Origin of the sequence: Brachybacterium aquaticum, from assembly GCF_014204755.1 — a bacterium.
Taxonomy (GTDB): Bacteria; Actinomycetota; Actinomycetes; order Actinomycetales; family Dermabacteraceae; genus Brachybacterium; species Brachybacterium aquaticum.
In genome coordinates this window covers 1,419,714-1,477,221 of the sequence record NZ_JACHLZ010000001.1, presented here as the reverse complement: position 1 = coordinate 1,477,221, position 57,508 = coordinate 1,419,714, and the positions used below count along the sequence as shown (strand labels likewise).

The 57,508-nt window shown below is 72.7% G+C and carries 48 protein-coding genes (2 of these 48 only partly in view); 25 read left to right on the top strand and 23 right to left on the bottom strand.

The genetic code is table 11. From position 1 onward, the window contains the following. From HNR70_RS06620 to HNR70_RS06605, 4 genes are all read left to right on the top strand, one after another. Positions 1-719: the 3' portion of a DUF881 domain-containing protein gene (locus HNR70_RS06620; RefSeq protein WP_184324951.1), read on the top strand. Its footprint begins 34 nt before the window's first position; 719 of the gene's 753 nt are visible here — the last part of the coding sequence; its start codon lies off the left edge, out of view; the stop codon is at positions 717-719. A gap of 135 nt (positions 720-854) precedes the next feature. Further along, positions 855-1,298: an FHA domain-containing protein gene (locus tag HNR70_RS06615; protein ID WP_184324950.1), complete on the top strand. Its 444-nt coding sequence runs from the start codon at positions 855-857 to the stop codon at positions 1,296-1,298. 4 nt (positions 1,299-1,302) lie between these two features. Then, positions 1,303-1,995, top strand: coding sequence for a transcriptional regulator FtsR (ftsR, locus tag HNR70_RS06610; protein ID WP_184324949.1), 693 nt, complete (start codon positions 1,303-1,305; stop codon positions 1,993-1,995). Between the two features lie 130 nt (positions 1,996-2,125). Next, positions 2,126-2,710, top strand: a complete 585-nt coding sequence (locus HNR70_RS06605) for a MerR family transcriptional regulator (RefSeq protein ID WP_184324948.1) — start codon at positions 2,126-2,128, stop codon at positions 2,708-2,710. A 140-nt stretch (positions 2,711-2,850) separates the two neighbouring features. On the opposite strand, the gene HNR70_RS06600 is transcribed toward HNR70_RS06605, so the two are convergent. After that, on the bottom strand, positions 2,851-3,642 hold the full coding sequence (locus HNR70_RS06600; protein ID WP_184324947.1) for a ParA family protein: 792 nt from the start codon (positions 3,640-3,642) through the stop codon (positions 2,851-2,853). A gap of 58 nt (positions 3,643-3,700) precedes the next feature. On the opposite strand from HNR70_RS06600, the gene HNR70_RS06595 reads away from it, so the two are divergent. Then, entirely contained in the window at positions 3,701-4,759 is a 1,059-nt protein-coding gene (locus HNR70_RS06595) for a methyltransferase domain-containing protein (RefSeq protein ID WP_312857590.1), read from the top strand. 26 nt (positions 4,760-4,785) lie between these two features. Here HNR70_RS06595 and HNR70_RS06590 read toward each other — a convergent pair whose 3' ends face one another. Further along, the gene (locus HNR70_RS06590) at positions 4,786-5,427 is read right to left on the bottom strand and encodes a TIGR03085 family metal-binding protein (RefSeq protein ID WP_184324946.1); all 642 of its coding nucleotides are present in this window, start codon (positions 5,425-5,427) and stop codon (positions 4,786-4,788) included. Between the two features lie 145 nt (positions 5,428-5,572). Between HNR70_RS06590 and HNR70_RS06585 the strand changes: the two genes are divergently transcribed. Beyond that, entirely contained in the window at positions 5,573-6,370 is a 798-nt protein-coding gene (locus tag HNR70_RS06585) for a transglutaminase-like domain-containing protein (protein WP_246375167.1), read from the top strand. A gap of 74 nt (positions 6,371-6,444) precedes the next feature. On the opposite strand, the gene HNR70_RS06580 is transcribed toward HNR70_RS06585, so the two are convergent. Further along, positions 6,445-7,482 carry a PAC2 family protein gene (locus HNR70_RS06580; RefSeq protein WP_184324944.1) on the bottom strand — a complete coding sequence of 346 codons (1,038 nt, stop codon included), beginning with the start codon at positions 7,480-7,482 and terminating at the stop codon, positions 6,445-6,447. A 164-nt stretch (positions 7,483-7,646) separates the two neighbouring features. After that, complete coding sequence (locus HNR70_RS06575) at positions 7,647-8,450, bottom strand: TSUP family transporter (protein WP_184324943.1); 804 nt, start codon at positions 8,448-8,450, stop codon at positions 7,647-7,649. Positions 8,451-8,515: 65 nt separating this feature from the next. Here HNR70_RS06575 and HNR70_RS06570 point away from each other — a divergent pair, with 65 nt between their 5' ends. The 3 genes from HNR70_RS06570 to HNR70_RS06560 are packed head-to-tail and all read left to right on the top strand — an operon-like array spanning position 8,516 to position 12,338. After that, positions 8,516-9,148 (top strand): HAD-IA family hydrolase, encoded by a 633-nt coding sequence (locus HNR70_RS06570; protein ID WP_184324942.1) that lies wholly within the window; start codon positions 8,516-8,518, stop codon positions 9,146-9,148. 47 nt (positions 9,149-9,195) lie between these two features. Continuing rightward, the gene (locus HNR70_RS06565) at positions 9,196-11,553 is read left to right on the top strand and encodes an ABC transporter permease (protein ID WP_184324941.1); all 2,358 of its coding nucleotides are present in this window, start codon (positions 9,196-9,198) and stop codon (positions 11,551-11,553) included. A gap of 47 nt (positions 11,554-11,600) precedes the next feature. Further along, positions 11,601-12,338 (top strand): ABC transporter ATP-binding protein, encoded by a 738-nt coding sequence (locus tag HNR70_RS06560; RefSeq protein WP_184324940.1) that lies wholly within the window; start codon positions 11,601-11,603, stop codon positions 12,336-12,338. Positions 12,339-12,359: 21 nt separating this feature from the next. Here HNR70_RS06560 and HNR70_RS06555 read toward each other — a convergent pair whose 3' ends face one another. The 5 genes from HNR70_RS06555 to HNR70_RS06535 form a co-directional block, all read right to left on the bottom strand. After that, positions 12,360-13,157, bottom strand: coding sequence for an IclR family transcriptional regulator (locus tag HNR70_RS06555; RefSeq protein ID WP_184324939.1), 798 nt, complete (start codon positions 13,155-13,157; stop codon positions 12,360-12,362). A gap of 162 nt (positions 13,158-13,319) precedes the next feature. Beyond that, on the bottom strand, positions 13,320-14,111 hold the full coding sequence (locus HNR70_RS06550; protein ID WP_221421104.1) for an N-carbamoylsarcosine amidohydrolase: 792 nt from the start codon (positions 14,109-14,111) through the stop codon (positions 13,320-13,322). 117 nt (positions 14,112-14,228) lie between these two features. Further along, complete coding sequence (locus tag HNR70_RS06545; RefSeq protein ID WP_184324938.1) at positions 14,229-15,653, bottom strand: MFS transporter; 1,425 nt, start codon at positions 15,651-15,653, stop codon at positions 14,229-14,231. 301 nt (positions 15,654-15,954) lie between these two features. After that, complete coding sequence (locus tag HNR70_RS06540; protein ID WP_184324937.1) at positions 15,955-19,818, bottom strand: hydantoinase B/oxoprolinase family protein; 3,864 nt, start codon at positions 19,816-19,818, stop codon at positions 15,955-15,957. Between the two features lie 227 nt (positions 19,819-20,045). Further along, on the bottom strand, positions 20,046-20,852 hold the full coding sequence (locus tag HNR70_RS06535) for a DUF8692 domain-containing protein (protein WP_246375166.1): 807 nt from the start codon (positions 20,850-20,852) through the stop codon (positions 20,046-20,048). Between the two features lie 92 nt (positions 20,853-20,944). Between HNR70_RS06535 and HNR70_RS06530 the strand changes: the two genes are divergently transcribed. The 5 genes from HNR70_RS06530 to HNR70_RS06510 all read left to right on the top strand — a co-directional run bounded on the left by HNR70_RS06530 (position 20,945) and on the right by HNR70_RS06510 (position 25,789). Further along, on the top strand, positions 20,945-21,517 hold the full coding sequence (locus HNR70_RS06530; RefSeq protein WP_184324936.1) for a maltokinase N-terminal cap-like domain-containing protein: 573 nt from the start codon (positions 20,945-20,947) through the stop codon (positions 21,515-21,517). A 73-nt stretch (positions 21,518-21,590) separates the two neighbouring features. Further along, positions 21,591-22,178, top strand: coding sequence for a class I SAM-dependent methyltransferase (locus tag HNR70_RS06525; RefSeq protein WP_312857589.1), 588 nt, complete (start codon positions 21,591-21,593; stop codon positions 22,176-22,178). A 327-nt stretch (positions 22,179-22,505) separates the two neighbouring features. Next, positions 22,506-23,432 carry a carbohydrate ABC transporter permease gene (locus HNR70_RS06520; protein ID WP_184324934.1) on the top strand — a complete coding sequence of 309 codons (927 nt, stop codon included), beginning with the start codon at positions 22,506-22,508 and terminating at the stop codon, positions 23,430-23,432. Next, positions 23,429-24,361 carry a carbohydrate ABC transporter permease gene (locus tag HNR70_RS06515; protein WP_184324933.1) on the top strand — a complete coding sequence of 311 codons (933 nt, stop codon included), beginning with the start codon at positions 23,429-23,431 and terminating at the stop codon, positions 24,359-24,361. The genes HNR70_RS06520 and HNR70_RS06515 overlap by 4 nt, the downstream gene beginning before the upstream one ends. A gap of 72 nt (positions 24,362-24,433) precedes the next feature. Next, complete coding sequence (locus HNR70_RS06510) at positions 24,434-25,789, top strand: ABC transporter substrate-binding protein (RefSeq protein WP_184324932.1); 1,356 nt, start codon at positions 24,434-24,436, stop codon at positions 25,787-25,789. 76 nt (positions 25,790-25,865) lie between these two features. On the opposite strand, the gene HNR70_RS06505 is transcribed toward HNR70_RS06510, so the two are convergent. The 4 genes from HNR70_RS06505 to HNR70_RS06490 form a co-directional block, all read right to left on the bottom strand. Further along, positions 25,866-27,281 (bottom strand): multidrug effflux MFS transporter, encoded by a 1,416-nt coding sequence (locus tag HNR70_RS06505; protein ID WP_184324931.1) that lies wholly within the window; start codon positions 27,279-27,281, stop codon positions 25,866-25,868. Positions 27,282-27,405: 124 nt separating this feature from the next. Continuing rightward, positions 27,406-28,167: a queuosine precursor transporter gene (locus HNR70_RS06500; protein WP_312857588.1), complete on the bottom strand. Its 762-nt coding sequence runs from the start codon at positions 28,165-28,167 to the stop codon at positions 27,406-27,408. Positions 28,168-28,300: 133 nt separating this feature from the next. Further along, on the bottom strand, positions 28,301-29,125 hold the full coding sequence (locus HNR70_RS06495; protein ID WP_184324930.1) for a GH25 family lysozyme: 825 nt from the start codon (positions 29,123-29,125) through the stop codon (positions 28,301-28,303). 120 nt (positions 29,126-29,245) lie between these two features. Then, a complete protein-coding gene (locus tag HNR70_RS06490) occupies positions 29,246-29,953 on the bottom strand; it encodes a TetR/AcrR family transcriptional regulator (RefSeq protein ID WP_184324929.1) in 708 nt (235 codons plus the stop codon). A 225-nt stretch (positions 29,954-30,178) separates the two neighbouring features. On the opposite strand from HNR70_RS06490, the gene HNR70_RS06485 reads away from it, so the two are divergent. Together HNR70_RS06485 and HNR70_RS06480 are read left to right on the top strand one after the other, a co-directional pair. After that, positions 30,179-32,980: an MMPL family transporter gene (locus HNR70_RS06485; RefSeq protein WP_184324928.1), complete on the top strand. Its 2,802-nt coding sequence runs from the start codon at positions 30,179-30,181 to the stop codon at positions 32,978-32,980. After that, entirely contained in the window at positions 32,977-35,814 is a 2,838-nt protein-coding gene (locus tag HNR70_RS06480; RefSeq protein WP_184324927.1) for a YhgE/Pip domain-containing protein, read from the top strand. Before HNR70_RS06485 ends, HNR70_RS06480 begins: the two co-directional genes overlap by 4 nt. Before the next feature lie 27 nt (positions 35,815-35,841). On the opposite strand, the gene HNR70_RS06475 is transcribed toward HNR70_RS06480, so the two are convergent. Then, positions 35,842-36,132 carry a helix-turn-helix domain-containing protein gene (locus HNR70_RS06475; RefSeq protein ID WP_312857587.1) on the bottom strand — a complete coding sequence of 97 codons (291 nt, stop codon included), beginning with the start codon at positions 36,130-36,132 and terminating at the stop codon, positions 35,842-35,844. Here HNR70_RS06475 and HNR70_RS16195 point away from each other — a divergent pair, their 5' ends adjacent. After that, a complete protein-coding gene (locus HNR70_RS16195) occupies positions 36,133-36,261 on the top strand; it encodes a hypothetical protein (protein WP_281383209.1) in 129 nt (42 codons plus the stop codon). It begins immediately after the preceding gene. A 23-nt stretch (positions 36,262-36,284) separates the two neighbouring features. Next, positions 36,285-36,497 carry a hypothetical protein gene (locus HNR70_RS06470; protein ID WP_184324926.1) on the top strand — a complete coding sequence of 71 codons (213 nt, stop codon included), beginning with the start codon at positions 36,285-36,287 and terminating at the stop codon, positions 36,495-36,497. Between the two features lie 62 nt (positions 36,498-36,559). On the opposite strand, the gene HNR70_RS06465 is transcribed toward HNR70_RS06470, so the two are convergent. The 4 genes from HNR70_RS06465 to HNR70_RS06450 all read right to left on the bottom strand — a co-directional run bounded on the left by HNR70_RS06465 (position 36,560) and on the right by HNR70_RS06450 (position 44,432). After that, positions 36,560-39,985 (bottom strand): error-prone DNA polymerase, encoded by a 3,426-nt coding sequence (locus tag HNR70_RS06465; protein WP_184324925.1) that lies wholly within the window; start codon positions 39,983-39,985, stop codon positions 36,560-36,562. Positions 39,986-40,012: 27 nt separating this feature from the next. After that, positions 40,013-41,860 carry a DNA polymerase Y family protein gene (locus tag HNR70_RS06460; protein WP_312857586.1) on the bottom strand — a complete coding sequence of 616 codons (1,848 nt, stop codon included), beginning with the start codon at positions 41,858-41,860 and terminating at the stop codon, positions 40,013-40,015. Then, positions 41,860-42,729: a DnaE2-dependent mutagenesis accessory factor ImuA' gene (gene imuA', locus HNR70_RS06455; RefSeq protein WP_184324924.1), complete on the bottom strand. Its 870-nt coding sequence runs from the start codon at positions 42,727-42,729 to the stop codon at positions 41,860-41,862. Before imuA' ends, HNR70_RS06460 begins: the two co-directional genes overlap by 1 nt. A 257-nt stretch (positions 42,730-42,986) precedes the next feature. After that, positions 42,987-44,432 carry an HNH endonuclease signature motif containing protein gene (locus HNR70_RS06450; RefSeq protein ID WP_184324923.1) on the bottom strand — a complete coding sequence of 482 codons (1,446 nt, stop codon included), beginning with the start codon at positions 44,430-44,432 and terminating at the stop codon, positions 42,987-42,989. A 311-nt stretch (positions 44,433-44,743) separates the two neighbouring features. On the opposite strand from HNR70_RS06450, the gene HNR70_RS06445 reads away from it, so the two are divergent. Together HNR70_RS06445 and HNR70_RS06440 are read left to right on the top strand one after the other, a co-directional pair. After that, positions 44,744-45,775, top strand: a complete 1,032-nt coding sequence (locus HNR70_RS06445; protein WP_184324922.1) for an NAD(P)-dependent alcohol dehydrogenase — start codon at positions 44,744-44,746, stop codon at positions 45,773-45,775. Beyond that, the gene (locus HNR70_RS06440; RefSeq protein ID WP_184324921.1) at positions 45,772-46,503 is read left to right on the top strand and encodes an HAD family hydrolase; all 732 of its coding nucleotides are present in this window, start codon (positions 45,772-45,774) and stop codon (positions 46,501-46,503) included. The genes HNR70_RS06445 and HNR70_RS06440 overlap by 4 nt, the downstream gene beginning before the upstream one ends. A 31-nt stretch (positions 46,504-46,534) precedes the next feature. Here the strand turns inward: HNR70_RS06440 and HNR70_RS06435 are convergent, their stop codons facing one another. Both HNR70_RS06435 and HNR70_RS06430 read right to left on the bottom strand, forming a co-directional pair. Beyond that, on the bottom strand, positions 46,535-47,296 hold the full coding sequence (locus tag HNR70_RS06435; RefSeq protein ID WP_184326576.1) for a TrmH family RNA methyltransferase: 762 nt from the start codon (positions 47,294-47,296) through the stop codon (positions 46,535-46,537). A gap of 127 nt (positions 47,297-47,423) precedes the next feature. Then, on the bottom strand, positions 47,424-48,218 hold the full coding sequence (locus HNR70_RS06430; protein ID WP_184324920.1) for an ABC transporter ATP-binding protein: 795 nt from the start codon (positions 48,216-48,218) through the stop codon (positions 47,424-47,426). Between the two features lie 192 nt (positions 48,219-48,410). Here HNR70_RS06430 and HNR70_RS06425 point away from each other — a divergent pair, with 192 nt between their 5' ends. Both HNR70_RS06425 and HNR70_RS06420 read left to right on the top strand, forming a co-directional pair. Next, entirely contained in the window at positions 48,411-49,991 is a 1,581-nt protein-coding gene (locus tag HNR70_RS06425) for an RNB domain-containing ribonuclease (RefSeq protein WP_184324919.1), read from the top strand. After that, on the top strand, positions 49,988-50,773 hold the full coding sequence (locus HNR70_RS06420) for an Rv1486c family protein (RefSeq protein ID WP_184324918.1): 786 nt from the start codon (positions 49,988-49,990) through the stop codon (positions 50,771-50,773). Before HNR70_RS06425 ends, HNR70_RS06420 begins: the two co-directional genes overlap by 4 nt. Before the next feature lie 218 nt (positions 50,774-50,991). On the opposite strand, the gene glgA is transcribed toward HNR70_RS06420, so the two are convergent. Continuing rightward, on the bottom strand, positions 50,992-52,185 hold the full coding sequence (gene glgA / locus HNR70_RS06415) for a glycogen synthase (RefSeq protein ID WP_184324917.1): 1,194 nt from the start codon (positions 52,183-52,185) through the stop codon (positions 50,992-50,994). Between the two features lie 134 nt (positions 52,186-52,319). On the opposite strand from glgA, the gene glgC reads away from it, so the two are divergent. Further along, complete coding sequence (gene glgC, locus HNR70_RS06410) at positions 52,320-53,561, top strand: glucose-1-phosphate adenylyltransferase (protein ID WP_184324916.1); 1,242 nt, start codon at positions 52,320-52,322, stop codon at positions 53,559-53,561. Positions 53,562-53,629: 68 nt separating this feature from the next. Further along, entirely contained in the window at positions 53,630-54,307 is a 678-nt protein-coding gene (gene serB / locus HNR70_RS06405; RefSeq protein WP_184326575.1) for a phosphoserine phosphatase SerB, read from the top strand. 124 nt (positions 54,308-54,431) lie between these two features. On the opposite strand, the gene HNR70_RS06400 is transcribed toward serB, so the two are convergent. Then, on the bottom strand, positions 54,432-54,959 hold the full coding sequence (locus HNR70_RS06400) for a SixA phosphatase family protein (RefSeq protein ID WP_184324915.1): 528 nt from the start codon (positions 54,957-54,959) through the stop codon (positions 54,432-54,434). Between the two features lie 45 nt (positions 54,960-55,004). Continuing rightward, positions 55,005-55,730: a beta-ketoacyl-ACP reductase gene (locus HNR70_RS06395; protein WP_184324914.1), complete on the bottom strand. Its 726-nt coding sequence runs from the start codon at positions 55,728-55,730 to the stop codon at positions 55,005-55,007. Between the two features lie 158 nt (positions 55,731-55,888). On the opposite strand from HNR70_RS06395, the gene HNR70_RS06390 reads away from it, so the two are divergent. Continuing rightward, on the top strand, positions 55,889-57,508 hold the 5' portion of the coding sequence (locus HNR70_RS06390) for a hypothetical protein (RefSeq protein WP_184324913.1). Its footprint extends 621 nt past the window's final position; the window shows 1,620 of its 2,241 coding nt (coding positions 1-1,620); it begins with the start codon at positions 55,889-55,891; its stop codon lies beyond the right edge, outside the window.

The window sequence follows — 57,508 nt, the reverse complement described above, 5'->3', positions numbered from 1 at the left end:
GCCAGCAGCGCGTGGTCTGGCAGCGACTGCGCGACACCCTGCGGCCGCAGGCCAACCTCTCCCAGCTGATCGTGGGCCTGCTCTGCCTGCTCCTCGGTGTGTCCATCGCCGCGCAGGTGGGGCGCAACGACGACCAGCTGGAGGGCGCCACCCAGCAGGAGCTGGTGCGACTGCTGGACGAGTCCGGACGCCACGTCTCCGACCTCGAGGTGGAGAACGCCGAGCTGGACCGGACCCTGGAGACCCTGCGCTCCGGGCAGGAGGACGACGTCGCCGCGCGCAACGCCGCCGAGGATCGTCTCGAGGACCTCGAGATCCTCGCCGGCACCGCTCCTGCCCAGGGCCGCGGCATCATCGTCTCGATCGCCGACCCGCAGCAGGGGGTGCGCGCCTCGACCCTCCTCGGCGTGCTCCAGGAGCTGCGCAACGCCGGCGCCGAGGTCGTCCAGATCGGGGACGTGCGCGTGGTCGCCTCCACCTCGATCACCACCGCCGCTGACGGCACCCTCGAGGTCGACGGCACCGCGCTGACCGCCCCGTACACGCTGCGCGCGATCGGCGATCCGGCCGTGATGGAGCCCGCGCTGCGGATCCCGGGCGGTGCCGCGGATGCGGTCGCCGGCGACGGCGGCACCCTCGCCGCGACCGCGGAGGACGAGGTGCTGATCGACGCGACGGTGCCGCTGTCCGCCCCCGAGCACTCCCAGGTGGTCAAGTGATCGTCAAATCCTGACGTGGAGGCGGCAGGTCGGCCCGCCGGGCCTCGCGCCCGTGCGAGAATGGACGAGCGACGGCCTGCACTCTCATTCCGCTCTCAGACCGCAGAGCCGCAGCAGGCCAGGAAGGGGTGTGAGGTGTCCGGGAACACCGAGTGGAACGATGAGAATCTCGACCACACGTCGAAGCTGAGCGCGATCTCGCCCAACGATCCGCTGGAGGATGCCGAGCCCGGCCTGTCCTCGCAGGACCGTCGGGCGATCGAGAACCTGCCCCCGCGCAGCGCGCTGCTCATCGTGCGGAAGGGCCCGAACCTCGGCGCCCGCTTCCTGCTGGACTCCGAGACCACGATCGCCGGACGCCACCCCCAGAGCGAGATCTTCCTCGACGACGTCACGGTCTCGCGCAAGCACGCCGCGTTCGTCCGCGACGGCGAAGGCTTCCTGGTGCGCGACCTGGGCTCCCTCAACGGCACCTATGTCGGCAAGGACCGTGTCGAGGAGACGCGCCTGCACGCCGGCCAGGACGTCCAGATCGGCAAGTACCGCCTCACCTACCACCCGTTCCCCGGGACGGTCTGAGCGGATGCCGGCCTCCGCCTCGCGCAGGCCGAGCTCGTCCACCGCATCGCGCCTCAGCATCGGTCAGGTGCTCGAGCTCCTGCGGGACGAGTTCCCGGATCTCGCGCACTCCAAGCTCCACTACCTCGAGTCCGAGGGGCTGATCAGCCCCGAGCGGACCCCGGCCGGCTACCGCAAGTACAGCCGTGAGGACGTGGACCGGCTGCGGTTCGTCCTGCGCGCCCAGCGCGACCGCTTCTGGCCGCTCAAGGTCATCAAGGAGCATCTGCTCGAGCACGGCGTCGACTCCGAGGTCACCTCGATCGCCTCGCGGCCCGGGCCCAGCTCCACCCTGCAGCCCGTGCGCCTGGACCGTCGGGGACTGGCCCGCGAGGCCGCCGTGGACGACGACTTCCTCGCGGAGCTCGAGCAGTTCGGATTCCTCCCCGAGGGTGCGCTGTTCTACGGCGCCGCCGAGCTGGAGATCGTCACCTCCGCCCGTGACCTCGCCGATCAGGGCCTGCACCCCCGCCACCTGGTGATGGTCCGCACCGCCGCCGAGCGCGAGGCTCACATGATCCGCTCCGTGGCCCGGCCCCGCAGCCGCTCCGGCGACTCCGCCGCCCGCGGCGAGGCCGAGGACTTCGCCCGTGACCTGGGCGAATCCATGATCACCCTGCACGGCTCGGTACTGCGCACCCGGCTGCGGGAGATCTGAGAGACCCCGGTTCGTCACCTCTCCGTGACCTTCGGACGGCGCGTTGCTGTCGGCCGACGGGGACTTCGCGCTACCCTGTGAAGAGTGCTCTCACCCTTCCCCCTCTGAGAGCCGGAACCCGGAGGTAGCTGTGAACGCCACTCGCGGCGAGGATCGCACGGAGCAGTCCACCGTGCCCGCGGAGCCCGCCCAGGGTGTGCTCTTCGACGATGTCGTGGACACCCCAGGTGAGCTCGGATACCGCGGCCCGGCCGCCTGCAAGGCCGCCGGCATCACCTACCGCCAGCTCGACTACTGGGCGCGCACCGGGCTCGTCGAGCCCAGCGTCCGCGCCGCCCACGGCTCGGGCAGCCAGCGCCTCTACGGCTTCCGCGACATCCTCGTGCTCAAGGTCGTCAAGCGCCTCCTGGACACCGGCGTGTCCCTCCAGCAGATCCGCATCGCCGTCGGCGCGCTGCGCGAGCGCGGCATCGACGATCTCGCCGGCATCACCCTCATGAGCGACGGCGCCTCCGTCTACGAGTGCACCTCCGCCGAGGACGTCTTCGACCTCGTCCAGGGCGGTCAGGGCGTGTTCGGCATCGCCGTCGGCCGCGTGTGGCGCGAGGTCGAGAACGACCTCGCCGTGCTGCCCGGCGTCAACCCCGCCGACGACGCGGCCCTCGCCCTGCAGGACGAGCTCGCCGCCCGGCGCCGCTCCCGCCAGGCCGGCTGAGCCGCCGCGGGGCACGCCGCACCACGAACACCGCATAGAGCATCAGTACAGACGAACGGCGGGCCCCCGGGGAGGGGGGCCCGCCGTTCGCTGTCCGTACCGGATCGCTGTCTGCTCGGGGTCCGGCTCAGGCGTTCGGCTCAGGAGTTCTGGCGCGAGTCCATCACGGTTTTCAGCAGCGCATCGAAGTCCTCGGTGAGGCGCTGACCGGAGGCGCCCTCGTAGCGGTGCAGCGGCACCGCGCCGCCCTGCGCCTGCTGGAGGCCCACCCGCTCCTCGATGACCGGCTCGAGCACCGCGTCGCCGAACAGGTCCCGCAGCTCCGCGAGGCGGTACTGGTGCTCGACCGAGCGGGGACGGTACCGGTTCACGACCAGCCCCAGCGGCTGCAGGCGCGGCGCGATGCCCTCCTCCCGCATCTCGGTGGCGAGCTTCAGCGCACGATCCGCGGCGGTGACGGCGAAGAAGCCGGGCTCCGCGACGACCAGGGCCCGGTCGGAGGCGGACAGCGCCATCTGGGTCAGACCGTTCAGGGAGGGCGGACAGTCCACGAGGACGAGGTCGTACTGATGGGTGCGCTTGTCCAGCGCATCGTGCAGCCGACGCACCTCCTTCGGGCTCAGCGCCGGGGAGTCCATCACGGCGGAGCGGTTGGAGCCGGCGATGATGTCCAGATGGGACGCCGCACCCTCCGCCCACGGGGTGGGGGTGATCGCCCGGTCCACCGTCTCGGTGCGGGGCGAGGCGAGGACCTCGGCGATGTCCACGCCGGTGGCCGGCTCCCCGAGGAGCCCGAGGGTCGAGTCACCCTGGGGGTCCAGGTCGATGACGAGCGCATTCACCCCCTGGTGGAGGGCGGCAGAGGCCAGGCCCAGGGTCACGGACGTCTTGCCGACGCCGCCCTTCAGGGAACACACACTCACGATGAACACCCCCGCAGTCTACCGATCCCGGCCTGTACCCCGGTGGTGCGACGGGCGGTAACCTGCCGTGGTCCCACCCACCCTCTCGAAGGAGCACCCCACCATGGACCGGATCACCCATGAGCTGGTGCTCGAGGTCCTCGAGGGCTGCGCCGACAGCGCCCTGGCCGAGGCCTCCGCGCTCGGCCCCGCCCGCGCCGTCACCGCGACCGAGCTGAGCCTGACCACCGCGGACCTCGACGCGGTGCGCTCCCTGCGCCGGGTCGTCGCCGCCTCCACCGCGCTGACCGTCCCGGCCCGTCGGCCCCGCGAGCTGCTGGAGACCTCCGTGCAGCAGCGGCTCGGCGCGCTGCTCGAGGACCTGCGCCGTCAGCGCCCCCGCCAGACCTTCCACGGCCTGCGCCTCGAGGCCGCAGGCGCCGACACCCCGGACATGCGGCGCCTCGCCGACGCTCTCGCCGAGCTCGCGGGCCTGCCGGTGGCCGGCGAGGATGGCGACCTCGTCGCCCGTGTCCGCCGCGGCGCCGAGCCCGGGACCTGGCAGGTGCTGCTGCGCACCACCCCGCGGCCGCTCGCGACCCGGTCCTGGCGCGAGGTCGACTACCCCGGCGCCGTCAACGCCACCATCGCCGCGACCGTCCTGGACCTGCTCGGCATCAGCGAGGAGGACGAGGTGCTGGACATGACCTGCGGCTCAGGCACCTTCCTCGTCGAACAGCTGCACCTGGCCGTGCCCGCCCGCGCCGTCGGCGTGGACCTCGATCCCGCGGCGATCGACGCGGCGCGCCGCCATCAGCGCGCCGCCGGCCGCCGCGGCCGGATCGACTGGGTGGTCGGGGACGTGCGCACCGCGGACCTCGGGAGCGGCTTCACCAGGATCCTCAGCAACCCGCCGTGGGGCACCCTCCACGGCGAGCATTCCGAGAACGAGCAGCTGCTCACCGACCTCCTCGACCGCGCCGCGGAGCTGGCCGCGCCCCGCGCCCGGCTCGGGGTGCTCACCCACGAGATCACCCGCATGCACCGGGTGCTCGAGCAGGCGCCGGCGGGCTGGCGACCGGTGGGGGAGCACCGCTTCTTCCAGAAGGGCCACCACCCGCGACTGTTCCTGCTCGAGCGCGGCTGAGCCGCCGCGTCACCGCAGACCGGGGTTCAGAGCCCCCGTCGGCCGTCCTGGAGCGCGCGCCGCGCGGCCCCGTCGCCGTGCAGGCGCACCCGGGCGACGTCGTCCCGCCCGCTCACCCACAGCAGCAGCTCGAGCGGCTCGCCGTGCACGCGCAGGCTGCCTGCGGCCCTGCGCGACCCGAACCGCCGACCGCCGCGGGGCGAGACGAGGGTGACGTCGGCCCGCACCCGCATCGAGACCGGCGCCATCAGGCCGAGCGCCCGCCACGCGTCGTCCTCCCGCTCGCGGGAGAGCCGGCGCGGCTCCCAGCCGGGCTGCGCCCGGCGCAGGTCCTCGTGATGGATGAGCAGCTCGGCCTGGCCGGTGAGCGCGTCGAGACGGCCGACGGGGGAGAGCCGCCCCGGCCCCTGCCGGAAGCGCGCCACCTGCTCGGCCCACGGGACCTCGCGCCGTGCCGCACGGGACTCCGCCGCGCGCCTGCCGAGCGGTCCGGGAAGACGCTCGCCCACCAGCAGATGGGCACCGCCCTCCCGCAGCAGCAGGTGCTCGAGAAGGTCCGCCGCGTCCCAGCCGGGCAGGATCGTCGGCGCCTGCGGGCCGAGAGCGGCGAGGGTCGCGGCGAACTCCTCGCGCTCGGTGATGTCGGGTCGCTGAACGGAATTCTGCACGGAGGCTCCTCGCAGGGCGCTGGACGGGGCGGGCGGAGCCCAGCGTATGCGGCAGGCCCCGCCATGTCGCGGGTATGTCGCGCATCACGCCCCGGCCGGGCATCTCACGTCCCGCCAGGGCCCGGTCATGCCCGACACTGGGTGCATGGAACGACACGTGCGCGCATGGATGAGGGCCGAGGTGGCCCAGGACACCGACATCGCCCTGCTGGTGGCGATCTCCGACGCACCGGTGGGCGAGGAGACCCTGAGCGTCCTGGTCGACGGCGACGAGCACCCGGTCACCGAGACCCGGGACCGCTTCGGCAGCCGTCTCCATCTGATCAACGGCCTGCCCGGCGGGACCGTCGAGATCGTCTACGACGCACGGGGCGTGGGGCCGGCGACCGCGCCGCGCACCGACGAGGCGGACGCGGTGCTGCATCTGCGCCCCTCCCGCTACTGCGAGGTCGACGAGTTCGCGCGCATCGCCGAGGAGGTCGTGGGGGACCTCGAGGGTGTCGAGGCGCTCGACGCGGTCGTGGAGTGGGTCAGCAAGCACCTCGACTACGTGCCCGGCTCCAGCACGATCACCGACTCGGCGCGCACCACCTACATGTCCCGCCAGGGCGTGTGCCGCGACTTCGCGCACCTCACCGCGACCCTGCTGCGGGCCGCGGGCATCCCCGCCCGCTGCTCCTCGGTGTACGCGCCGGGGCTGAGCCCGATGGACTTCCACCTCGTGGTGGAGGCGCAGATCGACGGGCAGTGGCTGGTCGTCGACTCCACGCACCTCGCTCCGCGCGCGTCGATGGTGCGCATCGCCACCGGTCAGGACGCCGCGGACACCGCCTTCATGACCACCCTGACCGGCAACGTGACCCTCACCGGCATCCAGGTCACCGCGCTCGTGGACCCGGAGCTGCCCAAGGAGCGGTGGTCGGAGCGGCTCGAGCTGCGCTGAGCCGGCCCACCTGAGCGCTCGGGTCCCTCAGGCCTGCGGGCTCGCAGGTTTGCGGGTCTCGGGCCTGCGGGCCCTCAGGCCTGCGGGCTCCCGGGTCCGGCCGACGGGTTCTCGCCGTCGGCCGACGGGCCGTCCCCCCGGGGGTCGTCCTCGGGGGAGCCGGCCTCGCGGGAGACGTCCGCGGGGGAGTTGTCCGCGGGGGAGTCGCCCTCACGAGAGTCGCCCTCGCCCTGCTCCGCCTCGAAGCTCGCGAGGTACTCCTCGACCTCCGCGGCGATCGCGTCCGCCGTGGGGACCTCCCCGCCGATGCCGGAGGTGATCATGCGGTCGAAGCGCTGCTCGAGACCGGTGACCATCTCCTGCAGCTGCGGCTGGGACCGGATCTGGGCGTCGACCGCCTCGCGCACCGGACCGGCCTGCGCCTCCAGCGCGTCGACCGCGATCTGCGGGCCCGACTCCTCGGTGACCGCGCCGAGCAGGGCGATCGCCGCATCGGGGTAGGACATCTCGTGCAGGTACTGCGGCACGTGCACGGTCAGGCCCACCACGTCGTGCCCGCCCTCGGCCAGGCGCATGGTCAGCAGCGCCGTGAACGGGGCGCGCAGGCGGAAGGTGCCGGGCATGGTGCGGCGCACCGCGATGGAGTCGGGATTGCCGGCGAAGCGGGTCACCGGCAGCTCGCGGGTGTGGGGGACCGGGGCGGGGAAGCCCTGCAGCAGCAGGGTCCGCTCGATGCCTAGCTGCTCCACGACGATCCGCAGCGCCGAGGCGACGCGCTCCCACTGGAAGGACGGCTCCGGGCCGGTGAGCAGGAAGAACGTGGTCCCGTCGGCACCGGTGACCTCGTGCAGCAGGATCTCGGGGCGCTCGTAGTCGTCGAAGTGGTCGAGCTGGAGCGTCACCTCGGGGCGCCGCCCCGCGTAGTCGTACACCTGGTCCATGTCGAGCCGGCCCACCACGCGGCTGGACAGGGTGTTGAGCAGGTGGTCGTCGGTCAGGTGCTGGGCGTCGCCGGCGTCGGAGAACGCGCCGAGGGTGACCAGGAGCGTGCGGCCGCGCAAGGAGCGCGAATCCACATGGCGCTCGTAGCTGAACAGGGTCGTCGGATCCATCATGACCTCCTGGGCGCGGGCCGCCCTCGCGGGGCGGGAAGAGTGACCTCCAGATCAACGGCGCCGCCGCCGGAACTATTCCGCCGCGAGCGCACTCCGGCACGGAATGGTGCAGTTCACAGGAGTGCGGTCACCGGAGAACGGCAGTCACAGGAGAACGGCCCTCACAGGAACATCGCCGCGGTGTCGATCGCGAGCCGCATCGCGAGCGCACCGGTGACCACGAGGAACACGATCCGCACGAAGTGCGAGCCGAGCCTCAGCGCGAGGCGCGCTCCGAGGTAGCCGCCCATCAGGTTGGCCACCGCCATCAGCCCGCCGAGCACCCACCACACGTGCCCCTGCAGCCCGAACACGAGGAGCGCGCCGACGTTCGTGGTGAGGTTCGCGAGCTTCGCGTGGACGCTCGCCTCGAGGAAGCCGTACCCCAGCAGCGCCACCATCGCGATGATGAAGAAGGAGCCGGTGCCCGGGCCGAGCACCCCGTCGTAGATCCCGACCACCCCGCCGATCCCGCCTGCGCGCAGCACGTGCCCGCGGCCGCTGTGCCGGGGCGCGTGCTCCAGCCCCATCTGCGGCTTCAGCAGCGTGTACGCGCCCACGCCCAGCAGCGCCACCAGCACGATCGGGGTCAGCCAGGGCCTGGGGAGGAAGGACGCCATCCCCGCCCCGGCCGCACTGCCGGCGAGCGCGCACACCACCAGCGGCAGCGCCGTCGCCGCCACCGGCGTGATGCGACGGATGTACGTCAGCGTCGACACGGTCGTCCCCGCGGCGGAGGCGATCTTGTTCGTGCCCAGCACCGCGCCGCTCGGTGCGTCGGCCGGCATCGCGGTGAGCAGGGCGGGCAGCTGGATCAGCCCGCCGCCGCCTACGACGGCGTCCACCCAGCCGGCCACGAACGCGGCGGCGACCAGGAGGACGAGGGTGAGGGCGGAGAGCTGCATGAGCTCGTCGAGCAGGGGCACCGCTCCAGTGAACCACCGTGCGGCGGGTCCTGCGCGCACGGTCCCGGTCCTGAGAGACTGCGGCCATGCGCGCACTGATCTGGGACCTCGGCGGCACCCTCGTGGACACCTACCCGGACGTGGACCGGGCGCTCGCCTCCGCGCTCGGGGTCGAGGTCGACGACGCGCTGCTCGCCGAGGTCGGCGCGCTCACCCGCGTCTCCAGCGGACAGGCGATCACCGCCCTCGCCACCCGCTACGACGTGCCCGCGGAGGTGCTCCGCGCGGCGTACGAGGCCACCAAGGACCACTGGGAGCAGAGCCCTCCGCCGGTCATGGACGGGGCGCGGGAGCTGATGGCGGCGGTGCTGGAGGCGGGCGGCCTGAACCTCGTGGCCACGCACCGCGAGCGCACGAGCGCGACGGCACTGCTCGACCAGCTGGGCCTGGAGGTGGACGGGATGGTCTGCGCGCCCGACGGCTTCGCCCGCAAGCCCGATCCCGCGATGACCCTCGCCCTGCTCGCCGAGCACGATCTCGACCCCGCCGAGTGCCTCGCCGTGGGGGACCGGCCGGCGGACGTGGAGGCCGCGGAGGCCGCCGGGGTGGAGGGCTGGATGCTCGTCACCCCGGGAATCCCCCTCACCGCACCGGGGGACCGCCGGACACTTTCGCTGCGCACCCTCATTCCCCTGTTCGCAGCCTCTGACCAGCCCTAATGTGAGCTGCGTGGCGCCGCGCCGGGCGATGCCGCGGAGAGGGCGCCATGCTGGTGAGGATGGCCGCGGGGATGCTGCGGCGGGACCGGGCTGTCGCCCTGACCCTGGCAGGACTCCTGGCGCTCTCGGCGCTGCTCGCCTGTGCGGGCGCAGGTCTCATGGCGCGCCTCGTCGGCGCCGGGGACGCGCTGCTGGACCGGGCCGACGCCCCGCATCTGGTGCAGATGCACACCGGCGACCTCGACCCCGCCGCGATCGACGCCTTCGCCGCCTCCCAGGACGCGGTCACCGCCCATCGGATCAGCCCGCTGCTCGGCATCGACGGGGCCGAGCTGCTCCTGGACGGGCGGTCGCAGGAGGGCAGCGTCCAGGAGAACTCCCTCACCGTCCCCGATCCCGAGCGGGACCTGCTGCTGGACCTCGAGGACCGGCCCGTCACCGCGGTCGCGCGCGGGCAGATCTGGTTGCCCCTCTATCACCGCCTCGAGACCGGGCTCGAGGTCGGCTCGACCGTCACGATCCTCGCGCCCGACGGATTCCGCCGCGATCTCGAGGTCGCCGGCTTCTTCCGCGACTCCACCATGAACACTGCGATCGCGGGCTCCAAGCGCCTGGCCGTCCATCGGGACGACCTCGCCGACATCGCCGCCCACACCGGGACCCCTGAACAGCTGATCAGCTTCTGGGTCGAGGACCCCGCCGCCCGGCTGCCCGCCCTGCGCACCGCCTATCAGGAGGCGGGCCTGCCGTCGGCCGGACCGATGGTGGACCGCTCCGCCTTCGCGCTCTTCGCGATCATCGCCGAGGGGCTCGTCGGCGCCGTGGTGCTCGCCGCCTCCCTGCTCGTGCTCGTCGTGGGGCTGCTGTGCCTGCGCCTGGCCGTGCGCACGGCCCTGGAGCGGAACCGACGGGAGATCGCCGTGCTGCGCGCCATCGGCGTGTCCTCCCCGGACGTGCGCCGCCTCCATCTGCTCACCTATGCCCTGATCGCCGTGCCGGCGGCGCTCGCGGGGCTCCTCGCGGGCACCGCGCTCGCCCCGGTGCTCTCCGCGGACCTCGTGCGCTACACCGGCCATCAGGGAGGCCCGCACGTGCTCCTCGTCCCCGCCGCGGTCGCCGCGCTGCTGGTCGCCTCGGTGCTCGCCACCGTCGCCCTCCAGCTGCGCGCTCTGCTGCGCAGGGAGCCGGCGGAGGACCTGCGCGCCGGTGCCCGCACGGCCCGACCCGGGCGACTGCGACTGCACCGCTCGCCCCTGCCCGTGGGGCCGAGCCTCGGCGTCATGGCGCTGCTGCGCCGCGGCGGCGGGGCTCCGCTGCTGGCCGGGGTGTTCGCGGTGTGCGCCGTGCTCGTCATGCTTCCCGCCGCGATGGCCTCCACGCTCGCCGCCCCGCAGCTGTCCGCGCAGCTCGGCTTCGGCGACGGCGACGTGCGGATCGACCTGCGCCACTCCGGCCCCGCGGACGCGGCCCGCTTCGAGACCGCCGAGCAGCTGCTCGCCGACGACCCCCGGATCGCGTCCCACACGGCACTGGTCTCCACCCGCCACCTGGTCGAGGGCGGCGACGGCGTGCCCTTCTCCCTGCCCGTCGCCGGCGGCGACCACGGCACCTCCGGGTCCGGGTACGCGCAGGGCCGCCCGCCCGCGGCGGCCGACGAGATCGCTCTGTCGCTCACGGCCCTGGCCGAGACCGGCCGCGACATCGGCGACACCCTGCCCGTGCAGGCGGACGGGACGTGGCAGGACCTGCGCATCGTCGGCTCCTACCAGGACCTCACCTACGGCGGGATCACAGCCCGCGCCCAGCTCCCCGTCGAGGGCGAACAGGTGCTGTGGTACGTCCTCGGCGCGGAGCTCCTCCCGGGGGCCGACGGGGACGCGGTCCTCGCCGACCTCGCCGGCGCCCTGCCCGGTGCGCGGGTCTCCGACACAGTCGAGTACCGTGCCCAGCTCCTCGGCCCGATCGCCGAGCGGATGGACGCGACCGCCCGCCTCGCCATCGCCGTCTCGCTCGCGCTCGCGATGCTGTTCGCCGCGATGGTGACCCGGCTCTGGCTCGCCGCCGAGGCGGGGGAGATCGCGATCCGCAGCGCCCTCGGGGCCACGCCCGCAGGGCTCCGCGCGCCCTACCTCACCCGGGTGCTGCTCGCCCTCGCCGCCGGTACGGTGCTCGGCGCGGTCCTCGCCCCGGTCGCCGGACGCACGCTGCTGAACGCGCTGCTCGAGGTGATGACCGGTGGGGTGCAGGCCCTCTTCTCCGGCACCAGCCGCCTCGACCTCGTGATCGACCCGCTGGGCACCCTCGTCGGCCTGCCGCTCGCCCTCGCCGCCGCCGTGGTCGCCGCGACCCTGCTCACTACCCACGCCCTGCGCACGGTCCACGTGCGCACCGTCACCGCCGACTGAGCCCGCCCGCCCCGCGCCCTCGCCCGTCCATCCCGAAGGGACCCGCCATGACCTCTCCTGCCACCTCCTTCGACCCCCGCGGCGCCGAGTCCGGCGCCGTGGACGATGCGCCCCTGCTCATCGCCCGCGACCTGCACCACCGCCTGGGAGGCACCGAGATCCTCCACGGTATCGACCTCGAGCTCGGTGCCGGGGAGTTCCTGGCGATCACCGGACCCTCCGGCTGCGGGAAGTCGACCCTGCTGACCCTCCTCGCCGGCCTCGAGCGACCCGGCTCCGGCACGGTGCTGTGGGCGGGGGAGGAGCTCGCCGGCCGCTCCGAGCGGGAGCTGTCCAGGCACCGCCTGCTGGACGTCGGCTTCGTCTTCCAGCGCTTCCACCTGCTCGGTACCCTCACCCTGCTGGACAACGTGGCGATGCCGGGCCTGATGGCGCGCCGCGCCCCGCGCCGGGAGGTCCGGGAGCGGGCGCTGGAGCTGATGGAGCGCCTCGACGTCGCCCACCTCGCCGAGCGGGGCGTGGGCGAGGCGTCCGGTGGTCAGCTGCAGCGGGTCGCGATCGCGCGCGCCCTGATCAACCGTCCCCGTCTCGTCGTGGCCGACGAGCCCACCGGCGCGCTGGACTCCGCGGCGGGGACCGGTGTGATGGAGGCGCTCGAGGCCGTGGTCGCGGACGGCGCCGCTCTGGTCCTGGTCACGCACGACGACTCCGTCGCCGCCCGCGCCCACCGCAGGGTCGCGATGGCCGACGGCAGGATCGTCGCGGGGGAGCCGCTCCTGAGCTGATGCTCGGCGGCGCCGCGCCCGTCAGCCCCGCGCGCCCTCGCGCCCGCCGAGCCGCGCGGTGATCATCGCGGCGGTCTCCAGCACCGCCTCCATGAGCTTCTCCTGGGTGCCCAGGTGCTGCACGCGGGTGCGGGGCGCGCTGGCGGTGAGGCAGCCGGCGATCTCGCCGCGGTAGTCGTGCACGGGCGCGGAGACGCCGTACTCCTCGACGGTGGTGCCGCCGTCGTTGATCGCGACCCCGGCCTCGCGCACCTCGGCGAGCGCGGCGCGCGCCTCCTCCAGGGAGCCGTCGAACTGGATGGAGCCGTCCGGCGAGAGGAGCCGCTCGACCTCCTCGTCCGGCAGCGTCGCGAGGAAGACCCGCACCGAGGAGCTGGCGAAGCGGTGGTAGCGGGTGCCGATCGAGGCGGAGTGCTTGACCTGATGGGGGCTCGCGTACTGCTCGACGACCACGCCCTCGGCGCCGTTCCAGATCGCGATCGCGGAGGTCTCGCCGGTGGTGTCGGTGAGCTCCTCGAGGTACGGGGCGGCGACGCGGCGGATGTCGAGCTCGGCCAGCAGCGGTCCGGCCAGACCGATCATCCCCAGGCCCAGGCGGTAGCGGCCGGTGGACTCGTCGCGCTCGACGTACCCGGCCTCGGCCAGGCCCGTGAGCATGCGGGAGACGGTGGACTTGTGCAGGTCGACGATCGCGGAGATCTCGGTGACCCCGAGCTGCGGCCGTGAGGAGGTGGCGAGGGCCTCGAGCACGGCGAAGCCGTTCAGCAGCGAGGCGGCGGCGCCCTGCTTCTCCTGCGAGGTGGTGCGCTCCTGGGTCATGGGGTCCTCTTCCTGGGGGAGACGTGGTGGGAAGTGTATGTCGGGGCGCAGGTCGGACAGCGCAGGTCGCCCGGCGCAGGGGCTGTCTGCGCAGCGTCGGCCGACGGGGGACGGCCCGGCACTCGCGGGGAGTGCCGGGCCGTCACCGGGAGGCGCTGCGGATCAGGCGGGATCCGCGGGGGCCTCGACCTCGGGCTGGGGGTCCGAGAGGGTCTTGGGGACCGTGTCCTCGAACTGGGGGAGGTTGTTGAGGTACTCGACCACCGTGTCGGTGGACTCCACGTCGCCGAACTTGTTGTCGATGTCGTAGAGGTTCCACTGGACGACACCGGGGACGCGGTCGCCGATGGTCTCGCGGGGGATGATCGGGCGGAAGCCCTTGGCGATCGCGTCCTCCACGGTGTGGCGCACGCAGCCGGCCGCGGTGGCGCCGGTGACGATCAGGGTGTCGATCCGGTTCGAGGTCAGGAAGAGCTCGAGGTTGGTGCCCGGGAACGCGGAGGCGCGGTTCTTCTCGATGACGACCTCGCCCTCGGCCGGGGCGATGCGGTCGTCGATCTGGGCCCAGTAGGAGTCCGCCGGGAGGGTCTCGGTGGGGATCTTGGAGTACCACAGGCCCATGTCGTTGGTGCCCGAGGACGCGTCGCGGTTGCGGTACACGTTGGTGGTGTAGAAGACCGGCACGCCCTTGGCGCGGGCCGCCTCGTTGATGCGCTGCACGTTGGGGATGATCGTGTCCATCCCGGCGCAGGTGAAGGGGTGACCGGGGCGGGTCCAGGCGTTGGCGAGATCGATGTGGATCACCGCGGGGCGGTTGCCGAAGCCGATGCGGCGCTTGAAGCCGCGCTCGTTGTAGGTCTCGACGCCGGCCTGGAAGGCCTCCTCGAGAACGGCCGCCAGGCGGGCCTCGATGTCGTTCGCGGTGCCGGTCGAGGTCTCGATCGTGTCAGTCATGGTGCTCTCCGTGTTCCTTCTGTGTGTTGTCGGTTCAGCAACGGGGTTGCTGAAGAGAATACTGTAGCGCGTATCACGTCTCGGGGCCAGTTCTTCGCCGCTCCGGGACCCGGGGTGTCAGTCGGTGCGGACCGCGCGCGGGTCCACGTTGCGCGCACCGAGGATGACCAGGCCGGACAGCAGGATCGGGACGCAGCCCCAGATCATGAACGAGGTGCCCCAGCCGGTGCCGGAGGCGAGGGAGGCGGTCACGCCGATGCCGGCGATGAGCGCGCCCAGCTGGCCGCTGGCGTTGATGATCGAGCCGCCCGTGGCGCGGGTGTGGGCGGGGAAGCTCTCGCCGTTGAAGAACAGCAGCGCGGCGAACGGGCCGATCAGGAAGAAGAGCCCGGCGCTGTACAGCGCGATGATCAGCCCGAAGCTGCCCTGCGGGGCGAGCACCAGGGCCAGGAAGGACACGCCGGAGAGGAGCCAGCCCAGCGCGATGGAGTTGCGTCGGCCGATGCGGTCGCCGAGCCAGCCGTGGAACAGGTAGCCGAGGAACGCGGTGCCGTTGGAGACGATGAGGATCGCCAGCGCGTTGGTGAAGGGCACGTCCTTGCCGTCCGCGGCGGTGAGATACGAGGTCCCCAGCATCACGAAGCACAGCACGCCGAACCAGCTGAGCATGAACGCGATCGAGATGACGATCGTGGGGCGGAGGGAGACGCCCTTGAACGCGGCGGCCAGCGGCGTGGACTGCTCGGTGAGGTCGATGCCGGCCTCGCGGGCGAGCGCGTACGCCTCGGCGGTGTGGCCGGACTTCAGCAGGCGGTCCGCCTCGCGGCGCAGCACGAACTGCGGGGTCTCCTTGAGCTTCTTGGCCGCCAGGAGGATGAACACCGCCGGGAACACGGCCACGAGGAAGGGCAGCTCCCAGCCGCCGACGGGGAAGAGCAGGTAGACGGACACCGCGGCGAGCACGGAGCCGACCGGCCAGCCCGACTGGACCAGGGAGTAGATGAAGCCGCGGCGCTTGGCCTTCTTCGCATCGGTGTGGGTCTGCGCGAACATCTCGTTGAGATAGGTGGCGTTGATGGCCTGCTCGGCGTAGCCGAGGCCGGCCATCGAGCGCACCAGGACCAGCAGGATGATGCCGAGGCCGCCGATGAGGCCGGCGACCCAGCCCGCGGCGGCGGTGAGGCCGGAGGCGACGGCGGCGCCGGCGACGGCGAGGACGATGCCCTTGCGGCGTCCGAACCTGTCCACGATCGGACCGATGCCGAAGGCGACCAGCGCCGTGCCCGCGGTGACCGCGGTGTTGATGCCGGTGGACTGGGCGTCGGTCCAGCCGAGGTCGGCGGCCATGGCCGGCAGCAGGTTGCCGAACAGGACGAAGTCGTATACGGCGAAGGTCCAGGCGAAGAAGCACAGCACGAGGGCCCAGTTGAGGTCCTTCTCGCCGATCTTCGGGGCCTTCGCGAGGCCTGCGGCGACGAGCGAGCTGTCGAACGGGGCCTTGCGTGCGGGGTCGTCGGTGGTGTCGTGGATGGAGGTGTTCATGGCGGGGTTCCCTCTCGCGGGACCAGGGATCTCCCTGCGGGAGATCGTGGGGATGGGGACTGCGTGGTGCAGGTGATGGGGGAGCGGGCGCCGAGCGGGGTTCTCCCGTCACGGCCGTCCGGGTCCGGGTATGGGAGGACCCGGCGCCGCCATCGTCGGCGCCGGGTCCTGCACTGCGGGGTGCTGCTGCTTCAGGGGATCCTTGGGGTCACGGTCCCGGGGCCGGTGGCGGGAGCGGGGGCTCCCGCCACCGGTTCGGTCAGATGCCGGCGGGAGCGAGTTCCTCGTCGGCCGCGGGCACCTACTCCTCGGAGTCGGTCGTCGCCCGCGCTGCCCGGAGGGCGTCGGTCGCGGCGCCGTCCAGGACGAGCTTGCCGTTCTCCTCGCGGAGCACCACGCCGTAGTCGGCCTCGGCCGCCTCGCGGTTCGTGAAGCCGTCCAGGACGTCCTCGAGGACCTTCTGCGGATCGCGGTTCAGCGGATCGCCGAAGCCGCCGCCCGAGGGGACCGTGATGGTCAGCGAGTCGCCGGCCTCGATCTTGAAGCCCGTGACCTTCGAGGGCCAGTGCTCCTCGCCCTCGCGGCCCTTGTTCTTCACGATCGACGCGTTCAGGCCGTCGTGGCCGCCGAACACGCCCCACGGGACGTCCGAGTCGTGGCGCTCGCCCTCGCAGGTGACCACCGTGTCCGTGAGGAACGTGTTCTCGCGGACGATGCCGATGCCGCCGCGGTGCTCACCGGCCGCGGCCGGCTCCTCCCGCAGCTCGTAGCGGTCGGTCCGCATCGGGAAGCGCCACTCGAGCTCCTCGATGGGGTTGTTGCGCGTGTTGGCGATGAGGTTGTCGGTCGAGTCGGGGCCGTCCGAGTGGGCGCGGCCGCCGTAGGAGCCTTCGTTCACCTCGAGGTAGACCCAGTACTCGCCCGCGTTCTCGTCCCAGCCGGCGTAGGACATGAAGTGGATGTGGGCGGAGTTGCCCGCCGTCACCCGCTCGGGGATCTGGGGCGCGAGCGCCCGCAGGGCCAGGTCCACCGCGCGCTGCACCTGCGAGAAGCGGGAGAAGGTCGCGGCCGGGTAGGTCGGGTTGAAGATCGTGCCCTCGGGGGCGATGACCTTCAGCGGCTTCAGCATGCCCTCGTTCTGCGGGACGTGGACCGGGAAGGCGACCTCGTCCAGGAACATCATGCGGGTGATGAAGGTGAAGGCCGAGACCGTCGTCCCCTCGAAGGCGCAGTTGTAGGCGGTGGGCACCTGCGGCGAGGAGCCGGTGAGGTCGTAGGTGATCTCGTCGCCCTCGATGATGACCTTGACCGCGATCGGCAGCTTCTCGCCGTAGTTGCGGCCGTCGTCGTCCAGGTAGCCGACCTCGGTCTCGTACACGCCGTCGGGGATCTTCGCGATCTCCTGGCGCAGCATGCGCTCGGAGTAGTCGATCCACGACTGGCCCGCCTCGCGCACGGCCGGGTAGCCGTAGCGCTCGATGAGGGACAGGTAGCGCGACTTGGCGAGGGTGCAGGCCGCGATCATGGCCTGGAAGTCGCCGAGGTTCGAGGTGGGGGTGCGGGAGTTGTTCAGGATGTGCCGCATCAGCGACTCCTGGCGCACGCCCTTCTCGTAGATCTTCACGGCGCGGAAGATCTGACCCTCGGACTGGATGTCCTGGATGTCGACCATCAGGCCGGAGAACGCACCGCCGTTGTCGATCAGCTGCCCGGAGGCGCCGGCGAAACCGACCAGCTCGCCGTCGTGGAAGATCGGCTCGATCACCGCGACGTCGGGGGAGTGGGTCGCCCCGAGGTAGGGGTCGTTGTGCAGGATGACGTCGCCCTCGTGGATGTCGTCGCCCAGCACCGAGATGACGCCCTTGACGATCTTAGGCATGGAGCCCATGAACATCGGGGTCGAGTCGGACTCGGCCAGGACGTTGCCGTCCTTGTCGAACAGGCCCGCGCCGAGGTCCTCGGACTCGCGGATGATCGAGGAGTAGGCCATGCGGAACAGGACCGAGGCCATCTCCTTGGCGGCCGAGCTCAGGGCGCCGCCGATGACGCGCATGAGGATCGGGGTGGCGAGCTCCACGTCCGCGGCCTGTACGGCCGGGCAGGTGATGACGATGTTGCCGGCCTCGTCGACGACGCCGGTGAAGGCCGGCGGCACGACGATGGTCGAGTCGTACTGCTCGATGATGACCGGGCCGGTGAACTCGGTGCCGATCGCGAGCTTGTCGCGGTCGTAGAAGCCGGTGGCGATGGTCTCGGGCTTGCCGTCGACGCTGAAGGTGACGTCGCGGGTCTCGACCAGGGCGCCCTCGAGGCTGCCGCCCTGCGGTGCCTGCGCGGCGGGCAGGTCGTCCATGATGCCGATGGCCTCGACGCGGATGGTGATCAGCTCGACCTCGCCCTCGGCGAAGCGGTGGCCGTACTCGGCGAAGTGCGCCTCGTGGAAGGCCTCCTCGGCGGCCTTGAGCCAGGCCTCGTCGACCGGGCCCTCGGGGACGTCGAAGCGGATCTCGTAGCCCTGGCCGGCGTAGCGGGCGTCGGCCTTCCAGTCGATCTTGCGGCGCTCCTGGGGGACGTCCTCGGCGTCGAGCTGGGCGATGGCCCGCTTCTCGAGCGCCTCGAAGCCCTTCTGGACCAGCTCGGGCTGCGGGTCGGCGAAGCGCATGCGCAGCGTCGACATGAACTCGTACTCCTCGTCGGTGGCGAGGAGGCCGATCGCGGCGATGATGCCCGGGTGGGCGGGGACCAGGACGTTCGGGATCTCGAGCTCGGCGGCGATCTCGCAGGCGAACAGCGATCCCGCGCCGCCCTCGGCGACCAGGGTGAAGTCGCGCGGGTCGTAGCCGCGGCGCACCGAGTTCTGCTCGATGGCCTGGGTCATGCCGAACTTCTGGATCTGGAGGGCGCCGAGGGCGGCCTCCTCGATGGACATGTCGAGCTTGTCCGCGAGGCCCTTCATCGCCTCGCGGGCGGAGTCGATGTCGAGGTCCATGTCGGAGCCGGCCAGGACGCGGTCCGGGCGCATGCGGCCCAGCAGCACCTGGGCGTCGGTCGAGGTGGGCTCGGTGCCGCCGCGGCCGTAGCAGACCGGGCCGGGCACGGCGCCCGCGGACTGCGGTCCGACGCGGAACACGCCGCCCGCGTCGACGTAGGCGATCGAGCCGCCGCCGGCGCCGATGGTGTCGACGTCGACCATGGGGACCATGGCCTGGTAGTCGCCGATCTTGGTGTCCAGGAGGTGGCGCATGCGCAGCTCGCCCCCGTGGGCCACGCCGATATCGGCCGACGTGCCGCCGATGTCGAGGGTGACGACGTTGTCGAAGCCGGACTGCTTGCCGGCCCAGACGCCGCCGATGAGGCCGCCGACGGGGCCGGACATCATCAGGGTCACGGGCAGCTTCGCGGCCTCGTCGATCGGGACCATGCCGCCGGAGGACTGCATGAGCAGGATCTCGCGCTGGTAGCCGAGTCCGCGGGCGGCCTCCTGGAGGCGGCGCAGGTAGCGGGAGACCTTGGGGCCGACGTAGGCGTTCAGCGCCGTGGTGGAGAAGCGCTCGTACTCGCGGTACAGGGGCACGATCTCGCTGGAGAGGGAGAGGTACGCCTCGGGGAACTCCTCGCGCACGATCTCGCCGATGCGCTGCTCGTGGGAGTCGTTGAGGTAGCTGTGGAGCAGGCAGACGGCGATCGCCTCGACACCGGCCTCCTTCAGCTCGCGCACGCGCTGGCGGACCTCGTCATCGTCCAGCTCGATGAGCACGTCGCCGTGCGGCGCGGTGATGCGCTCGCGCACGGTCAGGCGGTGGCGGCGCTTGGCCAGGGGGTGGGTCTGCCAGGGCAGGTCCTGCTGGAGCGAGAAGTTGTAGGGCTTCTTGTGCCGCGCGATGTGGAGGATATCGCGGAAGCCCTCGGTGGTGATCATGCCGACCTCGGCGCCCGTGTGGGTCAGGGCCGTGTTGGTCGCGACGGTGGTGCCGTGCACGAGCTGATCGATCTCCGACAGCGGGACGCCCGCCTTCTCGGAGAGCCGGGTCAGGCCGTTGATGACCGCCTCGGAGGGATCGTGCGGCGTGGAGGGGACCTTCTCGACGACCGCGACGCGGTTCTCGTCGTCGGAGAAGTACAGGTCGGTGAACGTGCCGCCGACGTCGACGCCGATTCTCTTCATGGTGGATCCGATCCTTCCGAGGGGGGTTCCTGGTCCGCGGACACGAAGGTGACGTGCGCCATCTCCGTGTTGCTTGGAGAGCACCGTATATGCGATCCCAGCAACCCGCAATGGCCCCTTTCGCCGTGACCTTTCCGTGACCTACCGGGAGGACGGGGGAGTGGAGCTTGCCAGAAGGGCAGTCACGGGGGTATGCGCGCGGCGCCAGGACGGCGCTCGCGCGACCCTCAGACGGCGCGCAGTGCGGGGTCCAGGCGCAGCTGCCCGAGGGCCTCGTTGCGTTGGACCAGGCTGAGGAGCGCGGCGATCGCGATCGCGATGCCGCTCATCTCGCACAGCTCCTCGAGCATCGTCCCGTAGATGTAGCGGTTGTCGACCATCCAGTCCATCGCGGCCAGATGGTTGCCGTTGAGGGTCTCGATGCCGACGGCGCCGACGAGGAAGAGCGCACCGCCGAGGAGGATGCCCCAGGTGGCGCGCCGGGGGAGCGAGAGCACCAGGCGCAGCAGGAGGAGTCCGATCATGAGCGCGATCGGCGCACCGACGAGCGCCCAGGTGAAGCCGACCTCGACGGGCAGCATTGCGGCGATCCGGTCGCCGGGCACGTCGAGCCGCTCGTGCACCTCGAGGTACTCGTCGACCGACGCGACCAGTGCCACCACGGACAGCAGCCACCAGGAGCCGCGCAGGCGCGGCCGGGTCAGGGCGATCGCGGCGGCGAAGGCGCCGAGCAGCAGCCAGAGGCCGGAGTTGTACCAGGTGGCCATGTTGTACTCGCGACCCACGTCGAAGTACCAGAACACCGTGTGGAAGTTCTGCGACCTCACGCCGGTGGTGCGCTGGTGCGCGGTGAGCGTCACGAGCGCCACGAGGATGATCCCGGCGGCCACCGCGATGAGGCCGAGCGCGATGCGGCGCAGGGGGAGCGGGCGGAAGTCCCGCTCCTCGGCGGGCGCGCTGCCCTCTGTAGGGGCGCGACCCTCGGCGGGGGAGTCGGCGGGAACGGTCTCGCGACCGGGTTCGGGCACAGTCATGACCGCCATTCTGTGAACAGCAGATGAGGAGCGGCTGAACGGCAGATGTGGAAGTTCTCATCTGGCCAGGTGGAGGGGGATAGCGTGGGTGCATGGCGATCATCTACAAGGCCGAGCTCTCCCCGACGAAGCCCGAGGTGCTCCGCACCCTCCTGACCTCGCGAGCCTGGGGGAGCGAGGCGGAGCAGACGATCCTCGGGGCCTACCGCTTCGACGACCCGGCGGGCGAGGTCGGTGTCGAGTGCCACCTGGTGCGTGCGGGGGAGAGTATCTACCACCTGCCGCTGACCTACCGACCGTCGCCGCTGGGCGGTGAGGACGCCCCGGAGCCGGTGCTCACGATGGAGCACTCGGTGCTCGGCACACGCTACGTCTACGACGGCCTCGAGGACGAGGTGGCGCTGGAGTGCTTCGCGCGGGCGCTGGCCGGCGAGCAGCAGCAGGCCGAGCTCGACATCTACGAGGGCGACACCGTCGTGGACCACCGGCGCCAGACCGTCACCCTGCGCCTCGAGGTCGACGAGGGCGAGCAGGCGCCGAGCTCGACGGTGCTGCTCGAGGACGGCGAGCCGTTCACCATCGCCCGCACCCTCGGCGATCTCGACGGGACCGTGCGCCTGGTCGCCGCGTGGGACGGGGGAGAGGGCGTCGTTGCAGCGGTCTGAGCTGCGCGCCGCCTCCGCACGGTCCGGTGCGGCGACGGCATCGCACGAGACTGTGCACGAGACTGCGCACGACGTGCAGCAGGCCTATGACCGTCGGTCGGCCGAGTATGCCGAGCGCCTCGGGACCATGGTGGCGGTCCATCCCGCCGACCGTGCACTCGTGGAGCACTGGGCCGACGGCGTCACGGGGACGGTGCTCGATGCGGGATGCGGACCCGGGCACTGGAGTGATCACCTCCGCCGACGCGGGGTCGACGTGCGGGGGATCGACCTGTCGCCGCGCTTCGTCGAGCACGCACGGGCCGAATACCCCGACGTGGCCTTCACGCTCGGCAGCCTCGAGGCGATCCCGGAGGACTCGGCGTCGCTGGGCGGGATCCTGGCGTGGTACTCACTCATCCATATGGAGCCCAGCCGGCTCGGGACCGTGCTGAACGAGTTCGCGCGTGTCCTGAGGCCCGGCGGGGTGTTGCTGCTGGGGTTCTTCGACGGCCCGGACGCGACGAGGTTCGACCATGCCGTGATCTCGGCGCGCACGTGGTCCGTGAGCGACATGGCTCGTCAGCTGGAGGCGGCGGGCTTCGATGTCGTCGAGACGCATCGCAGGACCGGCCCCGGACATCGACCGCACGCTGCGATCACCGCACTGCGCCGCAGCTGAAAGCGCCGGAGGCGGAGGAGGGGCATGCGGCCGCGCCTCGCCGCACCTCCGACTCTACTTAACATAACGTGCATTATCGGCGTTCCCTGGAGGAGGGTTGGATACAGCGCCCGGAGCACGCAGCACGCGACTGACCAGGCAGATTCGTGGAATGCCGGATGAACATCGCATGGACTGGCACACATCCGGCAGGTGGACGGCGCAGTTCACCCGATGTTCATCTTTCGCACCGGTCATGGTTGCGGCGCGGCTCCGGGGTGGACACGTCGCCGTCCTCGAATGGCTCGCGGTCGTTCTCAGACCGCCGCCGAACAGGAAGAAGGTGCGATGACGAGTTCGACCACACAGCAGCCGGCCCCGCCCCGGGGCACCCGGCTCAGCGCCCGCAAGCGCCGCGACGCGCTGTGGTTCGTGGCCCTGGCGGCCCCGAACATCATCCTGATCCTCCTGTTCACGTACCGGCCGCTAATGACCAACGTGTACTACTCGATGCTCGACTGGACGCTCGGCTCCACCAGCGCGACGTTCATCGGGCTGGGCAACTACGTCGAGTTCTTCACCTCGCCCTCGGGCCTGAACAGCATCCGCATCACGGTGATCTTCACGCTCGTCACCGTCGGCGGCTCCATGCTGCTCGGGCTCCTGCTGGCACTCGCGCTGAACACCTCGATCCCCGGCACAGCCTTCGCCCGGTCCGCCGCCTTCGCGCCCTATGTGCTCTCCGGTGTCGGCGTGGGCCTGGTGTGGCTGTTCATCTTCGACCCCGACTTCGGAGTCCTCGCATGGTTCCTGCGCCAGCTCGGCATGCGCAGCCCCGAATGGGTCAACGACCCGACGATGGCCCTGGTCATGGTCATCGTCGTCTACGTCTGGAAGAACCTCGGCTACTGCGCCATCGTCTACCTCGGCGGACTGCAGTCGCTCCCCCGCGACGTGATGCAGGCGGCGGAGCTCGACGGCGCCGGCCCCCTGCGCCGCTTCTGGTCGATCAGCCTGCCGCTGCTCTCCCCCACGACCTTCTTCCTGCTGATCACGACGATTCTGAACAGTCTCCAGGCCTTCGACATCCTGCGGATCATGACACCGACCGGGCGCGGCACCAACGCCCTGATCTTCGAGAGCTACCTGCAGGCCTTCGGCGGCTACTCCCGCGCCGGCTACTCGGCGGCGATCTCGGTGGTCCTGTTCCTCATGCTCATCGTCATCACGGTGGTGCAGATCAGCTACGTGGAGAAGAAGGTGCACTACGCATGAGCGCTCCTGCCGCAGTCCCCGCGCCCGGCGCGACGCCCGCTCCGGGCAGCGACGACCGCCCTGCCGTTCCTCGGCGCAGGGGCGGACCGTTCTCCCGCGAGAACATCGTCTCCACGATCACCACCGGCTACGTGCCGCTCCTTCTCGCCACGGCGGTGGTCATCCTGCCGCTGGCATGGATGGTGATCAGCTCGTTCAAGTCCCCGTCGGAGATCCTCACCACCGATCTCGTGGTGCTGCCCTCGGAGCCGACCCTGCACAACTACGAGGTCGCCATGACCTCGGTGCCGATCCCCCGCTTCTTCCTGAACTCGGTGATCGTCACGGCCGTCGGCGCCTCGATCAAGGTGGTCCTCGCGATCATGACCGCCTATGCGCTGGTCTTCGTGCGGTTCCCCTTCAAGAACATCATCTTCATCGGGATCCTCGTGGCGCTCATGGTGCCGCCGCAGGTCGCGATCCTGCCCAACTACGTCCTGATCGCCGGCTGGGGCGGGGTCAACACCTACTGGGGCATCATCCTCCCGGGCCTGGGCACCGCCTTCGGCACCTTCCTGCTGCGCCAGTACTTCATGACGATCCCGCCCTCGATCCTCGAGGCCGCCGCGCTCGACGGCGCCGGCCACTGGCGCACGCTGTGGCAGATCATCGCCCCGATCTCGCTGCCCTCGGTCGCGACGGTCGCGCTCGTGACCATCGTCGGCGAGTGGAACGACTACATCTGGCCCCTCATCATCACCACCGACTCCTCGATGATGACCTTGCCCGTCGGTCTCACCGCCCTGCAGAACTCCGAGGGCAACACCGGCGCCGGCTGGGGGATCCTCATGGCCGGCACCGTCGTGGTGATCGTCCCGGTGCTGATCGTCTTCGCGGCCCTGCAGCGCTACGTCGTCTCCGGACTCACCCAGGGCAGCGTCACCGGCTGACGTCCGCCCCGTCTCCCCCGCTTCCCCCCAATCCCCCCTGCACGACCCCACCGTCCCGAAAGGACACCCGTGATGAACCGTCCGATCCGCCCCCTGACCATCCCCTCCTCCCGCCGCACCCTGCTCGGGCTCGGCGCCGCCGGCGCCGGCGCGCTCGCCCTGGCCGCCTGCGGCGGCCCCTCCGTCGGCGGCGGCAGCGGCGCGAGCGACGAGGGCGGCGAGGAGGTCGACTTCTCCTCCATCGAGCCGGTCACCGAGATCGCCTTCTGGACCAACCACCCCGGCGGCTCCAAGGACGTCGAGGCGGAGCTGCTCGCGCAGTTCACCGAGGAGACCGGCATCAAGGTCAGCCACGTGACCGCGGGCTCCAACTACGAGGAGATCGCCCAGCGCTTCCAGACCGCCCAGGCCGCGCAGGACGACCTCCCCGCGGTCGTGGTGCTCTCGGACGTGTGGTGGTTCCGCTACTTCATCAACGGCAACATCGCGCCGCTGGACCTGATGATCGAGCAGCTCGGCATCGACCTGTCGGACTACCGCGACTCCCTCGTGGCCGACTACCAGTACGACGACAAGCAGTGGGCGCTCCCCTACGGTCGCTCCACGCCGCTCTTCTACTACAACAAGGACCACTTCGCGGCGGCCGGTCTGCCCGACCGCGCCCCGGAGACCTGGGAGGAGTTCGAGGAGTGGGCCCCCAAGCTCACCCAGGGCGAGGTCGCCTACATGTACCCCGACCTCGCGGGCTATGCCGGCTGGACCCTCCAGAACGTACTGTGGGGTCGCGGCACCTCGTGGTCCGACGAGTGGGACCTGAAGGTCTCCTCCCCCGAGACCATCGAGGCCCTGCAGTGGGTCCAGAGCACGGTCTACGAGGGGCAGTGGGCGCAGGTCGCCTCGTCCGACTCGGCCGACACCTTTGCCGCCGGGGTCTGCTCGACCACCATCGCCTCGACCGGGTCGCTGGTCGGCGTCCTCGAGGCCGCGAGCTTCGACGTGGGCGTGGGCTTCCTCCCCGCCGGACCGGTGGAGGGACCGGTGTGCCCGACGGGCGGTGCCGGCCTCGGAGTCCCCGCCTCGATCACCCCGGAGGAGCAGCTCGCGGGCGCGATGCTCATCGAGTTCATGGGCCGCCCCGAGTCCACCGTCGCCTTCTCGGGCGCGACCGGCTACATGCCGGTGCGCAAGAGCGCGGACATCACCGAGCTGCTGGAGACCACCCCGCAGATCCAGACGGCCATCGATCAGCTCGAGGTCACCCGCACCCAGGACTACGCGCGCGTGTTCCTTCCCGGTGCGGATCAGGAGATCGCCAACGCCGTGGGCACCATCCTCACCGAGCAGGGCGATGTCGAGGAGGCGCTGACCGCGCTGGAGAGCACCCTCGAGGGGATCTACACCTCGCAGATCGAGCCGAAGCTCAGCTGAGCCCCGCGCTCCCTCGGGCCCGCTCCGCCGCCTCCGGGCGTGCGGGGCGGGCCCGCTCCACGTCGGGTCCCGTCCGTCAGGCCTGCCCGGGCAGGCGCCCGTCGTCGGCGCCGCTCCCCCGCCCGGCCAGCACGAAGAAGAACACCGAGATCAGGGAGCCGGCGACCATCGCGATCGCCATCGGCAGCGAGGAGTGCGTGCCCGCGAGGCCCACGAGCGGCGCCGCGATCGAGGCGGCGAAGGAGAAGCCGAGGCCCAGCATCGCCGAGCCGGTGCCGGCGAACTCGCGCGCCTGGTCCGAGGCGAGCGCGCCGCCGTTGCCGAAGATCATGCCCTGCGGCGCGACGGTGAGGAAGAACGCCGGGAACACGATCCACGCCGGGGTGTCCAGGAACAGGCTGCCGATCAGCAGCGCGAAGCTCGCCAGCGACACCACGATCAGGCCCACCCGGATCAGGCGGCGCGGATGGATGGTGCGGGTCAGGTAGGCGGACAGCAGCGACAGCGCCATCATGCCCATCGAGTTGATCGCGAAGCTGATCGAGTACGTCGTGGACGAGTAGCCGAGCATCTCCTGGACCACGAAGGAGCTCGCGGACACGTACGCCATGAGCGCGAAGGCGGAGAACGCGTTCACCAGCAGGTAGGCGACGAAGATGCGCCGGCCCAGCAGCGTGCGGCAGTTGCTGAGGAAGGTCCGGAACCCGCCGGAGTGCCGTCGCTCCACCGGCAGGGACTCCGGGATCAGGAAGAGCACGCCGATCAGGGACAGCAGCGACATCACCGCGATCACCGCGAAGATCTCGCGCCACTGCCCCACCAGCAGGATCAGCCCGCCCAGGAGCGGCGCGACGATCGGGGCGACGCCGCCCACGCCCTGCATGACGTTCATGATGCGGAACAGCTCGGGGCCGTCGGTCATGTCGATGAGCACCGCGCGGCCCAGCACCATGCCGAAGCCGCCGCCGATGCCCTGGAGCACGCGCATGATCATGAGCAGCTCGGCGCTCGGCGCGAGCATGCACCCGATCGAGGCGAGCAGGCAGAGCGTGATGCCGATGAGCAGCGGCCCCCGTCGGCCGAGACGATCGGACAGGGGCCCGGCGACGATCTGCCCGCCCGCGGTGCCCATGAAGAAGGCCGTCAGCGTCAGCTGCATCATCGAGGCGGTGGTGCCGAGCTCGGAGGCGACCTGCGGGAACGCCGGGATGTACATGTCGGTGGCGAGAGGGCCGATGGCGCTGAGCGTGGTGAGCACGACGATCACCATCGCGGTCACCTTGCCGCGCGTGCCGGCCAGCTGCTCCTCGGTGGGCAGGTGCGCGCGCGCCTGGTCGGCCGGGTCCTCGAGCACCGGGATCGCGCCGGTGATGGTGGGGATGCCGCCGGTCGCGGTGGGCACCGGGAGATGCTCGCCGGTGGTGCGGGAGGGCTCGGCGGGGGCGCCGCCGGTGAGGTGGTCTCGGGGGGTGTCGTCGGCGGCGGCGGCCACGGGAGTCCTTTCAGGAGAGCAGACGTCGAGCCGGGCGGATCACAGGGATCTCGCCCGGCTCGAACGATTCATCGTAGGGGGTGGCCGGTCGCCACGGGAAGCGCGTGCCCGAGTCCTGGACGGGTCAGGCGGCGGCGTCGGCCAGTCGCGCCTGGTAGGTGGGGTCGGTGCGCTTCAGCCAGCGGATCACGGCCGAGGTCACGGGGATCATCGCGTACTGGACGAGCACCTTGTAGAGCACGCCGAGGATCGTGTACTCGGCCCACTGCTCGACGGTGGTGATGCCGATCGCGGCCGACGCGATCGTGCAGAACAGGATGGTGTCCACCAGCTCGCCGAGGCCGCTGGAGGTGAACAGGCGGCCGATGAGGCCCCGCTCCCCCGTGCGCCGCTTCATGCGGGAGACGACGGCGGAGTTCAGGCTCTGGCCGGCGAGGAAGCCGACGAGGCCTGCGAGGACCACGATCCAGACCGGCCCGAGCGCGAGCTCGAGGGCCTCCTGCTTCGCCATCCCATAGTCGTCGGGGAACGGCGGCAGGGCGATGATCACCTGGTAGGAGATCGAGGCGAGGATGCTGACGGCGAAGGAGGTGAGGATCGCGCGACGCGCGGTGCGGGGGCCGTACAGCTCGGTGATGATGTCGCCGAGCACGTAGGCGAGGGGGAAGAGGAAGAAGCCGCCGTCGGTGATGATCTCGAAGCCCGTCCCGGGGACGGTGCCGAAGCTGACCCCCTTCGCGGCGCCGATGCCGGAGAGGATGACGACGGTGACCATGGCGGCCAGGAGGATGTCGAAGTGCGAGCTGCCCCGGTCGGCGTAGACGGCGCCGGCGGGGCTTCCAGACCGGGGTGCGATGGGGGCGTGGGTTCTCTGCGGTGATGTCACCGGGGAAGGCTACACAGCACGCCGGGCCGCCGCCCGGAGGCGACGGCCCGATGTGACGAGGTCAGCGAGGGGGCGGCTCGTCGGCCGACGGGGTACGGCCCGGCCGACGGGATACGACGCGGCCGACGGGATCTCAGATCCCCGGCGCGCCGTAGTCGTACTCCCCCACGAAGCGGGCGAACTGCTCCTCGCCGCCGCGGAAGAGGTTCGAATCCCCGGCGAAGGGGCCGGAGTCGGAGTACTGCCACATCTCCCAGTCCCACCAGCGGCCGGGCAGCAGCTCCGGCTCGGTGCGGCGGTAGGCGGCGAGGAACAGCGGGGAGTTCTTCGGGGTCCAGTCCCCCACCACGTCGCGCCACCAGTAGTAGTTGGTGTAGATCGCGGGGCGGCGGCCGGTCGCCTGGCGGTAGCGCCAGGAGAAGGTCGAGATCCACTCGCGCATCTCCTGCTGCGAGAGCCCGTAGTCCAGGGGAATGCCGTGGTAGCCCTCGAAGTCGACCATGCCGGGAAGGGTCTTCCCGTCGGTGCTCCAGCTGCCGCCGTTGTTGAGGAAGAAGTCCACCTGCTCCTCGGGACCGCCGGAGTCGGGGCGGGCGAAGTGGTAGCCGCCGCGCACGAGCCCCACCTTCCCGGCACCGCGGTACTGGTGGTCGAAGGCGGGGCTGCGGTAGCTGCGCCCCTCGGTGGCCTTGACATAGGCGAAACGGGAGCCGAGCTCCTTCTGCGCGGCCCAGTCCACCTCCCCCTGCCAGCCCGAGACGTCCTGGCCGTGGATGCCGCCCGACGGCGCAGCCATGGCGGCCGGCGCCGTGAGCGCCGCGGCACCGGTGCCGAGCGCGGCGGCGCCGAGGACTCCCCCGCGCAGCAGCGAGCGGCGCGAGGTGCCTGCCTCGGAGGAGGGTGAGGACGTGGGCGGAGCGCTCGAGGGCGCGAGGTGGCGCGGGCGGTAGGACGGCATGTCGTCTCCTGGGGAAGAGGGGAAGCGGGATGCGACGGTCATCACACCGTCTTCACCGTACGTGCAGACTCCCCTCATGCGGGCCCCAGGGAATCGGCGTGTCGCGAGGAATCCAGGGCGTCACCGCCTGGACGGCTCCCCCTCACCTCGCAGACATCCGCCGCGCTCCCCCGGGCCGCCGGCCGGTTCGACGAAGGCGCGCAGGGTGCCCAGGATCGTGGTCGCCGCGAGCTCGGTGATGTCACGCTGCTCCATCTGCTCGCGCAGCATCAGGTCCACGAAGATCCCCACCAGCAGCTGGGCGAGGTCCTCCACCGGCAGGCGCGAGCGGTCCCCCGCCGCCTCGAGCCGGCGCGTGAGCAGCTGCCCGATCTCATCCCGCATCCGCTCACGCTGCACCGCGAGCTCCCCGCGCATGGTCTCGTCGCGCAGGGAGCGGGCGATCGCATCGGAGTAGAGCAGGTACCACTGCCGGCCGTAGGGGCGGATCCCCTCGAAGACGGCGAGCATCATCTCGTCGTCGTCGAAGGTGACCGCGTGCTCCGGGCCCGCCTCCCCCACCGCCGACTCGACCGAGCTGTTGGCGATGCCGATAACCTCCGCGGTCACCTCGTCGAACAGCGCCACGAAGACCTCCTCCTTGGTGGAGAAGTTCGAGTAGAAGGCACCGCGCGTGAAACCGGCCGCCTTGACCAGGTCGTCCACGGTCGCACCGTCGATGCCCTTGTCCACGAACACGTCCAGCGACGCCCGGATCAGCTTCGCGCGGGTGTTCTCCTTGCGCCGCGTGCCCGCGAACTCGGGCAGCGGCTCGAACAGATCGGTCATGGCTCCTACCGGGGACGGGACGGGGACGGTGCGGGATTGCGTGCGGGGTGCGTGCGAGGGGTGCGAGGAGGCGTGGCGCGGGTCTCCCCCGGGCTCCTAGGAACGACGTTGAAGACGGCACCACGATCTGGATAGTATCCCACCGATACATGCGTGTATCGAATGCGTGGGCGTCTCGAGCGGGAGGTCCGGCGTCCCCTCAGCTCGCCCTGTCCTGGAGGTCCCGTGTCCTCGTCCTTGTACCGCCTCGGCCTGCTCATGGCTTCGCTGCGCTGGAAGGTCGTCGGCGCCTGGGTCGCCCTGCTGGTGATCATCGGCGGCCTCGCCGTCGGGCTCGGCGGCACCTTCTCCACCGAGATCGAGATCCCCGGCACCGAGGGGCAGGAAGGCATCGACGTCCTCGCCAACCGGTTCCCCGAGATGGGCGGCACCTCCGGCACGCTCGTGCTCCTGGCCGAGGACGGCACGACCGTCGATGACCACCAGGCCGAGATCGACGCGCTCATGGAGGACATCGCGGGCGTGGACGGCGTTGCCGTGGCCCCCTCCCCCTTCGACGAGCTCTCCCCCGGCACCCGCACCGAGGACGACACCGCGATAATCGCCCAGTTCCAGATGGACGGGCAGACCGGCACCTTCCCCGAGACCTCCGTGGAGGAGATCCGGCAGCTGGTCGCAGACGCCGAGACCCCCACGCTGGACACGAACCTCGGCGGCCAGGTGCTGCAGAGCGCGGAGATCCCCTTCGGCGCCGGCGAGATCATCGGCGTCGTCGTCGCGCTGATCATCCTCGCGATCGTGTTCCGCTCCCTCGTGCCCGCCTTCATTCCGATCATCACGGCGATCATGGGCGTCGGCGTGTCCATGCTGGCCCTCGTCGCACTCTCCGCCGGCGTCTCCATCCCGTCGGTGACCACCGCGCTCGGCGCGATGCTGGGCCTCGCCGTCGGCATCGACTACGCCCTGTTCATCCTCTCCCGCCACCGCGACCAGCTCGCCCGCGGCGAGGACGTCGCCGAGTCGATCGGGCGGGCGCTGGCCACCTCCGGCAGCGCCGTCATCTTCGCGGGCATGACCGTGGTCATCGCGCTGGTGGGCCTGTTCATCACCGGCATCCCCTTCCTCACCGTCATGGGCGTGGCGGCCGCGGCGACCGTGGCGCTGTCCGTGGTCGTGGCGCTGACGATGCTGCCGGCGATCATGGGCATCATGGGCGAGCGCCTGCGCCCCCGCGGCATCCGCCGCCTCATGGCCCAGAACGGCGGCGTGCTGCCCGCGGAGGATCCCGACGCCCCCTCCCACGGCCGCGTCGGCCGCGCCTGGGTCCGCCTGGTCACCCGCGTCCCTGCCCTGACCATCCTCGTGGTGATCCTCGGCGTCGGCACCCTGGCCATCCCGATCAAGGACCTCCAGCTGGCCCTGCCCGACCAGGGCACCGAGCCGCCCGGCTCCTCCGAGCGGGTCACCTACGACCTCATCGCCGAGCGGTTCGGCCCCGGCTACAACGGCCCGCTCCTGGTCACCGCCGACATCATCAACACCACCGACCCGCTCGGGGTCGTCGACGAGCTCGAGAGCGACATCCTCGCCCTGGACAACGTCCGCGAGATCCAGATCGCCACCCCGAACCGGGGTGCGGACCTCGCCGTCGTGGTCGTGATCCCCGAGGGCGGCCCCACCGACCAGTCCACCAAGGACCTCGTCGCCGAGCTGCGCGGCAGCGCCGAGGCCTGGGAGGAGGACCTGTCCATCTCCGACGTCACCGTCACCGGCGCCACCGCCGTCGGCATCGACGTCACCGACAAGCTCGGCGCTGCCCTGCTCCCCTTCGCGATCTTCGTGGTGGGCCTGTCTCTGCTGCTGCTGACGATGGTGTTCCGCTCGATCTGGGTGCCGCTGAAGGCGTCGGTCGGCTACCTCTTCTCCGTCGCCGCCGCGTTCGGCGTGACCTCGATGGTGTTCGAGTACGGCTGGTTCAACGGTCCGCTGTTCGTCGAGATCAACGGCCCGGTCGTCTCCTTCATGCCGATCATGGTGATGGGCGTGCTGTTCGGCCTGGCCATGGACTACGAGGTCTTCCTCGTCTCCCGCATGCGCGAGGAGTTCGTGCACACCGGGGACGCGAAGGGCGCGATCGAGAAGGGCTTCGTCGCCAACGCCCCCGTCGTCACCGCCGCCGCGCTGATCATGGTCTCCGTCTTCGCCGGCTTCGTCACCTCCGGCTGGTTCATGCTCCAGCCCATCGCGGTCGCGCTCGCCGTGGGCGTGCTCGTGGACGCCTTCGTGGTGCGCATGACCTTCGTGCCCGCCGTCCTCGCGCTGCTGGGGAAGAACGCCTGGTGGATGCCACGGTGGCTCGGGAAGATCCTGCCCCCGGTGGACGTCGAGGGTGAGGGCCTCGGCGCCGTCCTCGAGCACCGCCGCTGGACCGAGGAGCATGGCGAGCACGCCCTGCGCGTCCAGGACGTCGAAGTGCCGCTGCGGGGCGGCCACGGCCGGCTCGGCCCGCTCACCGGCCAGGTCGAGCCCGGGCGGATGCTCGTGGTCCGCTCGGCCGACGACGCCGCCCGCAACACCTTCCTCGCGCTCGTCGCGGGGCGCCTCACGCCCGCCGCCGGCATCCTCGCCGTGCACGACCGGCTCGCCCCGGACGACCTCGGTGCCATCCAGGCCCGCAGCCCGTGGATCCCGGCGGGCACCGACGTCGCCGCGCGGCTGGCCGAGATCGACGTCCGCAGCGCCCGCCGAGGACTGATCGTCATCGAGTCCCTCGCCGACCTCACCCACGCCGCCCGCACCGTCGACGACACCCTCGTCGAGCGGATCGATGCACTGCTCGAGGCCGGCGCGACCCTCGTCGTCGGCTCCCGCGCCGACGACCCCGTCGAGGCGGAGCGCGACCTCCACCGCACCCTGCGCGACCCCCGCCGTCTGCTCGCCCTCTCCGTCCATCGCGCCGCGGAGCCGGACCCCTCCGGTCCCTCCCATCGCGCCGACGACACCGCCCCGGAAGGAGCGCTCGCATGAGCCGCCTGTCCCACCCCCGCACCCTCGTCGTGGTCCTGGTGCTGCCGCTGCTCGTGGCGGCGCTGGGCATGTGGGCCCTCAGCGGCCGCGTGGACCGCCTGGACACCGTCCCCGCCGCGGTCGTGAACCTCGACCAGGGCGCCGAGATCACCGACGAGAACGGCGACACCCAGACCGTGCCCTTCGGCCGCCTCCTCGCCGGCGCCCTCACCCAGCCCGGCACCGTCGAGGACCAGGACACCCCGGAGACCACCGGCTTCGACTGGCAGCTGACCAGCCAGGACGACGCCGAGTCCGGGCTGAAGGACGGCACCTACTCCGCCGTCGTCGTCATCCCCGAGGACTTCTCCAAGCGCCTGGCCACCATCGGCACCCCCGAGGCGACCCGCGCGATCCTCGAGGTCACCACCAACGACGCCTCCGGCCAGATCAACGCGCTGGTCGGCACCGCCGTCGCCCAGGCCTCCGCCTCCACCATGGGCGGGCAGATGGCCGAGCAGTACCTCAACGGCCTCTACCTCGGCTTCAACGACCTCGGCGACGGCTTCTCCGACGCGGCCGACGGCGCCGAGGAGCTCGCAGGCGGCACCACCGACCTCTCCGACGGCACCCGCCAGCTCGCCGACGGCACCTCCGCTCTGGCCGACGGCACCTCGGAGCTCGCGGACGGCTCCCGCGACCTGGCCGACGGCGGGCGCGAGCTCGCCGACGGGACCTCCGACCTCGCCGACGGCAGCACCGCGGCGGCCGACGGGGCCGAGCAGTTCGCCGGCGGCGTGTGGACCTTCGCCGACGGGACCTGGCAGACCGCCGACGGCTCCCGCACCCTCGCCGACGGGCTCGACCAGCTCGCCACCGGCAGCGAGGACCTCGCAGGCGGCGTGGCCCAGCTGCAGGCCGGGATGCGCGGCACCGACACCCAGCCGGGGCTGCTGGACGGTGCCGAGCAGCTCGCCGCCGGCGTCGAGGGCGACGGCACCGCCGCGAACCCGGGCCTCGAGGCCGGCGCGGACCAGCTCGCCACCGGTCTCGAGCAGTACGCCGACGGCGTCGCCCAGGCCGGCACCGCCGTCTCCGGCGACGGCACGGCGAACAACCCGGGCCTCGCCCCCACCGCCCGCACCCTCGCCGAGGGCACGGCCGAGCTCGGCGAGGGCGCCCAGCAGGCGGCCGACGGGCTCTCCGGCACCGACTCCCAGCCCGGGCTCGCCCAGGGCGCCGACGGGGTCGTCTCCTACGCCGAAGGGCTCCGGTCCGTCCTGGACGGCGACGGCACCGCGCAGAACCCCGGCATGGACGCGCTCGCCGGCGGCATGTCGCAGAGCGCCTGCGCCCTCGCCGAGCGCTACCCCGACGATCCCGAGGTGCAGGCCCTGTGCCAGCAGGCCCAGGGCATGACCGGCTACGTCGACGGCACCCGCGCCGTGCTCGACGGCGACGGCACCGCCGCGAACCCGGGCCTGGTCGCGACCGCCCAGGGTGTCGGCGAGGGCGCCACCCAGGCCGCGAGCGGCATCCAGCAGCTCGCCGACGGGATCAACGGCACCGCCGACCAGCCCGGCCTCGTCCAGGGCACCGAGGGCATGGTCACCTACGCCGAGGGCATCGAGACCGCGTTCACCGGTGACGGCACCGAGGCGAATCCGGGCCTGGTCGAGGGGTCCTCGCAGCTCGCCGAGGGGGCCCGCGCCAGCGCCGACGGCGCCGGCCAGCTCGTCACCGGCGTGACCGGCCTGCGCGACGGCATGGTCCAGTACGCCGACGGCGTGGACCAGCTCGCCGAGGGCGCCGGACTGCTCGCCGAGGGCACCCGCGCGAGCGCCGACGGGGCCGGGCAGCTCGCCGACGGCGCCGGTCAGCTCGCCACGGGCGCCGACCAGCTCGGCACTGGCGCGGATCAGCTCGCGAGCGGCAACCGCCAGCTCGCCGACGGTGCCGGGCAGCTGGCCGACGGCGCCGGTCAGCTCGCCGACGGCACCGACCAGCTCGCCGACGGCACGACGGAGCTCGCCGACGGCACCTCGGAGCTCGCCGACGGCAGCTCCGACCTGGCCGACGGCGCGGATCAGCTCGCCGACGGCACCGGGGAGCTCGCGACCGGTCTGCGCGAGGGCGCGGACGCCGTCCCCTCGTACAGCGAGGACGAGCGCACCCGCATGGGCGAGATGGCCGCGGCCCCGGTGACGGCCGAGGCGCAGCGCGAGAACGAGGCGAACGGCGCGTCGACCGCGACCTTCCCCTTCGTCACCGCGCTCGCGCTGTGGCTGGGCGCCTTCGGCACCTTCCTGCTGCTGCCGGCCCTGTCCCGGCGACTGCTGGACCGGGCCCTGCCGATGTGGCAGGTCGTGCTGCGCTCCCTGGCCCCGGCCCTGCTGATCGCCGTGGTCCAGACCGTGGCGGTCCTCGCGGTGCTCACGGCCGTGGGCATCTCCCCCGTCTCCCCGCTCTCGGTGGGTCTGATCGCCTTCGCCGGCGCGGTGATGTTCGCGGCCCTGCACCAGGCGCTTCTCGCCCTGCTCGGGGACCGGATCGGCCGGATCGCCTCGGTGATGCTGATGGTGCTGCAGGTGGTGATGCTGGTGGGCATCGTCCCGATCCAGACCGCTCCCGAGGCGCTGCAGGCGGTCAGCGGCCTGATGCCGCTGGCGATCGTCACCGAGGGTCTCGTGCACGCCGCGCTCGGCGGGGCGCTGGTGAGCACCTCCGGCACGCTGCTGGCGATCCTCGCCTGGGCTGCGATCTCGCTGCTGCTCACCCTGGCGGTCTCGCGCGGCGCCCGCCGCGCCGACCGCGCCTCGCGGATCGACGCGGGGGCGATGCCGGCCGCCGCCTGAGCCGGTCGGGCTCCGTCGGCCCTGTGCTCAGGCGGCTCCTGCCGCCCCGAGGTAGGCGAGGATCGCCCGCACCCGGGGGTGCTCGTCCTCGGACTCGGGCAGGTCGAGCTTGGTGAAGATGCCGCGGGTGTGCGCCTCGACGGTTCGGGAGGGGACCACCAGGCGTCGCGCGATCGCCCGGTTGCTCCATCTCTCGGCCATGGGGGCGAGCACCTCCCGCTCGCGCGGGGTGAGCGGGTCCAGGACGGAGCGCGTCGTGGCGCCGCCGAGCATCTGGCGGACCACCTCGGGGTCCAGGGCGGCTGGCCGGTCGGCCACGTGGTGAACCTGGTGCTCGCCGACGAGACCTTTGCCGTGATCGGCGGTCTGCTCCAGGTCGCCGGTCTCTTGATGATCACCCGGGCCGCCCTGCACCTGGACGACCGCCGGTGGATCGCCCACGGCTGAGCCCGCACCGATCGGAGTTCGTCATGGATCTGATCCTCGCCCCGCCCGCCGACGCCCCCGACGTCGGCCGCAGCACCCTCGGCCGCAGCACCACCACGCGCAGCATCGTCGGCCGCAGCATCGTGGGCCGCCCTGCGGCGCCCACCGGCCCTGCCCCGCCCGTCGTCCCCGCATCGCAGCCGCAGGGCGCGCCCCTCGTGCCGCCGCGCTGGGCCACTCCCCCGTTCTGGGGCTGAGCGGGCGTCTCCCACCGGTGGCTCCTGCTCACCGGAAGTCCCTGCTCACCGGAAGTCCCTGCTCACCGGAAGTCCCTGGACCTCCCCGCCGCGGCGAGGTCCAGGGGCTCCACCGCGTCCGCCACCAGGTTCACCGCCCCGGTGCGGTTCTCGAGGATGCCGCGCAGCACCACCGCCCGGGCGGTGCGCAGCAGGGCGCGGTGGCGCACCCAGAAGCCCTGGGAGCAGACCACGTTGAGGATCCCGGTCTCGTCCTCGAGGCTGAGGAAGGTGACGTTCCCGGCGGTGGCCGGGCGCTGGCGGTGGGTGATCACCCCGGCCACCCGCAGGCGGCTGCCGTCCTCGACGTCCCGGGTGCCCAGGATCGAGGCGACCCCGTCGGCCGCGAGCTGCTCGCGCACGAGCGCCATCGGATGGTCGTCCAGGGTGATCCCGGTGGCCCAGGCGTCGGCCCCCGCGAGCTCCTCGTCGCTCATCCCGGGCAGCATCGGGGCCTGCGCCCCGACCGCGAGGCCCGGCAGGGTGTCCGGGGACTCCTGGGCGGCGGCGCCCGCGGCCCACAGCGCCTGGCGGCGCGACCCGGCCAGGCCGTCCAGCGCCCCGGCGGTGGCGAGGGCCTCGAGCTGCCGTGCCGTCAGCCGCACCCGGCGGGCGAGGTCCGGGATGGAGGTGAAGGGGCCGTGGCGCCGACGGGACGCGATGATCTCGTCGGCGGTGTCGGTGGAGATGCCGCGCACCTGGTCCAGGCCCAGCCGGATCGCGGGGCCGCGCCCGGCCCGCTCCCCCTGCACCTGCGCCCCGGGGGTCTCGATCCGGTAGCCGACGTGCTCCTCGTCGGTCTCCAGATCGGTGCGGGCGCGGCTGAGAAGCACGTCCGGTCCGCGGGTGAGCACGCCGTGGCGGCGCGCGTCGGCGACCAGGGACTGCGGGGAGTAGAAGCCCATCGGCTGGGAGCGCAGCAGCGCCGCCGTGAACGCGGCCGGGTAGTGGCACTTGAGGTACGCGCTGGCGTAGACGAGGTACGCGAAGGAGTAGGCGTGCGACTCGGGGAAGCCGTAGTTGGCGAAGGCGAGCAGCTTGCGGTGGATCGCGTCGGCGTCCTCCCCGGTGATGCCGTGGCGGGCCATCCCCTCGAACAGCGCGTCGGACAGGTCCAGCATCTTCTGGGTGGAGCGCTTGGAGCCCATGGCGCGGCGCAGCTGGTCGGCCTGGGCGGGGGTGAAGTCCGCGATGTCGACCACCATCTGCATCAGCTGCTCCTGGAACAGCGGGATCCCGAGCGTGCGCCCGAGGGACTTCTCCAGCCGCGGGTGGAGGAAGGTGACCTCCTCCTCGCCGGCGCGGCGGCGGATGTAGGGGTGCACGGAGCCGCCCTGGATGGGGCCGGGGCGGATGAGCGCCACCTCGACGACGAGGTCGTAGAACTCGCGCGGCTTCAGGCGCGGCAGGGTGGAGATCTGGGCGCGGGACTCGACCTGGAACACACCCACGCTGTCCCCGGTGCAGAGCATGTCGTAGACGGCCGGGTCCTCCTGCGGCAGGGTGCGCAGCTCGAAGTGCTGGCCGTGGTGCTCGCCGACGATCCGCAGGGCGTGGTCCAGCGCCGTCAGCATCCCGAGCCCGAGCAGGTCGAACTTGACCAGTCCCGCGTCGGCGCAGTCGTCCTTGTCCCACTGCAGCACGGAGCGGTCCGCCATCGCCGCCCACTGCACGGGGCACACCTCGATCACGGGCCGGTCCGCGAGCACCATGCCGCCGGAGTGGATGCCGAGGTGGCGGGGCGCGTCGCGCAGCTGCTGGGCGAGCGCGACCACGTCGGCCGGGACGTCCGCGTCGGCGAGCGAGGAGAAGGAGCGCTCGATCCGCTTGGAGAAGGCGTCCTGCGCGCCGGGGTCGTAGCCGAGCGCCCGGGCGGCGTCGCGCACGGCGAGCTTGGCGCGGTAGGTGATGACGTTGGCGACCTGGGCGGCGTTCTCGCGGCCGTAGCGCGCATAGACGTGCTGGATCACCTCCTCACGACGGTCCGAGGCGATGTCGATGTCGATGTCCGGCGGACCGTCCCGCTCCGGGGCGAGGAACCGCTCGAACAGCAGATGGTGACCGACGGGCTCGACCGCCGTGATCCCCAGCGCGTAGCAGACGGCGCTGTTCGCCGCGGATCCCCGCCCCTGGGCGAGGATCCCCTCCCCGGCGCAGAAGTCGACGATCTCGTGGACGATGAGGAAGTAGCCGGGGAAGTGCAGGTCGTTGATGACCTTCAGCTCCTTGTCGATCTGCGCCCACGCGCCCGGCACCCGCTCGGGGGCGCCCGGGGCGGGGCGGGGCCCGTAGCGCTCGCGGCCCTCGATCTCCACCAGCTCCACCAGCCAGCTGGCCTCGTCGTGCCCGGCCGGGACGGGGAAGGGCGGCAGGTCCGGGGCGAGCAGGCGCAGGTCCAGGGCGCAGTCGCGGCCCAGCTGGGCGGCCTGTGCGATGGCGCCGGGGTAGCGGGGCAGCAGCTGCGCCATCTCCTCGCCGCTGCGCAGGTGCGCGGGGCGGGAGGAGAGGTAGGGGTCGGCGCGCTCGAGCGGCACCCCGGCGCGCAGCGCGGCATGGGTGTCGGCCAGGCGCTTGTCCGCGGGGCGGGCGTAGTGCGAGTTCGTGGTCGCCACCAGCGGCAGCGAGATCGCGTCCAGCCCGGACTCCTCGCGCACCAGGCGCGCGCCCTGGGCGAGGGCGTCGTGCAGCTCGTCCGCCTCTCCCCCGCCGCCGGCGATCAGCTCGACGGCCACGTTCCCGGCCCCGAACAGGTCCACCAGGCGCGCGATCTGCGCGGCGGCGGCGCGGGCCGCCCCCTCGAGGTCCCCGCTCTCCAGGTGCGGGGCGACCGCGCGGGTCACCGCGCCCTTGCGGCAGCCGGTGAGGATCAGCCAGTGCCCCTGGCGGGCCAGGCGCGAGAGCTCCGCGAGCCGGTAGCGGGCCACGCCCTTCTCACCGCTGTCCAGGTGGGCGCGGGCGATCGCGGCGGACAGCTGCCGGTACCCGTCGGCGTCGCGGACCAGCACCAGCAGGTGCTCGCCGTCCGGGTCGGGGGTGCCGGCGCGGGGCGCGGACAGCACCGGGGTGGTGCCGGCCGCCTGCGCCCCGGGCTCCAGCCCGAGGGTCAGCTCCGCCCCGAACACGGTCGCGATCCCGGCCTCCGCCGCGGCCTTCGCGGCGCGCACCACGCCGGGCAGCCCGTCGTGGTCCACCAGCGCGATCGCGCCGAGGCCGAGGCGGGCGGCCTGCTCGGCCATGTCCTCGGGGCTCGAGGCGCCGTCGAGGAAGCTGAAGTGGGAGTGGGCGTGCAGCTCCGCGTAGTCGACGGTGCGCGCGGGGCGGTAGCCGTCCTCGGGGACCTTCCCGGTGTGCTCGACGATGATCGGCGGGGTGACCACCTGCGCCGGACGGTCCGAGAGGATCGCCTCGATGTCCTTCCACGCCGGCGGGCCCAGGAACCAGCCGGCCATCAGCGGGGGTCCTCGGTGGGTGCAGTCTCAGTCATAGAGCCCCTCCAGCGTCCATTCCCCCGCCCGCGACAGGGCGAGGACGGCGGTCTCCTCGGCGTCGGCGCCGCGCAGCACGAGCTGGAGGCGGGCGGCACGGGTGCCGTCGGGCGTCCACCAGCGCTCGTCCAGCACGGTCGGCGCGCCGTGGGCGAGCACGGGGAAGCCCGAGCCCGCACGCAGGCCGGCGCGCTGCAGGGCGGGCAGGCCGGGGGCGGTGACCAGCATCCGCGCCGGGGCGGTGCTGAGCAGCCCGCGGGCGGTGACGACCACGGGGCGCCCGTCGGCGTCCTCGAGCGCCACCGGCGGCGGGGTGCGGAACACGGTCGCGGGGACGGGGCGGGGCAGGGAGCCGGGCCAGGGGCCCTCGCGACGCTCGGGCCGCTCGCTGCGCCAGGGGATCGTCGCGGTCTGCGCGGCCAGCAGCCTCCCGCCGACGGCGACCGGCACCTGCACGGCCTCCTCCCCCGCCAGGCCCTGGGCGCGGGCGAAGGCGCGACCGGCGCGCTGGGCGGACTCCCCCGCCCCGCCCCAGAGCGCCGGGGCGCTCTCCCCCGCCGGGGCCAGCTGCAGGGGGTGCAGCCCGAGGCGGACGATCGCCCCGGTCGCCGGCCCGCCGAGCCGCGCGCGGGTGATCCAGCCGTCGCACTGCCAGCGGATGCGATCCACGACGTCGCCGACGCCGAGCGCCCCGTCGTGCCGCCAGGTGCGCTCCATCTCCTCCCCGCTCTCGGTGCGGGCCACGATCCGCAGCCGCGTGCACACCAGCCCCCGCTCGACCAGCTGGGCGTGGAGCTTCTCGGCGAGGGGCCGGGCGATGAAGGCCGCCTGGTCGGTGCGCACCAGCGGCGTCTCGAGCGTGGTCTCGGCCAGCAGCGGCTGGGTGGGGTGGTGCGCGGCGGGCGGGGCGGGCTCGAGCCCGCGGGCGAGCAGGTGGAGGGTGGCGACGTCGGGTCCGAAGCGGTCGGCGACGGCGGCCGACGGCAGAGCGGCCAGGTCACCGAGCGTCGTGATCCCGAGGCGCTGGAGCAGGTCGACGGTCTCGTCGAGGTCCAGGCGGCGCTCGGGCCGGGTCGCGGAGGGCTGGCCGCGATGGCCCCAGCCGGGGCCGACGGGGGCGCGACGCAGCGCGGCGATCGGGTGCGGGGCGAGGTAGTCGGCGCTGCGGCCGGGGCGCACGATCCGACCGGGCCCGGCGGCCAGCAGCGCGGCGAAGGGGCCGTCGGCGATCCCGACCGTGCAGTCCCAGCCGGTGAGCTCCGCGACCGCGTCCAGGAGGTGCTCGGCCAGGGCCGCCTCCCCGCCGTGGTGGCGGGCCGGCCCGCGAGCGGCCATCAGCAGCACCCCGGGGCGCAGCACGTCCACCCCGGCGGCGATGGTGTCCACCGCGGCGGCGACCAGCTCGAACAGGGCGCTCTCCTGCTCCCGGTCGGCCTCGAGCACGAGCGCCTCGGGACAGGCGGCGCGGGCCGCCCGACGGGTCATCCCCGGCATCGCCCCGGCCGCACGGGCGGCGGGACCGGCATGGGTGACGCGGTGCTGGTCGATGAGGAGCACGGGCGTGCGGGCGGGGTCGACGGGCGCGGGGGAAGGAGCAGAGGCACTGTCGACGGGGGCGGGCGCGGAGCCGGCGGGGGCAGCGCTCGCGGGGGCAGCGCTCGCAGGGGCAGTGCTCGCGGCGCCCTCGGCCTCGGTCCGGCGCTGGTGGCGGTCCAGCGCCGCCAGCAGCGGCCAGTCCGGGACGGTGACGGCGACGGTGCGGGTCGCGTCGGCCGTGCGGGTCGCGTCGGCCGACGCGGCGAGCTCGGCCCGGTCGGTCCTCTCTCTCGTCGTCGTCACTATCCGGCCCTCCGCGCCGTGGGCACCAGCCGCATCGGGCGCTGCGCGGGCAGGTCGGCGGGACGGTCCGCGCCCTGCCGGGGAATGTCCTGCACCGCCGCCCCGCCCTGCGGTACCGCGGCGAGCAGGCCGCGCACCTCGGGCAGCAGCACCTCGACCTCGCGGTGCCCGGCGATGCCCCGTCCCTGCGAGGTCACCGCCAGGCGGCGTCGGCGCAGCCGTCCCGAGCCGGTGGAGAGCCCGGTCCAGCCGCGGCCGCTCGCGCGCAGGGTGAGGTCCGCCCGGCCGGGCGGGGTCGCGGCGAGGACGAGGGTGTCGGCGGTGCGGGCACGGCCCAGCAGGCTGCGCCAGAGCGCGGGGGCGAGCGCCAGGTCGGGGCCGAGCACGAGCACCCCCACCCCGTCGGCGAGGGCGGAGAGCACCTGCGGGGTCTGGTCCCCGTCGGCCGGGGCGAGGGCGAGCCGGGTGGGGTCCAGACCCGCGTCCAGTGCGGCGCGCAGGCCGAGGTCCGGCATGCCGGCGACCGCGCACCAGGCGTCGTCCCCGGCCGCGGCGACGGCGAGGGAGAGCAGCAGCGAGGTGGTCGCGGCGCCCTCGACGGCGACCGAGCTGCCCGCGCGCAGGGTCCCGCGCGGGACCAGGGGCGCGAGCGGGCCCGGCAGCGGCAGGCGCGCGCCGAGCCCGTCGTCGGCCTCCTCCGCCGCGCCCTCCCCCGGCGACGGCTGGAGGGAGGGGCCGCGCAGAGCGGTGCGGTCGATCCGCCCGCCCCAGCGCGCCGCCGAGCGCTCGGCGGCGCCGAGCGCCGCCCGGGCCCGGGACAGGCGCTGGGCGAGGTCCTCGGACCGGGTCTCCACGGCTGCGCTGCTCATCGACTGCTTCTCCTCCCGGACCTCTCATGCCTCGAACTCGTGTTCGAATATCTGTTCGAACCATACGCTTCCCGATCGAGACGCTCAAGGTGTCCAGGTCATGACTTCGAACGTGCATACGAAGCCTGGTGGAGGGGTGTGACAGACGGAGCCGCGGAGATGCCCGGCACTGCGAGGACGGCCTGGTGCGCACCGCGAGCTCATGCATCGGCGCAGGTCAGGGTGTCGTAGCCGGCTCCCTCGCGAGGAGGGGTGGCTCAGAACGGCGGTTCGGGTGGGTGGCGGTGCTCCTCGCGGGCGCGGCGCCGGGCCTCGCGGTCGGCGAGCCAGCGCTGCCAGGACTCCTGGAGCACCTCGACCATGACGGGAGTGGCCAGGTCGGTGTCGTCGGCGACGACCACATCGACCATGTCCCCTGCCGACCAGGCGGTCCGCCCCGGCAGGTGCGCGGTGCGGGGCAGGCGGACGGGGTCCAGGTGCCCGGCGGTCTTCGCGCGGTGGTGCTGCCAGCACAGCAGGTGGAGGTTCTCGATCTCGGTGAGCCCGCCGCGCTCGGGGTGGCCGTGGTCGTACTCCTCGATGTGGTCGGCCTCGGAGGCCCAGGAGATGGGGCGGGTGCAGCCGGGCACGGCGCAGGTGGCGTTGCGCAGGCGGAGGTGCTCGAGCATGCCGCGGCTGGGGGTGTAGCGCTCGGCCGGCAGCGGCAGGTACGCGCCGGAGCAGGGATCGGTGAGGACCCGGTACCAGACGTCGCTGCCGCCGGCGAGCTCGCGCGCCATGCTCGCAGGCAGCGGGATCATGCCCTCGAGCATGCCCGGCTCGTCCGAGGCGCCGAGCAGGGTGAGCACGGGGATGGTGGCGTTGATCCGGAAGCGCGGCGCGGGCACGGCGACCCCGTCGGTGTCCAGCGCCGCCGCCATCAGCAGGTCGTACTGGATCAGGGCCAGCGGGGCCTGCATCGCGGTCTCGGCGACGGTGCCGCGGGGGTCCAGCGGCGGCTCCTCCCCGGCGGCGAGGGCGTGGCGCTGGGCGGCCTGCACGGCGCGCGCCGCCTCGTCGAGGCGCCGGGCGAGAGCGAGGATCTCCGGCACGGGGCCGATGACCCGCAGGCACCCCACACCGTCGTCCCCGGTGGGGAGCATCTCCACCCGGCGCCTGCCCTCCGGGGTGAGGTGCGGGGGCAGGTCCTTGCGGGAGAGCAGGCGGGTCAGGAGCGTCGAGAGGCGGGTGTGGAACTGCTCGGTGGTGACGTCGGTGGACCAGCGGGAGACGGCCTGGTCCACCCAGGCGAGCTGGGCGCGGGTGAGGTCGACGGTGCGGCGCAGGATCCGCTCGAACCATGCCGAGGGGAACTCGCCGCGCTCGAGGCGCGCGAGAGTGGCGGGGAGCTGGGTGACCGCGCGGTGCGCGTCATGGACCAGGGTCAGGGCGACGGTGCGGGTGCGCCGCACGGCGAGGGCCACGGCGATCAGCTCCGCCTCCGCCTCGTCCTCGTCGGTCTCCTCGTCCTCGAGGTCACGGTAGGACGGGGCGAGCGCGCGGTACCGGGCGGCGAGGCGGATGCCGTCCTCGACGGCGGCCTCCCGCACCTGCTCGAGGTGCGCGGGCAGGGCGGGGTGGTCGGGGGTGGGTGCAGCATCGTCGGCCGACGCCGACTCCTCGTCGCCGCCCGCACCCTTCCCACGCTCGTCGAACCCGCCCATTCCTCCCACCTCCTCGAGGACGCTGTGACCTGGAGAGATCTCGTCCTTCGACCCTACGGAGCACGGGGGTCGAGGAACAGTCCGAGCCCGCCATGGTGGATGACCGGGGTGTGTGGAGGAACCGTCGGCCGCGCCGGAGCGAGCGCCGCGCTCGTCAGGCGCGCCCCGTCGGCCGATGATCGCACCCCACCGGGCGCGCCCCGTCGGCCGCCCCGATCCCCGCCCGCCCGCTCCCCCGCTGGCCGTCCCCGCACCGCACTCGCCGCCTCTGCGATCATGAGGCCCACCCCACACCGACAGGGAGGACGAGGATGCGAGCGCTGGTGCTGCACGAGAAGGGACGCATGTCGATCGAGGAGGTCGAGCCGATCGGCTCCCCCGGTCCCGGGCAGGTGCGCATCCAGATGCACACCGTCGGGATCTGCGCCTCGGACGTGCACTACTGGACCGACGGGAAGATCGGCCCGTTCGTGCTCGAGGCGCCGATGATCCTCGGCCACGAGGGCACCGGAACCGTGGTCGAGGTCGGCGAGGGCGTCACCCACCTGGCCGTCGGCGACCGCGTCGCGATGGAGCCCGGGATCCCCGACCCCACCTCCCGCGCCTCCCGCGAGGGCAACTACAACGTCGACCCGGCCGTCGAGTTCTGGGCGACCCCGCCGTTCGACGGCTGCCTGGTCGACGAGGTGCTCCACCCCGCCGAGTACACCTACCGCCTGCCCGACTCGCTGAGCTTCGCCGAGGGCGCCCTCATCGAGCCCTTCGCCGTCGGCGTCTTCGCCGCGACCAAGGCGAAGATCCGCCCCGGCGACGTCGCCGCCGTGGTGGGCGCCGGCACCATCGGGATCATGACGGCGCTGGCCGCACGGGCCGGCGGCGCGAGCCGCGTGGTCATCTCCGACGTCCTGCCCGAGAAGCTCGCCCTGCTCGACGGGCTCGACGGCATCGTCACGGTCGACGCCACCAGCGAGGACCTCGGCGCCCGCGTGCGCGAGGAGACCGACGGCTGGGGCCCGCGCGTGGTCTTCGAGGCCACCGGCGCGAAGCCCGCCTATCGCTCGCTGTGGGAGCTGCCCGCCCCGGGCGGGACCATCGTGCTGGTCGGCATGCCGGTGGATCCCGTGCCCTTCGACATCGCCACCGCCCAGAGCCGCGGCCTGTCGCTGGAGACCGTCTTCCGCTACGCGAACGTGCACCGCACCGCGATCGACCTCGCCGCGAGCGAGCAGGTGGACCTCTCCCGCTTCGTCAGCGAGACCTTCGCCTTCGACGACGCGCCGAAGGCCTTCGAGCGCTTCCTCGAGGGTCGGCCGACCGACGTGAAGCTGCAGATCACGCTGTGATCCCCGCCGACTCCACGAGTGCTGCCCGCGCGGTGCCGCCGCGGGTGCTGCTGGACCTGGACGGCACGCTCGTGGACCGCGACGGCGCCTTCGCCCGCTGGGCGGAGGGGTTCGTCGGCGAGCTTTGCGGCGGCCGGGAGGATCTCGAGTGGCTGCTCGCGGCCGACGCCGAGGGCTATCGCCCCCGCCGGGAGCTCGCGGCGATGATCGCCGAGCGCTTCGGGCTCGCGTCGGCGGGCGGGGAGGCGTCGGCCGACGGAACCGGCGCGGCCGACGGGCCCGGTGGGGCCGACGCGATCGAGCGCCGCCTGCTCGAGGAGTCCCTCGTCGGCATCGAGTGCTACCCCGGCGTGCTGCCGGCGCTGGGCGCCCTGCGCGGGGCGGGGGCGGAGCTGGTCGTGGTCACCAACGGCCCCACCGCCATGCAGCGGGCGAAGGTCGAGCGGGCGGGGCTGCGCCCGTACCTGGACCGCGTGGTGATCTCCGAGGAGGCCGGGGTCGCCAAGCCCGATCCGCGGATCTTCGCGATCGCCGTGAACGGTCTGGCCTGCGGGGAGGAGACCTGGATGGTAGGCGACCATGCCGTGAACGACATCGGCGGCGCCCGCGGGGTGGGCCTGTCCACCGCGTGGGTCTCCCACGACCGCGAGTGGACCGAGGAGTGGTCGCCGACGCTCACCGCACCGACCGCGGCGGAGCTGCTGGAGCGGATCGCCGGCGGGCGCTGAGTATCTGGGGCTGACAGTCGGGCGTTGGGGGTCAGGCGCCGAGCATCGCGCGGCGCTGCCAGAACACGACGGCGCTGGCCGCGGCGACGTTCAGGGAGTCCACTCCCCCGGCCATCGGGATGACCACGTGCTCGTCGGCCGCGCACAGCGTCGCCGGCTTCAGCCCGTGCCCCTCCGCACCCAGCACGAGGGCGACCTTCCGCGCCGGGCCGAGGTCCACGGCGTCCAGCGCCACCGCCCCGTCGGTGAGGGCGAGGGCGAGCACGTCGAAGCCGGCCTCGTGCAGGAGGTCGACGCCGGCTTCCGGCCAGGCCTCGAGCCGGGTCCACGGGACCTGGAAGACGGTGCCCATGGAGACGCGGATGGAGCGGCGGTAGAGCGGGTCGGCGCAGCGCGGGGTCACCAGCACCGCGTCCACGCCGAGCGCGGCGGCGGAGCGGAACATCGCGCCGACGTTGGTGTGGTCGACGATGTCCTCGAGGACCGCGACCGTGCGCGCCCCCGCCAGCAGGTCGTCGACGGCGGGCAGCTCGGGCCGCTGCATCGCCGCGAGCGCGCCGCGGTGGAGGTGGAAGCCGGTGAGGGTCTCCAGCAGCGCCTCCTCGCCCACGTACACGGGCACGTCCGGGAAGCGGGAGTAGAGCGGCGCGAACCTCTCCAGCCACTTCTCGCTCATGAGGAAGCTGCGCGGCTGCATCCCGGCGTCCATGGCGCGGGAGATGACCTCGTAGCTCTCGGCCATGAACAGGCCCCGCTCCACCTCGACGCGGGAGCGGAGCTTCACGTCGGTCATGCGCAGGTAGTCGTCCAGCGCCGGGTCCGACAGGTCGGTCAGCGGGCGCAGCTGCGGGGTCGTGCCCTGCGGGGTCGTCTCCTCCGCCCCGGAAACGCCCGCCCCGGTCTCCTCCGTCACCGCGTTGTCAGTTCAGCGCCAGCGAGCGGGCGGTGAAGCGCTCGCCGCGCTGCTCCGCGATGAGCGGCAGCCCGAAGGTGGCGGTGAGGTTCTGCGAGGTGAGGGTCTCGGCGATGGGTCCGGCGGCGACGAGCTTCCCCTTCCGCACCAGGGCGACGTGGGTGTAGCCCGGCGGGATCTCCTCGACGTGGTGGGTGACCAGCACGGTCACGGGGGTGGCGGGGTCCTTCGCGAGGCGGCCGAGGGTGCGCACGAGCGACTCGCGGCCGCCCAGGTCCAGGCCCGCGGCGGGCTCGTCGAGCAGCAGCAGCTCGGGGTCGGTCATGAGGGCGCGGGCGGCGAGCACGCGCTTGCGCTCACCGGTGGACAGGGTGCCGAAGTGGCGCTGACCGAGCTCGCCGACGCCGAAGGCGGCCAGCAGCGTGCGGGCGCGCTCGAGGTCGACGTCGTCGTACTCCTCGCGCCAGCGGCCCACCACCGAGTATCCGGCGGTGACGACCACGTTCTCCACCAGCTCCTCCGGCGGGATCGTGTCGGCGAGCTCCTGGCTGGCCAGGCCGATCAGGGGGCGCAGCTCGAAGATGTCGACCCGGCCCAGGCGCTCGCCGAGGATGCCGACGGTGCCGCGGGTGGGGTGCAGGCGCGTGGAGAGCAGGCGCATGAGCGTGGACTTGCCGGCGCCGTTGGGGCCGAGCACCGCCCAGCGCTCCCCCTCGCCGATCTCGAGGGAGACCCCGGAGAGGATCTCCTTCCCGCTGCGCGTGACGGTGACATCGTTCAGAGAAGCTGCTGCGACGGACATGCGCCCGAGCCTATCGCCCGCAGGGCCGCGCACCGCGCCATGCCCGCAGGCGCGTCGCCCCTGCCGACGGGCGCGTCGCCCCTGCCGGCAGGCGCGTCTCACGGCCGACGGGCGCGTCGCCCTCGCTCCCGCCCACGTCCCGGACACCTGCCTAGACTGGCCCGGACCGTTTCCGACCTGCTGGAGGTCCATGTGCCGCACCGTCCCGTCTCCCTGCACGCCCCCCGCGGCTCGGTCGCGGCCGACGACCTGCGCGAGGGCATCGACGCGCTGCTCGCCGCGCAGGACGGCGAGGTCCCGCTCGAGTTCCCGGCCGAGGTGCTCGCCGCCGCCGAGGAGGCCGCCGCCCGCGACGCCGCGGCCGACGGGCGCGCCGACCGCACCGACATCCCCTTCGTGACCCTGGACCCCGCGAGCTCCACGGACCTCGACCAGGCCATGCACCTCGAGCGCACGGACGGCGGCTACCGGGTGCTGTACGCGATCGCGGACGTACCCTTCTTCGTGGACCTCGGCGACGCGATCGACCAGGAGGCCCGCCGCCGCGGCGAGACCCTCTACCTGCCCGACCGTCGCATCCCCCTGCACCCCGAGGTGCTCTCGGAGGCGGCCGCGTCCCTGCTGCCGGACCAGACCACGCCGGCCTTCGTGTGGGAGCTGACTCTGGACGCGCGCGGCGAGGTCACTGCGATCGGGCTCGAGCGGGCGCTGGTCCGCTCGGTGGCGAAGCTCGCCTACGACCAGGTGCAGGAGGAGCTCGACGCCGGAGCAGGCCACCCGATGATGCTGCTGCTCCAGGAGATCGGCGAGCTGCGCACGCAGCTCGAGGCGGAGCGGGGCGGGGCGAGCCTGAACGTGCCCGAGCAGGAGGTGGTGGTCGAGAACGATCACGTGCGCCTGACCTGGCGCAGCCTGAACCCGATCGAGGACGCCAACGCCCAGCTGTCCCTCATGACCGGCATGGCCGCGGCGACCCTCATGCTCGAGCACGGCGCGGGGATCCTGCGCACCATGCCGCCCGCGGAGCCGCGGGCCGTGGACCGGTTCCGCCGCCAGAGCGAGGTGCTCGGGGTGCCGTGGCGCAAGGACGTCGCCTACGGCGAGTTCCTGCGCTCCCTGGACTGGCGCGAGCCCGTGCACCTGGCGCTGCTGAACCTCGCCACCTCCCTGTTCCGCGGCGCCTCCTATGCCGCGTTCACCACGCCCGAGGAGGTGCCGGAAGATCCGGTGCAGGCCGCGATCGCCGCCCCCTACTCCCACACCACCGCGCCGTTGCGCCGGCTCGTGGACCATTTCGTGCTGCTGGTGTGCCTGGACCATGCGCAGGGCCGCACCCCGTCCCCCGAGCTGCTCGCGGCGCTCACCGAGATCCCCGAGGCGATGCGGCAGACCGGCGCGCAGGCCGGGAACCTCGAGCGCGCCGCCCGGGAGCTGGTGGAGACCGCGGCGCTCGCCGCCTGGGAAGGCGAGACCTTCGAGGCGACCGTCATCGAGCGCCGCGAGGCGAGCGACGGCGGCGAGGGCGGGGGGAACGGCTCCGGCAACGGCTCCGGTGCGCCCCTGCGCGTCGAGGTGCAGCTGACCGATCCGCCGGTCACCGCCTGGGTGCCGATGGACGCCGAGGTGGGGCAGGTGGTCCGCGTGCGCCTCGAGTCCGTGGACACCGGGGGCCGGCGCGCGGTCTTCGTCGCGGCCGACGGCGCTGCCGCCACCGATCAGCAGGGCGCTGCCGCCACGGATCAGCAGGGCACTGCCACTCAGGAGAGCGCATGAGCGAGGCCGCCGCCGGGAGGGACCTGGTCGCCCTCCCCCGGGCTGCCGTGCTGATGCTGTGGACCTCCGCCTACCTGCGCGGGGACCTCGGTCCGGATGACGCGGCGCGGATGAGCTTCGGCCTCGGCCGCTCCGGCCCCAGCGGCCAGGGCGCCGACTTGTTCGACTGGATGACCTCGCTGAAGCGCCTGCCGCTCGCGCAGCTGCGCCTCGTGCTGCCGGTGCCCGGGCGGCTCGCAGGGCTCGTCGGCCCGCCCGCCGCGATCCCCGCCGCCCTCGAGGCGGGGCAGGCGATCGTGGTGACCGCCGCCGGGATCGCCGACCACACCCTGATCCCGCAGCTCACCGCAGTGGAGGTCGAGGACCGTCAGGTGAACGCGGTGACCTGGCACCGCATCGCCGCACCGGTCGGCGCCCAGGTCCCGCCCGCGGCGACCTCCGGCAGCGCCCGCCAGGAGCTTCTGCAGGCCCTGCAGCGCACCGCCCAGGGCAGTGTCGACCTCGATCTCGTGCCCGACGAGCCGGTGGAGCCGGCGCGCATCCCGGCCACCTGGATCTCCACGGCCCTGCCGCGGCACGTGGACCCCTCCGCCGCGCACCTGCTGGTGCTCGCTGCCCGCACCCTGCTGCTCACCCGCGCCGAGATCGACGAGGGCCACGGCCACACCGTCCACCTCGCCGAGGCGCTCACCCGGCGCGGCTTGCTGGACGAGCTGCACGACGCGGCCCGCTCTGCGCTCGTGGAGACGGTGGAGCGGATCGTGGCCGAGGCGACCGGCTGAGGCGACCGGCCGAGGCCTGTCGAACGGCCTTGCTCCTGCTCCCACGGTCGGCACGGCTCCGGCCGCTGCGTTCACTGGCGCCATACGGGGAACCAGCCCCGGATACGGCGACCATCACCGCATAGCGCCAGTGAACGACAGAGCGCCAGTGAACGCATCACCCCGCCACCGGCCGCCCCGTCGCCGGCACCCCCGGCGCCGAGGCGACCGGCTGAGGATCAGCCGGCCTGCTCGATGACCGTGCGGTAGACCTCCAGGGTGCGCTCCGCGATCGAGGTCCAGGAGAAGTGTTCGGCGGCGCGGCGGCGCGAGGCCTCGCCCATCTCCTTGGCGCGTGCCGGGTCGGAGACCATCTTCACGAGGGTGTCGCGCAGGTCACCGACGAACTTCTCGGGGTCGACAGGGGTGCCGGTGCCGTCGGTGACCTGCTCGATCGGGACCAGGTAGCCGGTCACGCCGTCGTCGACGACCTCGGGGATGCCGCCGGTGGCGGAGGCGACCACGGGGATGCCGCAGGCCATCGCCTCGAGGTTCACGATCCCCAGCGGCTCGTACACGCTCGGGCACACGAAGGTGGTGGCGTGGGTGAGGATCTGGGTGAGCTGGTCGCGCGGCAGCATCTCAGTGATCAGGTGCACCCCGGTGCGGGTCTGCTGCAGCTCGGCGACGAGGTCGTCGACCTCCTTGGCGATCTCCGGGGTGTCCGGCGCGCCCGCGCACAGCACCACCTGGATGCCGTCGGGCAGCTCGCGCACGGCGCGCAGGAAGTAGGGCAGGCCCTTCTGGCGGGTGATGCGGCCGACGAACACGATCGTCGGCGCCTCGGGATCGATGCCGCGCGAGGTCAGGGCGGAGGTCTCAGGGTTCGGGGACCAGGAGTCGATGTCGATGCCGTTGTGGACCACGTGCACCTTCGCCGGGTCGACGCTCGGGTAGGCGCGCAGGATGTCCTCGCGCATGCCGCCCGAGACGGCGATGACCCCGGCCGCGCCCTCGTAGGCGGTGCGCTCGGCGAAGGAGGAGACCTTGTAGCCGCCGCCGAGCTGCTCGGCCTTCCACGGCCGCAGCGGCTCCAGCGAGTGGGCGGAGAGGACGTGCGGGGCGCCGTGCAGCAGCGAGGCGATGTGTCCGGCGAAGTTCACGTACCAGGTGTGGGAGTGGATGAGGTCGGCGCCGGCGCAGTCCGCGGCGATCAGCAGGTCGGTGCCGAGGGTGGACAAGGCGGCGTTGGCGCCCTCCAGCTCGGCGGGGATGGTGTACGAGAAGGTCCCCTCCTCCTCGCGCTCGGCACCGAAGGCGCGCACGCGCACGTCGATGTGCGGTCGCAGGACCTTGGTGAGCTCGGCGACGTGCACCCCGGCGCCGCCGTAGACCTCCGGGGGATATTCCTTCGTGAGCAGATCGACGCGCATGACGAGCTCCTGTTCTCCTTCTATCGACAAGAAATGCGGGCTCCCGCACGGTCCCCGAAGGGTCGTCAGGGCGGGGGTGACCGAACCGGTCGTTCTCCCCGTGACGGGCGCCACGTTTGGTCTATCCTCGCACCATGTCGTCCAAAAAGGTCCTCGCAATCGTCCTCGCCGGCGGCGAGGGGAAGCGGCTGATGCCCCTCACCCTCGATCGCGCAAAACCCGCCGTGCCGTTCGGCGGCATCTACCGCCTGATCGACTTCGCCCTGTCGAACATCGTCAACTCCGGGTACCTCCGCGTGGTGGTGCTCACCCAGTACAAGTCCCACTCGCTGGACAAGCACATCGCCCAGACCTGGCGGATGAGCTCGCTGCTGGGCAACTACGTCGCCCCCGTCCCCGCGCAGCAGCGCATGGGCAAGCACTGGTTCCGCGGCAGCGCCGACGCGATCGCCCAGTCGCTGAACCTCATCCATGACGAGAAGCCCGACTACGTCGTCGTGGTCGGTGCGGACAACATCTACCGCATGGACTTCTCGCAGATGATGGACGCCCACATCGAGTCCGGGAAGTCGTGCACCGTCGCCGCGATCCGTCAGCCGATCGAGCTGTCCGACCAGTTCGGCGTCATCGAGACCGACCCGGCCGACCCCACCACCATCAAGGCCTTCGTCGAGAAGCCGAAGCAGACCGAGGGGCTCGCCGACGATCCCAGCTCGATCCTCGCCTCGATGGGCAACTACATCTTCACCGCCGACGCCCTCGTCGAGGCGGTCACCCGCGACGCCGAGGACGACGACTCCAAGCACGACATGGGCGGGGACATCGTCCCGAGCTTCGTCGCGAAGAACGACGCCGCGGTGTACGACTTCATCCGCAATGACGTGCCCGGCTCCACCGACCGCGACCGCGACTACTGGCGCGACGTCGGCACCCTGGACGCGTTCTACGAGGCGCACATGGATCTCATCTCGATCCATCCCGTGTTCAACCTCTACAACGACAAGTGGCCCACCTTCACCGGTCACCGCAACGCGCCGCCGGCGAAGTTCGTCCATGCCGGCCCCGGCCGCGTCGGCTCCGCCGTGGACTCGGTGATCTCCCCCGGCGTGGTCGTCTCCGGCGCCTCGGTCTCCAGCTCGGTGCTCTCCCCCGGGGTGCGCATCAACTCCTGGTCGACCGTGTCGGACTCGGTGCTGATGGACGACGTGACCGTCGGCCGCCACTGCCAGATCCACCGCGCGATCATCGACAAGGACGTGGTCATCCCGCCGCGCACCCAGATCGGTCTGGACAAGGAGAAGGACCTCGCCCGCGGCTGGGTCGTCACCGAGTCCGGCATCACCGTGATCGGCAAGGGCACGGTCATCGAGCCGTGAGGGACGAAGTACCAGGCGCCGCGGCCCCCGGAGCCCCCGGGGCCGCGGCGCCCCCGCGTGAGGACGCCCTGTCCGACACCGCCGGAGGCACCGCCCGCCCCGCCGTGACCGGCCTGCTGGTCTCCGACGTCGACTCGACCTTCCTCACCCAGGAGGTCATCGAGCTGGTGGCCGAGCACGCCGGTGTGCGCGATGAGGTCGAGGCGATCACCACCGCCGCCATGCGCGGCGAGCTGGACTTCTCCCAGTCGCTGCGCGCCCGGGTGGCGCTGCTGGAGGGACTGGACGAGGGCGTGCTCGCCACCGTGCGGGCGTCGCTGGTGCCCACCCCCGGTGCGCTCGAGCTGATGCGCCGCGCCCGCGAGGCGGGCTGGGTGACGGCGCTCGTCTCCGGCGGCTTCCACGAGGTGATCGACGAGCTCGCCGCAGAGGTCGGCATCGATCATGTCCTCGCCAACCGCTTCGAGATCACGGGCGGCCGCTTCACCGGGCAGGTGACCGGCGAGATCGTGGACGGGTCGGTCAAGCGCCGCACCCTGGAGGAGCTCGCCGCGCGGTACGGGGTGCCGGCCGGGCGGATCATCGCGATGGGCGACGGTGCGAACGACCGCGAGATGCTCGTCGCCGCCGGGACCGGCATCGCCTGGCACGCCAAGCCCGCGCTGCGGGCTGTGGCCGACGTCGAGCTCGACGGGGACTCGCTGCTTCAGGCGTGGCCGCACTTCGAGGCGGCGGCCGCGCGCTGAGCGCCCGTCGGCCGACGGACTCTCCCTGCAGACGGACTCTCCCGGCAGACGGACTTCCGGCCGACACGACGACGCCCGCCCTCCCCCACCCGGGAAGGACGGGCGTCGTGCTGTCGGTGCTGCGTCAGGGGCGCACGATGGTGTGCAGCGTCAGCGACTCCTCCCCGAGGGAGCCCCAGTCCTCCAGCGCGCCGGAGAGCACGGCCATGCCGCCGGTCGGCATGCCGATGCGGGCCTGGGCGAGGGAGCCGGCGTCCGAGTGCTCGTCGGCCAGCAGCGTGGTGAGCGAGGAGATGGTGGGCTCATGGCCCACCACCATCACCACCGTGTGCTTGTCCTTCACGCCGCCGAGCAGCGAGAGCAGCTCTGCCGGGCCGCCGGTGTAGATCTCCTCGTGGCGGGTGACCTTCCCGTCGAAGCCGGGCATCTGGGAGACCACGGCCTCCCAGGTCTGGACGGTGCGGGCGGAGTCAGAGAGCAGCACACGGGAGACCTGCACGTTCTGCGAGGCGAGGTACTCCCCCACCAGACGTGCCTGGGACTCTCCGCGCTCGGCCAGCGCGCGGTCGTGGTCGGGCTGGCCGGAGCTGTTCTCCGCCTTTCCGTGGCGCATCAGGAGCAGCAGGCGACTGGCGGGGTCGGAAGAGGACATCGGGGTGGGTTCACGCCTTAGGGATCGCAGTGGAGGGGTCGGGACTCAGTGTCCCATGCCAAGGCCGCCGTCGACGGGGATGACGGCGCCCGAGATGTACGCCGCATCGTCGCTCGCGAGGAAGGAGACCACGCGCGCGACCTCCGTCGGGTCCGCGAAGCGCCCGGCGGGAATGGCCTTGCGGTAGGAGTCCTGCAGCTCCTCGGACAGCGCCTGGGTCATCTCGGTGTCGATGTAGCCGGGAGCGACGACGTTCGCGGTGATGCCGCGGGAGCCGAGCTCACGGGTCAGGGCGCGGGCGATGCCGATCAGGCCCGACTTGGAGGCGGCGTAGTTCACCTGACCGGGCGAGCCGTACAGGCCCACCACCGAGGAGATCAGCACGATGCGGCCCTTCTTCTTGCGCATCATCGACTTGATGACCCGCTTGACGGTGCGGAAGGAGCCGGTGAGGTTCGTGTCCAGCACGGTCTCGAAGGACTCGTCGCTCATGCGCAGCAGCAGCTGGTCGTCGGTGATGCCGGCGTTCGCGACGAGCACCTCGATGGGGCCGTTCGCCTCCTCGGCGGCCTTGATCGCGGCGTCGAGGCTGTCCCCGTCGGTGACGTCCGCGACGACGGTCAGTGCGCCCTCGGGGCCGCCCTCGCCGGAGCGGCTGGTGACCGCCACCTTGTCGCCGCGGCGCACGAACTCCTCGGCGATGGCGCGGCCGATGCCGCGGTTGCCTCCGGTGATCAGGACGCTGCGGGGCTCGGTGGTGCTCTCGGACATGCGGACTCCTCGGTGTCGGGGCGTGCGCGATCCGGCCCTTCCGGGCGGTGGGGCGCGCCGCCCGGGCGTGCGTGTGTGTTCTACGATACGGGGCGAGACACGGTCGGGACCCATGGGGGGAGCCCGACTACGCCCACAGCCTTGGAAGGTGCCATCTGATGGCCTATCGCTTCAATCCTCCGCCGAACTGGCCCATCGACGATCCGCAGTGGAGCCCGCCGCCCGGCTGGCAGCCGGATCCGTCGTGGGGCCCCGCACCGGAGGGGTGGAACTTCTGGGTCGCGGCCGACGAGGCTCCCGCCGCACCGGCGCAGGCTCCTGCCGAGCAGGGAGCCGCTGAGCAGGGCGCCGGTGAGCAGGCGTCGGCCGAGCCGGTCTCTTCTGAGCCGGTCTCTTCTGAGCGGGTCTCTTCTGAGCCCGTCTCTACTGAGCCCGTCTCCTCCGAGCCCGCAGCTGCGGAGCCGGTGCAGGCCGAGCAGGCTCCGGTCGCGCATCAGTCCTCCGAGCAGGGCTACGCCGCCTCCGACGACGACGCGTCGCGCGTTGCCTCCACCGACCAGCGCACGGGCGACGATGCCGGCGCTGCTGCCGGTGCGGGTGCCGCGGGCGCCGGCTCTGCGGGGGCGTACGGCTCGATCGACCCCTACGGCCAGCATGCTTCCGCCGGTCAGGAGCAGGGCGGGAGTGCGGGCGACAACGGCGCGTCCGTCGCCGAGTCCTCGTCGGGATCCGCCGAGGCCGTCGACGGCGCCCACGGAGCCCAGAACCCCTACGGGGCTCAGGACTCCTCCAGCGCACAGAACTCCTACGGCACGTCCTCCGGCGCGGGCGCGGCGGACGACGCCGACGACGCGACCCACGTCGCGGACTCCGGCCAGCACGCCGCTGCCGTCGACGGGCAGTCGCCCGACGTCCAGGCCGCCGCCTCGGAGCCGACCGAGGCCGAGTCGACCGAGTCCCAGGTGACCGACTCGCAGGCTCCCGAGACGGCGGAGTACGCCGGTCCGGACCTCCAGGCGGATCTCGCCCAGCAGGCACCGTACGAGTCGGCGCAGCCGACGACCGACGCCGGCCAGGGCGACCAGGGTCAGTTCGGCAGCGGTCAGTACGGCAGCGGTCAGTACGGCCAGTACCAGTACTCCTCGCAGCAGGGGCAGTACGGGCAGGGTCAGGATCAGCAGGGGCAGGATCAGCAGGGCCAGGGCACCGGCTGGGGCGCGGCCGCTGCGGGCGCGGCCGTCGCGGGCGGCGCTGCCGCCGGTGCGTACGCCGCGCAGGGCTCCGGGCAGAGCGGGGACGGCCAGGCGCCGTCGGCCGCCGCTCCGGGTCAGCAGGGCTATGGCCAGCAGCCGGGCTACGGCGACCAGCAGCAGGGCTACGGCCAGGCCTCCCCCACGCAGGGCTACGGCCAGGCGTCCCCCGCCGAGTACGGCCAGGGCCAGGCGTCCCCTGCTCAGGGGTACGGCGATCAGCAGCAGGGCTACGGCCAGGCCTCGCCCGCCCAGGGCTACGGCCAGGCCTCGCCGACGCAGGGCTACGGCCAGGCGTCGCCCGCGCAGGGCTACGGTCAGGCGTCGCCGGCCGGCTACGGCCAGGGCTCGGCCTCGGACTACCCGGGGCAGGGCTCCGCCTCCGACTACCCCGCGGGCGCGTACGGCCAGGGCTCCCCGGCGGACGGCACCGGCTCCGGCTGGACCGCCTCCACCGGTGGCGAGCCGCCGAAGAAGGGCTTCATCCAGCGCTTCTGGTGGATCGGATGCATCATCGCCGTGCTGCTC

Excerpts from the sequence above, each read along its gene's own strand:
- HNR70_RS06470 (WP_184324926.1), top strand. The coding sequence starts at position 36,285 with ATGGATCTGATCCTCGCCCCGCCCGCCGACGCCCCCGACGTCGGCCGC.
- HNR70_RS06565 (WP_184324941.1), top strand. The coding sequence starts at position 9,196 with ATGCTGGTGAGGATGGCCGCGGGGATGCTGCGGCGGGACCGGGCTGTC.
- HNR70_RS06570 (WP_184324942.1), top strand. The coding sequence starts at position 8,516 with ATGCGCGCACTGATCTGGGACCTCGGCGGCACCCTCGTGGACACCTAC.
- HNR70_RS06540 (WP_184324937.1), bottom strand. The coding sequence starts at position 19,818 with ATGAAGAGAATCGGCGTCGACGTCGGCGGCACGTTCACCGACCTGTAC.
- HNR70_RS06550 (WP_221421104.1), bottom strand. The coding sequence starts at position 14,111 with ATGACTGACACGATCGAGACCTCGACCGGCACCGCGAACGACATCGAG.
- HNR70_RS06585 (WP_246375167.1), top strand. The coding sequence starts at position 5,573 with ATGGAACGACACGTGCGCGCATGGATGAGGGCCGAGGTGGCCCAGGAC.
- HNR70_RS06560 (WP_184324940.1), top strand. The coding sequence starts at position 11,601 with ATGACCTCTCCTGCCACCTCCTTCGACCCCCGCGGCGCCGAGTCCGGC.
- ftsR (WP_184324949.1), top strand. The coding sequence starts at position 1,303 with ATGCCGGCCTCCGCCTCGCGCAGGCCGAGCTCGTCCACCGCATCGCGC.
- HNR70_RS06450 (WP_184324923.1), bottom strand. The coding sequence starts at position 44,432 with ATGGGCGGGTTCGACGAGCGTGGGAAGGGTGCGGGCGGCGACGAGGAG.
- glgC (WP_184324916.1), top strand. The coding sequence starts at position 52,320 with ATGTCGTCCAAAAAGGTCCTCGCAATCGTCCTCGCCGGCGGCGAGGGG.
- HNR70_RS06495 (WP_184324930.1), bottom strand. The coding sequence starts at position 29,125 with ATGCCGTCCTACCGCCCGCGCCACCTCGCGCCCTCGAGCGCTCCGCCC.
- HNR70_RS06400 (WP_184324915.1), bottom strand. The coding sequence starts at position 54,959 with ATGTCCTCTTCCGACCCCGCCAGTCGCCTGCTGCTCCTGATGCGCCAC.
- HNR70_RS06545 (WP_184324938.1), bottom strand. The coding sequence starts at position 15,653 with ATGAACACCTCCATCCACGACACCACCGACGACCCCGCACGCAAGGCC.
- HNR70_RS06420 (WP_184324918.1), top strand. The coding sequence starts at position 49,988 with ATGAGCGAGGCCGCCGCCGGGAGGGACCTGGTCGCCCTCCCCCGGGCT.
- HNR70_RS06445 (WP_184324922.1), top strand. The coding sequence starts at position 44,744 with ATGCGAGCGCTGGTGCTGCACGAGAAGGGACGCATGTCGATCGAGGAG.
- glgA (WP_184324917.1), bottom strand. The coding sequence starts at position 52,185 with ATGCGCGTCGATCTGCTCACGAAGGAATATCCCCCGGAGGTCTACGGC.
- HNR70_RS06515 (WP_184324933.1), top strand. The coding sequence starts at position 23,429 with ATGAGCGCTCCTGCCGCAGTCCCCGCGCCCGGCGCGACGCCCGCTCCG.
- HNR70_RS06490 (WP_184324929.1), bottom strand. The coding sequence starts at position 29,953 with ATGACCGATCTGTTCGAGCCGCTGCCCGAGTTCGCGGGCACGCGGCGC.
- HNR70_RS06535 (WP_246375166.1), bottom strand. The coding sequence starts at position 20,852 with ATGACTGTGCCCGAACCCGGTCGCGAGACCGTTCCCGCCGACTCCCCC.
- HNR70_RS06435 (WP_184326576.1), bottom strand. The coding sequence starts at position 47,296 with ATGACCGACGTGAAGCTCCGCTCCCGCGTCGAGGTGGAGCGGGGCCTG.
- HNR70_RS06465 (WP_184324925.1), bottom strand. The coding sequence starts at position 39,985 with ATGGCCGGCTGGTTCCTGGGCCCGCCGGCGTGGAAGGACATCGAGGCG.
- HNR70_RS06480 (WP_184324927.1), top strand. The coding sequence starts at position 32,977 with ATGAGCCGCCTGTCCCACCCCCGCACCCTCGTCGTGGTCCTGGTGCTG.
- HNR70_RS06510 (WP_184324932.1), top strand. The coding sequence starts at position 24,434 with ATGAACCGTCCGATCCGCCCCCTGACCATCCCCTCCTCCCGCCGCACC.
- HNR70_RS06530 (WP_184324936.1), top strand. The coding sequence starts at position 20,945 with ATGGCGATCATCTACAAGGCCGAGCTCTCCCCGACGAAGCCCGAGGTG.
- HNR70_RS06395 (WP_184324914.1), bottom strand. The coding sequence starts at position 55,730 with ATGTCCGAGAGCACCACCGAGCCCCGCAGCGTCCTGATCACCGGAGGC.
- HNR70_RS06430 (WP_184324920.1), bottom strand. The coding sequence starts at position 48,218 with ATGTCCGTCGCAGCAGCTTCTCTGAACGATGTCACCGTCACGCGCAGC.
- HNR70_RS06520 (WP_184324934.1), top strand. The coding sequence starts at position 22,506 with ATGACGAGTTCGACCACACAGCAGCCGGCCCCGCCCCGGGGCACCCGG.
- imuA' (WP_184324924.1), bottom strand. The coding sequence starts at position 42,729 with ATGAGCAGCGCAGCCGTGGAGACCCGGTCCGAGGACCTCGCCCAGCGC.
- HNR70_RS06555 (WP_184324939.1), bottom strand. The coding sequence starts at position 13,157 with ATGACCCAGGAGCGCACCACCTCGCAGGAGAAGCAGGGCGCCGCCGCC.
- HNR70_RS06580 (WP_184324944.1), bottom strand. The coding sequence starts at position 7,482 with ATGGATCCGACGACCCTGTTCAGCTACGAGCGCCATGTGGATTCGCGC.